Source organism: Aquabacterium soli, from assembly GCF_003933735.1.
Lineage (GTDB): Bacteria > Pseudomonadota > Gammaproteobacteria > Burkholderiales > Burkholderiaceae_C > Aquabacterium > Aquabacterium soli.
In genome coordinates, this window is the sequence record NZ_RSED01000005.1 from 226,413 (window position 1) to 284,083 (window position 57,671).

The following is a 57,671-nucleotide window of genomic DNA, read 5'->3' on the forward strand; positions in this document are numbered from 1 at the left end:
GAGCTGCTGGACGCGTTTGAAAACTTCCAGTACCCCAACGAGATCGGCCCAGGCGTATACGACATCCACTCGCCGAACATCCCGACGCAGGGCCACATCGAACAGCTGATGAAGAAGGCCGCCGAGCGCGTGCCCGCCGAGCGCCTGTGGGTGAACCCCGACTGCGGCCTCAAGACCCGCCAGTGGCCCGAGGTGATCCCGGCCCTGACCAACATGGTCGCCGCCGCGAAGGCCCTGCGCCAGGCCGCTTGAGAGGACGCCCTGGCGCGCGAGCCTGAGCCCAGGCTGATCGCGCGGGCATTTGGGCGATCGCGCCATGCCTCGACTTCGAGGCATGGCCGGCCCCCTCGCTATACTCTGGCGCCATCATGGGCCGACGACTGATCGCCACGCTGGCGAGCCTGATCCTGCTGTGCGCCGCCATTCTCGGGGTGGCATCGGCCCTGCGTGGCCCATGGGTCCAGGCGCCGATGTCGCTGGTGGCCGCGATCGACACCGCGGACGGCGTGTCCCTGGACGAAAGCGTCATGGACGATCTGCGCCCCAGCGCCCTGCAGGACGCACCGTCTTCCGGCGGGCTGATCGACCAGTTGCCGGCCTCGGTTTGGCCTGCCTGGGGCATGGCGAGCCGTGCTGCCGTTTGGGCTCGATCAGGCATGCCGCCATCGCTGCCCTGGCCCTACCTGGGGGCGCCGCTGCGCCCACCCTCGGCTGCTTGAACCTCGCCGTCGCACTGCCACTCGTGGGTGGCGCCGACCTCGTTGTTTTCAAGCCCAATTTTTCATGGACCACCTTTCCCCGCGGCCTGTTGTGCCGCAAGGGCGGCCGGCTGTCCGGCGCGCCGGCCTTGCTTGGCCTTTGATCCTGGCCCTGTGCGCCCTCTCGGCCTGCACGGATGGCTATCCGCCCACGCAGCGCGAACCTGTCGAGCCCCAGTTGATGAACACGCAGCAGTTGATCAATGCGCTCAACACCATGGGTCGGCGGGCGGCCGACGGCAACACGTGGACCTACCGGATGGGCCCGCGCTGTGAACTGCGCGTGAGCTCAGCAGGCCGAGCCGACGCTGTCAACGTCGTCCATCCGCTCAGCCAGGCCCGTTTCGACCTGGGCTACGACAAGTCACTGCCTGCCTTCGAGGTGCGCCTGCAGCGCCAGGACGACCACACACTGGCCTACCCGCCCTTGCTCAAGGCGACGGACTGGGCCGATGCGGTATTCGCGCGCAGCGTGCTCTGGCATCTGCAGCAGGATTGCGCCTGAGGCCCCAGGCCTTGCCCTGACTGGCGCTGGGGACAGAAGGCCATGGGTATAACGGTGGCATGCGCAGCCCATCGCCCGATTCGCCCCACCAGGCCCTGGACCACCAGGCCTCGCAGGTGCGCATCGGCATCTCAGGCTGGCGCTACGAGCCGTGGCGCGGCGTGTTTTACCCGGACGGGCTGCCGCAGCGGCGCGAGCTGCAGTTCGCTTCGCGCGCCTTGCCCAGCATCGAGATCAACGGCACCTTCTACGCGCTGCAGAAGCCACCCAGCTTCGAGGCCTGGTTCCATGACACCCCCGACGATTTCGTGTTCAGTGTGAAGGCCCCCAAGTTCGTCACGCACACCAGGCGCTTGAGGGACGTGGACAAGCCCATCGCCAACTTCCTGGCCTCTGGCCTGCTGCGCCTGCGGCACAAGCTGGGCCCCATCCTGTGGCAGTTCCCACCGAGCTTTCGCTTCGATGCGGCATTGTTCGAGGATTTCCTGGCGCAGCTGCCGCATGACACCGAGGCCGCGCTCAAGGTCGCGCGCGGGCACGATGCCTTCATGGCTGACCGCGTGCACCTGGCCATCGACGCCAGGCGCCCGCTGCGGCATGCCATCGAGATCCGCCACCAGAGTTTCGTGGATGGGGCCTTCATCGACCTGTTGCGCAGGCACCGGGTGGCGCTGGTCGTGGCCGACACGGCGGGCAAGTGGCCTTTGCTGGAAGAGCCCACCTCGGATCTGATGTACCTGCGCCTGCACGGCGACAAGGAGCTCTATGCCAGCGGCTACAGCGAGGCCGCGCTGGACCGTTGGGCCGAGCGCATCCGCGCCTGGCGACGCGGTGGGCAACCCAAGGATGCCCACACGGTGGACGGCGCCCAGGCCAAGGCGGCGCATCCCGGGCACCGCGACATCCATGTCTACTTCGACAACGACATCAAGGTGCGTGCACCCTTCGATGCCGCCCGCCTGATGCACAAGCTGGGGCTGGCCGACACGCTCAACCAGGACGGTCACTTCGAGGTGACGCTGCCCATCGAGCAAAAGGGTGCGGCCGCAGACGGCAAAAAGCCCCGCGCATAGGCGGGGCCCGGGCCGTCTTGCAGAAGACTTACTTGGCGACGGACGTGCCGGCAGCGCTGTGCTGATGGGCGGTCTTGTGGGCGGCCTTGTGCTTCTTGGCAGCGTGCTGCTTGCTCACGTGCTTGGCAACAGGGGCCTTGGTGTCGGCGGGCGTTGGCACGGCGGCGAACGAGGCTGCGGCAAAAGCAGAGAGAGCGGTGGCAGCGAGGATCGACTTGGTAGACATGGCGGTTACCTTGGAGGGTGAGGCCCGTACGCTGGGCCTCTGGAGCCGGCCCGATGTGCCGGGCTTGTGGGTTCAACGGCCCGCCCCGTCGCCGGGTTGACCGTCTTTTTGCAGGCTTTGTCCCCGTTCAGGTCCCGCTTAGAATCAACGGCATGAGCTGGCCCGGCTTCCTGTCACCGCATCGCCTTGCGCGCCACACCCTGGTGGTGGCGTGCCTGGTCATGGTGATGCTGGGCCAGTCGTGGTGGTCCAGCTTCCGGGCCGTGGCCATGGTCACCGGCATCGAAGTCTGCAGCGCCGAAGGCTCACGCCTGGTCGACGAGCAAGGCCGTCCCTTGCCATCACAGATGTCCCACGCGGGCCATGACTGCTGCTCTGGCGGCCCGGTCGATGCCCTCGTGCCCCATGTCCAGCCCCTGCCGGCGATGTCGCAGCGCCACCGCACGCCGGTCGATGCCCACCGCCCGGGCTGGCTCGATGCCGAATGGCATGGCCCGCTGTCACGCGGGCCGCCCCTGATCGCCTGAATCGAGCACACCGGTGGGTCCATGGTTTGCCTGCGCACGCAAGAGCGTGGCGCACGTGCATGGCCCGAGCCTGTCTTCCTTTCCGGAGATCATCTTGATGTCTTCCCCCTCCCGGCCCCAGTGGGCCGTGTGGCCACTGTGCGTGGCCGCTTGTTCCGTGGCGCCCGTGTGGGCGCAATCTGTGGCCACACCCGTTGCGGCAGCCGCCTCGCAGGCCGGCCCCGCCAACGCCTTGCCCACCGTCCGTGTCAGCGCCCATCGTGACCCGGACAAATCCACCCTGACGCAGCCTGACGTGCGCACCGCGCGCGACCGAATCCAGCGCACACCCGGTGGCGCCGCGGTGGTCGATGCCGACGACTACGCCGAAGGGCGCGTGTCCACCTTGAGCGACGCGCTGGGCATGGCCACCGGCGTGTTCGTGCAGCCGCGCTTCGGCGCGGAAGAGTCGCGCATCAGCATCCGCGGTTCCGGCCTGCAGCGCACGGCGCACGGGCGCGGTCTCAAGCTGATGCAGGATGGCGTGCCGCTCAACCTGGCCGATGGCAGCTTCGATTTCCAGGCGGTGGAAGCGCTCACCGCGCGCTATGTCGAGGTCTGGCGCGGCGCCAATGCCCTGCAGTACGGCAGCAGCACCCTGGGCGGGGCCGTGAACTTCGTGTCCCCCAATGGCTACAACGCCGACAAGGCCCGCGTGCGCCTGGAGGGCGGCAGCCACGGCTACGCACGGGCGCTTGTGTCCGCCGGCACCGTGCTGGGCGCGGTCGATCTGTACGTGTCCAGCAGCCTCTTCCAGCAGGATGGCTTTCGCGACCATGCCCGCCAGGACACCCGCCGCAACTTCGCCAACCTGGGCTGGCAATTGGGCGACAAGCTCGAGACGCGCTTCTACCTGGGCTCGGTGAGCAGCGATTCGGAACTGCCGGGCTCGCTCACGAAGGCGCAGATGCGTGCCAACCCACGCCAGGCCAATGCGGCCGCGGTCAGTGGCGACCAGCACCGCGACATCGACTGGACCCGCCTGTCCAACAAGACCGTCTACCGGCCCGATGCGCAGCAGCAGCTGGAGTTCTTCGTCTACGCCTCGGACAAGAAGCTGCACCACCCCATCCCTTTCGTGCTTGATCAGCGCAACCGGGACCAGGGGCTGGAGCTGCGCTATGTCAACGAAGCGCCCCTGTTCGACCATGCCAACCGCTTCGTGGTGGGCCTGAGCGCCAGCCAGGGCCGCACCAGTGAAGACCGCTACGCCAATGTGGGCGGGGCCAGCGGCGCACGCACGGATGCGAGCACGCAGACCTCGCGCAACACCGAGCTCTATGCCGAAAACCAGTGGCGCGTGCTGCCCAGCCTGGGGCTGGTGGCCGGCCTGCAGGCGGTGCAGTCGTCCCGCAAGCTGGTGGACCGCTACGTGCCGGCCGGGCAGGCCAGCAACAGCTTCACGCTCGACTACGACGGCTTCTCGCCCAAACTGGGCGTGCTCTACGACCTGCGCCCCGGCGTGCAGCTGTTCGCCAACCTGTCGCGCGGGTATGAGCCGCCCACCTTCAGCGAGCTGGCCGGCGGCACCTACCCGCTGCCCAACCCGGCGCAGCGCGCCACCACGCTGGAGCTGGGCAGCCGGGGCCGCCTGGGGCCGCAGCTGCAGTGGGATGTGGCGCTGTACGAGGCGCGGCTGGAGAACGAGTTGCTGCAGACCTCGCTCAACGGCGGCGGGGCGGACACCACGGTGGCTGTGCCGCACACCGTGCACCGCGGGCTGGAGCTGGGCCTGGCCGGCCAGGCAGCGCGCGGCGCCATCGGCCAAGTGGAGTGGAAGCTCAATGCCCTGTGGAACGACTTCCGCTTCCGCGACGATCCCACCTATGGCCGGCGCCAGCTGCCCGGCATTCCGTCGGTGTTCGCGCGTGCCCAGCTGGGCTACCGCTTCAACCGTGGGCACACACTGGTCGCGCTCACCGCCGAGCACGCCGGCCGCTATGCCGTGGACTTTGCCGACACCCTGCATGCCGATGCCTACACGGTGTGGGGCCTCAAGGCCAGTGGTGACCTCCGTGAAGGCCTGAGCTGGTTTGTGGAGGGCCGCAACCTGGGCGACAAGACCTATGCGTCCGCCACCGGCGTGGTGCGCGTGGCCACGCCCGCTTCGGCGCAGTTTCTGCCCGGCGACGGGCGCGCCGTCTACGCCGGCCTGGACTGGCGCTTCAACTGACCACCGGAGACCGCGATGACGATCAAGATGATCCGCTCCACCACCCCCCGCGTTGCGTGGTTCGCGCTGCTGGGTTCACTGGCCTGCCTGGGCACGGCCCAGGCCCACATCACGCTCAGCAGCGACACGGCCGCCGCCGGGGCCTATGCCCGTGTGGTGCTGCGCGTGCCGCATGGCTGCGGGGCCAGCCCCACCACGGGCATCACCGTGCAGGTGCCTGCCGGCTACTTGCTGGTGCGTCCGATGCCCAAGCCGGGCTGGACGCTGACCCTGGAGAAAGCCCCGCTCAAGCCGCCGCTGCGCCTGCATGGCCGCGAGATCGGCCAGACCACGGCGCAGGTGCGCTGGCAGGGCGGCCCCCTGCCGGCGGACCAGTTCGACGAGTTCGTGCTGCTGGGCAAGCTCGACGATCAGGCCGCCGGGCCGTTGGCGCTGCGCGTGGTGCAGACCTGCGAGCAGGGCTCGATCGACTGGGCGGGCGGGGCAGATTCCGCCACGCCGGCCCCGGTGCTCGACGTGGTGCCAGCGGTTCCCGCGGCACCGCTCGGCGCGGTCAGCCCCAAGGGGCCGGCCCATACCGGGCACGGGCACCAGCATTGAAGCTGAGGCTCACTGTCCCGCAGCGTGCAGCGCGTTGCCGGCGGCCACCGCGTCGCCGGTGCGCGTGAAGGTGTCCAGCCACGTGCCGTAGCTGGGCATCTCTTCCAGCTTCCAGGGATGGAAGCCCGGCTTGTAATACGCAAAGTAGTAGCCCAGCGTGGGGATGAACAGCCCACCCGGCTTGTAGAACCACCACAGCCCGCGCGCCCACAGGCCCATGCGCTGGCGGAAGCTGAAGCCATCGACCTTGAGCATGTGGTTCAGGATGCCGGCCACCGTCAGCGGAAAGCCGAAGGTCACCGTCAGCATGGGCAGCACACGGCTGAGGTAGCCGGCCTGGGCCACCTTGGTCAGCACATCGTAGGCCACGGCCTTGTGCTCGACCTCTTCGATCGCATGCCAGGCGTACATGGCACGCACGCGCGGGTCGCTGGCATCCAGCAGTTCGCGCCGCTCGAAGAAGCAGGTGCACATCATGGCCGTCAGGTGCTCCAGTGCGGCCGTGATGCCCACGCGCTGGCGCGAGGTGGTCACCTTGGGCGCATCCACAAAGAAGCGCTGCTGCAGCTCGGCCTCGATCGCGTCGATGTCGATGCCCTGCGCCTTGAGCCGGTTGTTGTACTGGCGGTGCACCATGCTGTGCTGCGCTTCCTGCCGCGTGAAGTCCTTGACCTCCTGCAGCAGCTTGGGGTCGGTGATCTGGTCGCGGTATTCGCGCACGCTGGTGATGAAGAACTTCTCGCCCTGCGGGAACAGGGTGGACATGGCGTCGAAGAAGCGGGTCTTGAACGGGTCACCGCCCATCCAGTACTTGGGGATGTCGCCGTCCAGGCCGAAATCCAGGTTCTCGCGCGGCACGATGGCTGCGTGGTGGGCATCGGCCGATGCACCTTGGTCTTGGTCGCCGTGATGATGGGAATGGCTGCTCATGTGGGCTCCTCTTGTGCGTCGCCAGGTGCTCATGTGAGGGCCGGCGGCATGTTGTTCAACATGGGGACACTGTAGGCAAAGGGGCTGCCTGCCGTACAGGCCACCGTGCGACAGACAAGGGACCGTTGCCGACAGGGCCTGGGTCAGCGTGCGGTGCTTCGTTCCCTTTGACGGAATTCGCTGGGCGTGAGCCCTGTCCAGCGCTTGAAGGCGCGCGTGAAGCTGTGCCGGTCGGCAAACCCGAGGCGCTCGCTGAGCGATTCGATGTCGCTGCTGTCGGCCTTCAAGGCGCTCACGGCCAGGTGGAAGCGGCAGCGTGCCTGGATGTCGGCGAAGACCTGGCCTTCATCGCGCAGGCGGCGTTGCAGGGTGCGCGGGTGCAGATTGAAGCGCTCGGCCATGCGCTCGATGCCCTGGCCGAGCAGCGCGGGCGAGGCCATCATGGCGTGCTCGATGGCGCCGACCACGGTGTCGCCCGCGGAGGCCGGCAGTTGCTGGGCGATGGCGCTCTGGGCCTGCTCGTGCAGACCGGGCATGGCACCGGGCAAGGCCATGTCGAGCATGCGGGTGGGAAACACCAGCGCATTGCGCGCCTGCTTGATGAGCACAGGCACCTTGAACTGCCGCTCGCAGGCCGCCAGCGCCGCACCCGGGTCGTGGCGCAGGTAGATGCCTTCGGCCTGGGCCGCGTCGCCCAGGGCCAGCCGTGCGATGCGGTTGATGGTCGCGAACACGCATTCCACGAAGCAGCCCTTGAGGCGCTCGTCCTCGGTGGGCAGCGCCGCCTCGACCACCAGCGCGGCCTGCGCGCCAGACTCTTCGATGCGGATGTGCAGGGTGGGCACCAGCAGGCGCACCCAGTCCAGCGCGGGCAGGGCGTGGCGCAGCGTGGGGCTGGTGGCCACGAAGGTGTCCAGCTCGGGCAGGCGATCGAAGGCGAACAGCTCGCCCACCACCAGCGGGAAGTGCATCGTGGGTGCGGCGGCGGCCACGCAGTCGCGCATCAGGCTCACCAGGGCCTCGGTGCGGATCTGCGGCGCAGGGCCTTGCGTGTCCAGCCCGGCCGCCTTGAACAAGGGCGCGATGTTGAAGCGGCAGTGCATCGCCGCCTTCACCCAGGTGGTGGTGCCGACGAAGGGCATCGTGTCGCCTGCGGGGCGCAGCGCCGCGGGGCCTGGCGTCATCGGGGAGGGGGTGGTCTGCAGCACAGCGCTTGTCAATCCTGAACGGGAACCGGACAACGGTTCAGCCTTGGCCGCCAATCTAGGGGGCCGAAGGCGACTTGAACAGGGCTGTGGATGACAGAAAGGGAACCGACCGCGACAAAAATCGCGCCCAAGCTCAGGACTTGGCGTCTGCCTCGCTCATCAGCTTGCGAGCATGCTCGATCGAGGCCGTGAAGATGGCCATCATGTTGCGCAGCATCTCCTCCAGCGGGGTGGCGCACTTCTCTTCCACCCACATCGTGGCCAGGCGGATGTTGGAGCCCACCAGGCCATTGCTGATCAGGTTGGGGTTCAGCCCGACCTTGTCCAGGTTGGGAAAGAGCATCTCGATGAAGCTGCCGATCAGGTTGGCAAAGTCGCTGTTGGATTCGGCGCTGATGCGCTGGATGCCCGGCCCCACGGTGAAGGCGTCGATCAGCATGACGCGGGCGCGGCGCGGATCCTCGCGAATGAACTCCAGGAAGGTGCGCAGCGCGGCCTCGGCCAGTTGCTCGGGCATCAGGGGGGTGCGCTGCAGCACGCCCATGGTCTTGTCCATCAGCTCGCGGCTGACGCTGAGGTACACAGCCTCGAACAGCGCTTCCATGCCCTCGAAGGATTCATAGAAATAGCGCGAAGTCAGTTCTGCATGCCGGCACACATCGCGCACGGTGGACACGTGGTAGCCCTGCTCTCCGAACACGCCCAGTGCGGCCGCCACGAGGCGCTCGCGCCGCTGACGCTGGCGCTCGTCTTTGTCGACGCCGCCATACCGGCGGCCACCGCCTGCGACCGGAGCCCCTGATTCAGGTGTATTGCTGGGGTTAACCCTGTTTTTGGAAATCTCCATTGTCAAATACAGTTTTGAAACGCGCTGTTGTCACAATGGTGATGTGCAGGCGCTGGGGGTGATTCTGGAGTGGCGAGCATGGGTGAGCGAGCAAGTGTCCTGATCGTAGGCACGGGGTTTTCCGGCCTGGGCATGGGCATTCGTCTGAAACAGTCTGGTGTGGATGATTTTGTCATCCTTGAGCGGGCTGACGACCTGGGAGGCACCTGGCGTGACAACCATTACCCCGGCTGCGCCTGCGATGTGCAGTCGAACCTGTACTCGTTCTCTTTCGCGCCCAACCCCAACTGGTCGCGCCAGTTTGCGCCGCAGCCGGAGATCTGGGCCTACCTGCGCCAGTGCGCCAGCCGTTACAACATCTTGCCCCACATTCGCTACAACGCCAATGTGGTGAATGCCACCTTCGACGAAAGCACCTCTACCTGGGTGGTGCGCACGGCCGACGGCCGCACCTTCAAGGGCCAGACCCTGGTGTGGGGCGGTGGTGCTTTGAGCAATCCCTTCATCCCGCAGACGCCCGGCGCCGACACCTTCCAGGGCGAGATGTTCCACTCGGCCGTGTGGCGCCACGATGTCGATCTGCGCGGCAAGCGCGTGGCCGTGGTGGGCAGCGGCGCCAGCGCCATCCAGTTCCTGCCACGCATCGCGCCCAAGGCCGGGCAGATCGACTACTACCAGCGCACACCGCCCTGGGTGATGCCCAAGCCCGATTTCGTGCGCTCGGCCTTCTCCAAGAAGCTGTTCGGCGCGCTGCCCTTCCTGCAGACCCTGGCGCGCGGCCTGACCTACGTCACGCTGGAGTCGCGCGTGCTGGCCTTCGTGCTGCACCCCAAGGTGCTGACCGTGGTCGAACTGATCGGCAAGCGCCACATCCACAAGCACGTGAAGGACCCGGCCAAGCGCCAGGCCCTCACGCCCAGCTTCCGTGCCGGCTGCAAGCGCGTGCTGATCTCGAACGACTACTACCCGGCGATGGCGCGCGACAACGTGCACATCGTGACGGACGGCATCCGCCAGATCACGGCCACGGGCCTGATCACCCAGGATGGCCGCGAGCGCCAGGCCGACGTCATCATCTGGGGCACGGGCTTTCAGGTGCAGGACATGGTGCCGCGTGGCACCTTCATCGGCGTGGGCGGCCGCGACATCTGCGATGGCTGGCAGGTGCGTGGCGGCCCCGAGGCCTACCTGGGCCTGACGGTGTCGGGCTTTCCCAACCTGTTCTTCATGATGGGCCCCAACACCGGCCTGGGCCACAGTTCGATGGTCTACATGATCGAATCGCAGGTGCAGTATGTGCTCGATGCCATCCTGACGATGCGCGCCCGCGGCCTGGGCCATGTGGATGTGAAGCCCGACCTGCAGCGCCAGTTCGTGGACCAGACGCAGACCAGGCTCAAGGGCACGGTGTGGGCCACCGGTTGCAAGAGCTGGTACATCAACGAGAGCGGCAAGAACACCACGCTGTGGCCCGGTTTCACCTTCGCCTACCGCCGCGCCACCAGCGCGTTCCGGTTGGGGGATTACGCGGTCAAGAGCGGGCGATGAGATCGGCCACACTGGACTGTTCATTTCGGCAAGATTGACGATGAGGATGCGGGTATCGATGCCCGCCGGAGACAAGCATGAAGAACTTCAAGAACAAGGTTGCGGCCATCACCGGCGCCGCATCGGGCATGGGACGTGAACTGGCGGTTGAACTCGCCCAGCGGGGCTGCCACGTGGCCCTGTCCGATGTGAACGAGACCGGCCTGGCGGAAACCGCCGCGCTGGCCCGCAAGCACGGCGTGAAGGTGTCTACCGCGAAGCTGGATGTCTCCAACCGCGAGGCCATGAACGCCTGGGCCGACCAGGTGGCCACCGAGTTCGGTCAGGTCAACCTGATCTTCAACAACGCCGGTGTGGCGCTGGGTGCCACGCTGGACAAGGTCAAGCCCGCCGATTTCGAGTGGATCATGGGCATCAACTTCTGGGGCGTGGTGTGGGGCACGCAGGCCTTCCTGCCGCACCTCAAGAAGTCGGGCGATGGCCACGTGGTCAACATCTCCAGCCTGTTCGGCCTGATGTCGCAGCCCACACAGGGTACCTACAACGCCAGCAAGTTCGCTGTGCGTGGCTTCACCGAATCGCTGCGCCAGGAGCTCGATGTCGAGAACTGCGGCGTGAGCGCCACCTGCGTGCACCCGGGCGGCATCCGCACCAACATCGCCCGTGCGGCCAAGCTGGATCCATCCATGGCCAAGCCTGGCACCGACATCGAGGCCGCCCGCCGCCGCTTCGACAAGCTGCTCAACACCACCACGGCCAACAAGGCCGCGCGCCTGATGATCCGCGCCGTCGAAGGCAACAAGCGCCGCCTGCTGATCGGGCCGGACGCCGTGTTCCTCGACAAGTTCGTGCGCATCGTGGGCTCGTGGTACCAGCCCTTCGTGACCTACTTCTTCAAGAAGATGATGGGCTGATGCCCCTGACCTCTGTTCAAGGAGCCCCGCCCATGTCTGCCGCCCTGCACGCTGTGAAAAACACGCCCGCCCCCGTGACTACCCTGCCCATCATCCGGCAGTACCTGCCCCCCAAGGGCGCCAAGGAAAGCCTGATGGGCGCCTTGCTCCGCGGCGCCTTGATCGTGGGTCTCAAGCCCTTCCTGGGCCCGCCCTGGAACGTCGCCACGCAGCGCGCTGCGCTGCATGTCGGCTCGGTGGTGATGCCGCAGGATGGCCGAGCCCTTGTGGTCAAGGACCGCATTGGAGCGCTGGAGGTCGAGCGCGTCACGGCCAAGGCCGTGCCCCAGCCGCGCCATGCCATCGTGTACATGCACGGTGGCGCCTTCTGCGTGGGCAGCCCGCGCACGCACCGCAGCATCACCACGCGCCTGGCCGCGCTCACCGGCGCGCTGGTGCTGGTGCCGCACTACCGTCGCACGCCCGAGCATCCCTTTCCGGCGCAGATCGAGGATGGCGTGGCCGCCTACAAGCAGCTGCTGGCCGAGGGCTTTGCACCCGAGCGCATCGGCATCGCTGGTGATTCGGCCGGTGGCAACCTGACCTACATGCTGTCGGCTGCGCTGCGCCAGCAGGGGCTGCCACAGCCGGCGGTGCTGGTGATGATGTCGCCGGTGGTGAGCACCGAGTTCGATCCCAACGGCAGCGCCGTCACGCGCGCGCACCGCGATCCGATGATCCGGCCGGCCTGGGCCCATCAGGTGCTGGACTGGTACAACGCGCCGGCCGACCATCCCCTGGGCACGCCCAAGGCCATCGACCTGTCGGAGATGCCGCCATCGCTGATCCAGGTGGGTGAGGACGAGGTGCTGTACGACGATTCGCAATGGATCGTCGAGGCCGCCACGCGCGCCGGCCGTCATGCCGAGCTGGAGATCTACCTCAAGCGCTGGCATGTGTTCCAGTCGCATGCGGGGCTGCTGCCCAGCTCTGACCAGGCCTTGCAGCGGCAGGCCGAGTTCTTCAAGCGCTATTGGGCTGCTTGATGCGGCGCTGAGTTTTCTCACGGCCTCCTTGAAACCGCTTCTGCCTTGTCGGAAGCGGTTTTTCCTTTTTTGGGAAGGATGTGGTGGGTGCCTGGAGCGGGCGCAGGCCATGGCGGGAACGGCTGCCGAGAGGGCGGGCTGGCGGCGGTTCACTGTGGCGGTCGGCCTTGCAGGCCAACTACCCTGTGGTGCTCGGTCGTGGCAGGCGGCTGCGGAACTCGGGCCTTGCAGGCCCTCAGACAGTCCTCGCCGACCCCTGTCCTGCGGCCAGGGGCAACCTGCCCCAACCTGCGCTCCTCGGCGCCCCAGAGGCCCTAGCCAGCCCGCCCTCTCGGCAGCCGTTCTACTCCACCATGGCATGCGCCCTTGGGCGGGATGTGAAGGCGGGGCAAGCCCCGCCTTCACATCCATTCTCCCCAAAGCACCACTCGTGCGGTCGGTGGGGTGTAAGGGCCCCGGGGAGAGGGCCTCTGTGGCGCCGAGGAGCGCAGCGGCGAGGTGGGCATGCGCGCAGCGCATGCTTCGTTCATCTGACTCGCTGCCCTTGTCTGAACGGAGCGCCCATGGGCGCGCAGTGAGTTGGGCAGCGCCACCTCGTCGCGAGCACCGCAGGGTAGTCGGCCCAAAGGGCCGGCCGCCACAGTGAACCGATCCCCGGGGCCCTTACACCCCACCGACAAGCCCGAGCCTGCCCCACCACCAACCAACAACCGGCCCAACGAAAAAGGGCCCCCCGAAGGAAGCCCTTTCAGCAAGCCCAAGCAAGCCGCGAAAAAATCAACCCATCACGAAGTGCTCGTTGTCCATCGCCATCGTCGTGGCGCTGGTCGCCAGCATCCCGGTGCGGTGCCCATCGGCGCGCGGCAGCAGTCGGTCGAAGTAGAACTCCGCCGTCTGGATCTTCGACTTGTAGAACTCCGGCGTCTCCTTGCCGCTCTTGTCGGCCAGCTTCTCCGAGGCCACCACGGCCTGCTGCAGCCAGAAGTAGGCCATCATCACGAAGCCCGAGTACATCAGGAAGTCGTGGCACGAGCTGCTCACCGTGTCGCGGTCCTTCGCGGCGCGCAGCATGATGCGCAGCGTCGCCCACTTCCACTGCAGCGAACGGCGGATCAGCGCACGCGCCATCGCGCCGATCGGGCCGCCGCTGAAGGCGTGGCCCTTGGCGAAGCCGATCATCTCGTTGGTGAACTCCTTGATGCACTTGCCGCGCGTCTGCAGCAGCACCTTGCGGCCCAGCAGGTCCAGCGCCTGGATGCCGGTCGTGCCTTCGTACAACGTCGAGATGCGCGCGTCACGGGCGATCTGCTCCATGCCGTGCTCCTTGATGTAGCCGTGGCCACCGAACACCTGCATGCCGATGTTGGCCGATTCCAGGCCCATCTCGGTCAGGAAGCCCTTGAGAATGGGGGTGTAGAAGCCCAGGCGGTTGTCGTAGTCCTCGTACTTGGCCTGGTTGCCTTCCAGGATGCCGTTGACCATGTTGTCGGCCAGCTTGGCAGCGTGGTAGATCATCGAGCGGCCGCCTTCGGCCACGGCCTTCTGTGTCAGCAGCATGCGGCGCACGTCGGCGTGCCAGATCAGGGCGTCGGCCACCTGGTCCGCATCCTTCTTGCCCGACAGCGCGCGCATTGAACGGCGCTCCTTGGCGTAGGGCAGGGCGCCCTGGTAGGACAGCTCGGCGTGGGCGATGCCCTGCACCGCGGTGCCGATGCGCGCTGTGTTCATGAACGTGAACATGGCTTCCAGGCCCTTGTTGGGCTCGGCGATCATGTAGCCGATGGCTTCGTCGAAGTTCAGCACGGCGGTGGCCGAGGCGCGGATGCCCATCTTGTGCTCGATCGAGCCGCAGACCACTGGGTTGCGCTCACCGACCGAACCATCGGCGTTCACCATGAACTTGGGCACGATGAACAGCGAGATGCCGCGCGTGCCCTTGGGCGCATCGGGCAGGCGGGCCAGCACGATGTGGATGATGTTCTCGGCCAGGTCGTGTTCACCGGCCGAGATGAAGATCTTGGTGCCGCTGATCTTGTAGCTGCCGTCGCCCACGGGCTCGGCCTTGGTCTTGACCTGGCCCAGGTCGGTGCCGCACTGGGGCTCGGTCAGGCACATGGTGCCGGTCCATTCGCCGGAGACCAGCTTGGGCAGGTAGGTGTTCTTCTGGGCCTCGTTGCCGTACTGCATCACGGTGTTCATGCAGCCCAGGCTCAGGCCGGGGTACATGGTGAACGACCAGTTGGCCGTGCCCATCATCTCGGCCTTCATCAGGTTCAGCGACATCGGCAGGCCTTGGCCGCCGTACTCGGTAGGGTGCGACAGGCCTTGCCAGCCGCCGGCCACGTACTCGGCATAGGCTTCCTTGAAGCCCTTGGGCGTGGTCACGTTGCCGTTCTCGAAGTGGCAGCCTTCCAGGTCACCGGAATGGTTGATGGGCGACAGGATCTCTTCGCAGAACGTGGCGCAGCCTTCCAGGATGGCATCGACCATGTCGGGCGTGGCCTCGCCGCCGTTGGACAGCTGGGCGTAGTGGCCGGGGTAGTCGAACACTTCGTTCAACAGGAACTTGACGTCACGCAAAGGGGCCTTGTACTGCGGCATATGTCACCTCGGGTCATCGGGCGGGCCGCCAGGCCGCGCCACCATGTGAAAACGCATCCGGCAGCCCGCCGGCGGGGGTTGGTTGGTTTTCGAACGCTCGTTCTTTTCAAACGGGCGTTCGAATTGGCCGCATTTATACCCCAGCGCGCGGCGTTTGTGGCAGGGATTTCCGCGCGGGTGTGGGGGATTTGGCAGGGAATGGGCGGCCGACCCCATGAGTGGAGGGGCGCCCAGCAGATTTCTCCCGGTGGAGGGCTCTGGTCTTCAGCAGGTCAGTCCGCCGCGCGCGGAAGCCTTGAGCCTCCCCGTGTTTTGGTGTCGGGTATGCACCTGGTTTAACGGGTTCTCACCAATGAAGCGACGCGACAGGCTTCGCGAGAGTGGCGGGAACATCAAAACAACGCACCTCACGCCATGAACACCACCATTTCCCGGCGCCCCGCCCGCTGGCTGGCTGGCGCCCTGCTGGGCCTGTCGCTCACGGGCGCGGCCGTGGCCGAAACCTATTACAAGTGGACGTCGGTCGAGTTGCCGGCCTCCACCGGCGCCTCTTGCGGCAACGGCACGCCCTACCGCTTCTTCATCAACCGCACGCCCTTCACCAGCAAGACCGTGGTGATGTTCGAGGGCGGCGGCGCCTGCTGGGCCAAGGGGGCCTGCCAGGGCGAGGGCGGCCTGCTGGGCGCTTCCAACCCCAATGGCGTGCCGGCCAACTACCTGAGCTCATTGACCATGGCCGCCTACGGCCTGGTCACGCCCTTCACCTCGCGCGTGAACCCGTTCAACAGCATCCAGACGCAATCGTGGAACATCATCTACGTGCCTTACTGCACCGGTGACGTGCACTCGGGCAACAAGATCGCGCTGTACCCGGACAAGGATCCCTCCAAGGCTTCGCTGACCTACTTCCACAAGGGCGCCGTCAACGGCGAGGCCCTGGCCAAGTGGATGGCGGCCAACATGGCCAAGCCCGATCACCTGCTGGTGACGGGTTTCTCGGCCGGCGGCGCGGGCGCCACCAGCAACTACAGCACGCTGCGCGAGATCGTCAAACCCAAGATGCAGACCATGCTGGCCGACTCGGGTCCGCAGATGCAGGCCGACCGCAAGGCCGCTGTGCCGGCTGCCTCGCTCAAGCTGCACGACAAGATCCGTGAGGCCTGGGGCCTGGACGGCCCTGAGGGCCTGGTGACCAAGCTGGTGGCCAAGTTCCCCGGCATTGGCAGCCCCGACAACCTGGGCTCGCTGACCACCGCCTTGGCACAGGTCTACAAGGACGATCGCCTGGGCTTCGCCGTGTTCCAGGCCGACCGCATCTACTCGGCCTTCTCGTACACGGATTTCTACCCCGAGATCGCCAACGCGGCCACCGATGCCGAGAAGGACAAGCTGCTGCTGGCCAAGTGGCAGCCCGAGGTGAAGGCCTGGACAGAGGCCATGAAGCCGTACCCCAACATGGGCTTCTACATCCCCTATGAGCGCAACCTGCTCGATTCGCACTGCCTGACCGTCGTGGGCTTCGGCGGCACCGCCATCAAGGAAGCCAGGCACAAGTCGGTCGAGGTCTTCCTGGACAACCTGCTCAGCCGCAGCGGTACCGTGATCAAGGCCTACGAGACGGCCCCGACCACACAGGCTTCCGGCGGGCTGGGTGCCCTGTGGGATTCGATCGTGAAGGCCCTGGGCGGCTGATCCGCGTCATGCATGCCGCGTTCAGCGCGGCGCGACCTGCCAGTCAGAGCAGAGAGAGGGCCCTTCGGGGCCCTTTTGTTTTTTGGCACGGGCGTTGCTTGTATACCAGTGTGTACATCACTGGTCGCACCCCCCTGGTGCAAGGAGCAAGCATGTCAATGGATCACTGGAATCGTCGGTCGTGGATCAAGAACGTGGGCGCTGCGGGGGCCATGGCCTCCCTGGGCGGCCTGCCGCTGCTGGCCCGGGCGCAGAAGCCGCTCACCATCGGCATGATCTATGTCGGCCCCAAGGACGATTTCGGCTACAACCAGTCGCACTACGAAGCGGCGTCCGAGATCCGCAAGTTGCCCGGCGTCAAGATCGTCTCTGAAGAGAACGTGCCGGAGACCCAGGCCGTGCAGAAGACCATGCAGGGCATGATCTCGCAGGACGGCGCCACCCTGCTGTTCCCCACCTCGTTCGGCTACTTCAACCCGCACATCCTGGATGTGGCCAAGAAGAACGCCGACGTGCGCTTCTCGCACTGCGGCGGCATGTGGGATGCGGCCAAGCACCCCAAGAATGTGGGCAGCTTCTTCGGCTACATCGACGAGTGCCAGTACCTCAACGGCGTGATCGCCGGCCACATGACCAAGTCGAAGAAGATCGGCTTTGTGGCGGCCAAGCCCATCCCGCAGGTGCTGCGCAACATCAATGCCTTCACGCTGGGCGCCAAGTCGGTGCACCCCGAGATCACCTGCTCGGTGATCTTCACCGGTGACTGGTCCATGCCCGTCAAGGAGGCCGAGGCCACCAACAGCCTGGCCGACCAGGGCGTGGACGTGTTCACCATGCACGTCGATGGCCCCAAGGTGGTGGTGGAGACAGCGGCCAAGCGCGGCAAGTTCGTCTGCGGCTACCACGCCAGCCAGGCCAAGCTCGCCCCCAATGCCTACCTCACCGGCGCCGAGTGGAACTGGATCACCCCCTACAAGCAGATCGTCGAGGCCGCGCGCACCGGCAAGCCGCACCCCAACTTCCTGCGTGGCGGCCTCAAGGAAGGCTTCGTGAAGACCTCGGCCTACGGCCCGATGGTGCCCGAAGGCGCGCGCAAGGCCGCCGATGCCATCAAGGCCAAGATGCTCAAGGACGAGTTCGAGATCTTCACCGGTGAGCTCAAGGACAACACCGGCAAGGTGGTGATTCCCAAGGGCACCACCGTCAAGCAGGTCGATCCGGTGCTGGAAGGCATGAACTACCTGGTCGAAGGCGTGATCGGCAAGGTGTGAGCAAGGTCTGATCCTTGCAAGCACCTTCCAGCAGCCTCCCGCAGCCAGATCGAAAGGCCGGACCGCCATGAGCACCGCATCGACCTCTCCGAACGCCGGACCGACGGCCTGGGGCTCTGCCCTGGAGTCCATCGGCCTGCCGCTGCTGGCCCTGGCCGGCGCGGTGCTGCTGTTCGGCTTCTTCGTGTGGCTGGGCGGCACCTCGCCGGTCGAGACCTGGGTGTTGCTGTTCAAAGGCGCGTTCGGCGACGTTTTCTCGTGGCAGAACACCCTGCAGCGCGCCGCACCGCTGATGCTGACAGCGCTGTGCGTGGCCGTGCCGCAGCGCGCGGGGCTGATGGTGATCGGCGGCGAGGGTGCGCTGGTGCTGGGCGGGCTGGGCTGTGCGGCCTTGCCCTACCTGTTCACGCCGCCGGCCGGCCTGGCAGGCACGGTGATGGTGCTGGCCGCAGGCGCGCTGAGCGGCGCGGCCTGGATCGCGCTGGTGGGCGTGCTGCGGCAGTACCGTGGCGTCAACGAGACCATCAGCTCGCTGCTGATGGGCTACCTGGCCATCGGCTTGTTCAAGCATTTCGTGGAAGGGCCCATGCGGGATCCGGCCAGCCTGAACAAGCCCTCAACCCTGCCCCTGCCCGAGAGCAACCTGCTGGGCATGATGCCCGGCTACGAGGTGCACTGGGGCCTGGTGTGGGGTGTGCTGGCCTGCGTGCTGGCGGGCGTGTGGCTGTACGGCACCACGCACGGATTCTCGACCCGCGTGGTGGGCGGCAATGCCCGCGCCGCGCGGCTGGTGGGCCTGCCCGTGCCGGCCCTGGTGATCACGGCCTGCGCCGTGGGCGGCGGCAGCGCGGGCCTGGCCGGCGCCATCGAGGTGGCCGCAGTGCACACCACGGCCAACGCCTCGCTGATGGCGGGCCTGGGCTACACGGGCATCCTGGTGTCCTTCGTGGCGCGGCACAACCCCTTCGCGGTGATCCCGGTGGCGATCCTGTTCGGTGGCTTCGGCGCGGCGGGCAGCCTGTTGCAGCGCCGGCTCGATCTGCCCGATGCCTCGGTGCTGGTGCTGCAGGGCTTTGCCTTCGTGCTGATCCTGGCCAGCGAGGCCCTGCGTGGCCGGCTGGGTGAGTTGTGGCGAGGGCGCTCGGCGCCGGCCCCGAGCCCGCCCCCCGCGGCTTCGCCGGCCTCTCCATCTTCTACTTCCAACAGTCCGGCCGCCACGCCCGTGGTCGCCCAGCAGGAGGCTGCGTGATGAGCGTCGACATGTGGGGTGATGTGACGATAGCCGTGCTGGGCGGTGCGATCCGCGTGGGCACGCCTTTCCTGTTCGTGAGCCTGGGCGAGTGCCTGACCGAAAAGTCCGGGCGCATCAACCTGGGGCTCGAAGGTGTTCTGGTGCTGTCGGCCATGGCCGGTTTCGGCGGCAGCTACCTCACGGGCAATGCGTGGCTGGGCGTGCTGCTGGCGGGCGTCGTCGGCGCCATGCTGGCCATGCTGCACGGGCTGCTGTGCTCGCTGCCGCGCGTGAACGACATCGCCACCGGCATCGCGCTGATGCTGCTGGGCTCGGGCCTGGCCTTCTACCTGGGCAAGCCGCTGATCCAGCCGCAGGCCGCGCAGATCCCGTCGATCGACCTGGGCATGTGGAGCGATTCGCCGCAGGTGCAGGCGGCACTGCGCATCAACGCGCTGTTCCCGATCGGCGTGCTGCTGGCCGTGCTGATGGCCTGGGCCTTCGCCAACACGCGCTGGGGCCTGATCGTGCGCATGGCCGGCGACAGCAGCGATGCGGCGCGGGCCCTGGGCTACTCGGTCAACACGGTGCGGGTGCTGGCCACCACGGTGGGCGGCTTCATTGCCGGCATGGGCGGCGCCTCGCTGTCGCTTTACTACCCGGGCAGTTGGAACGAGGGCCTGTCCAGCGGGCAGGGCCTGATCGCGGTGGCGCTGGTGATCTTCGCCCGGTGGCGGCCGGTGGCCTGCCTGGGCGCGGCGCTGCTGTTCGGCGGTGCTGGTGCGTTGGGCCCGGCCCTGCAGTCGGTTGGCATCAGCGCCGGCTACCACCTCTTCAATGCCATGCCCTATGCCTTGACGCTGTTGATCCTGGTGTGGACATGCAGCCCCAAGCGCTCGCTGCAGGGTGCCCCGATGGAACTGAACGTGTCGCGCTGAGCGGGCTTGCAGCAGCCCCAGCGACATCTGACGAGAAGGAGCACGCCATGAGCGGCTTGAGTGGATTGAACAAGACCCCGAACGGTGTGGTCGTGGGCATGGTGCAGCTGCAACTGCCCGTGGTGGACACGCCAGCCCAGCTGGCCGCGCAGAAGGAACGCATCGTGTCCATGGTGGGCAAGGCCCGCCGCAGCTACCCGGGCATGGACCTGGTGGTGTTTCCCGAGTATTCGCTGCACGGGCTGTCGATGAGCACGGCCGACGAGCTGATGGTGAGCCTGGACGGCCCCGAGGTGGCCGCCTTCCGTGAGGCCTGCATCGAGCACCGCATCTGGGGCTGCTTCTCCATCATGGAGAAGAACCCGCAGGGCAAGCCCTACAACACGGGTCTGGTCATCGACGACCAGGGCGTGATCAAGCTGTACTACCGCAAGTTCCACCCCTGGGTGCCGGTCGAGCCCTGGGAGCCCGGCAACATGGGCATCCCCGTGATCGAAGGCCCGAAGGGCCTCAAGCTCGGCCTGATCATCTGCCACGACGGCATGTTCCCCGAGATGGCGCGCGAGTGCGCCTACAAGGGGGCCGAGCTGATGATCCGCACGGCCGGCTACACCGCGCCCATCCGCCACGCCTGGCAGATCACCAACCAGGCCAACGCTTTCCAGAACCTGATGGCCACGGCCAGCGTGTGCCTGTGCGGCAGCGACGGCACCTTCGATTCGATGGGCGAGGCCATGGTGTGCAGCTTCGACGGCACCGTGGTGGCGCAGGGTGGGGGCCGACCTGACGAGATCGTCTGCGCCGAGATCCGCCCCGACCTGATCCGCGAGGCGCGCGTGCACTGGGGCGTCGAGAACAACATCTACCAGCTCTACCACCGCGGCTACGTGGCCGTGAAGGGCGGTGCGCAGGACTGCCCCTACACCTTCATGCAGGACATGGTCGATGGCAGCTTCGAGCTGCCTTGGGAGGCCCAGGTCGAGCACACCGACGGCCAGTCCTGCGGCTTCGAGGCGCCCACGCGCGCCTACCAGGGCAACGAGACCAACCTGCTCGACACGCCTGCGCAGGCGTCCCTCTTCAATGGCTCCAACGGCATCAAGGAAGCAGCATGAGCACCTTCATCGAATCCCAGCCCTATGCCTGGCCGTACAACGGCGATCTGCAGCCTTCGAACACGGCGCTGATCATCATCGACATGCAGACCGATTTCTGCGGCGTGGGTGGCTATGTCGACAAGATGGGCTATGACCTGTCGCTCACGCGTGCGCCCATCGAGCCGATCAAGGCCTTGCTGGCTGCGGCGCGCAAGGTGGGCATGCTGGTGATCCACACGCGAGAAGGCCACCGCCCCGACCTGAGCGACCTGCCGGCCAACAAGCGCTGGCGCTCGCGCCAGATCGGCACGGATGGCGTGGGCATCGGCGACATGGGCCCGTGTGGCCGCATCCTGGTGCGTGGCGAGCCCGGCTGGGACATCATCCCCGAGCTCTATCCCATCGAGGGCGAACCCATCATCGACAAGCCGGGCAAGGGCTCGTTCTGCGCCACCGACCTGGAGCTGATCCTCAACACCCAGGGCATCCGCAACCTGATCCTCACCGGCATCACCACCGACGTGTGCGTGCACACCACCATGCGCGAGGCCAATGACCGCGGCTTCGAGTGCGTGATGCTGACCGACTGCACCGGCGCCACCGACCCGGCCAACCACGCCCAGGCCTTCTCGATGATCAAGATGCAGGGCGGTGTGTTCGGTGCCGTCTCCGATTCCAGGGCCGTGATCAAGGCGCTCGAAGGCCTCTGATCGCGTCCTCCTTTCCTTCCTTCCTTCCTTCTTCCAGTCAACCAGCGTTCACCACCACCCCATGACCGACTCCAGCAAGACCCGAACAGACCGCCGCCAGTTCCTGCAGGCCAGCGCCGCCGCCATTGCCCTGGGCAGCGGCCTGCCCGCCGCCCACGCCAATGGCGAGAAGATCCTGATCGGCTATTGGCCCATCGCTTCGGGCCTGCCGCTGTACACCGCGCTGGAGCGCGGCTTCTTCAAGGAGGCCGGCCTGAACGTGGAGGGCGTCAAGTTCGCCAGTGCCCAGCAGGTGGCCGAGGCCATGATCGCCGGGCGTGTGCACGGTTCTGCCAACGGCACGGCCTCGGCTGCGCTGGGGCTGGCCGAGATCACCTCGCCGGGCCTGTTCAAGATCATCTGCTCCAACCCCTCGAACCACAAGCTGGTGCTGGACCAGTTCGTCGTGCCCAAGGACAGCCCCATCAAGTCGATCGCCGAGCTCAAGGGCAAGCGCGTGGCCTCGGGCCCCGGCATCCAGAACGTGACGCTGGCCAAGATCATCCTCGAGAAGAACGGCATCACCGACCCCAAGGTGATCGAGCTGCCCATCGGCCAGCATGTGCCCGCGCTGGCGGCCGACCAGCTCGATGCCGTCTACACGCTGGAGCCCACCGGCACGGCCGGGCGCCTCAAGGGCCTGACCCGGGTGCTGGAGAACGGCGTGATCAGCAAGTACGTGCTGGGCGCGGCCGATGCACCCTGGTTCGGCGGCACGGCCAGCGTGACCACCAGCTTCCTGAAAGAGCGCCCGGACGACGCCAAGAAGTACATCGCCGCCTATGCCCGCGCGGTGGATTTCGTGCGCAAGAACCCGGCCGAGGTGCGCAAGCACATCGACGGTTTCACCGCCATCGACGCATCGCTGGTGCAGGAGGTGCCGCTGTCGGGCTTCACGCTGTACAACGAGTTCACCGCCTCGGACATCGGCTACTTCCAGAAGTTCTTCGACGTGTTCACCGAGCGCAAGATCTTCTCGCGCGCGGTGCCGGTCAAGCCGTTGATCTACGTGGCCTGATTTCGGGAGCACACCACCATGTCGCCCTTCAACAGAATCGTGGACCGCATTTTCGATGCGCGCCTGCTGCCGCTGGTCGGGCCGCTGCTGCTGTTCGCCCTGTGGGAGCTGGTGATCGCAGCGCAGTGGATCAAGCCCGTGCTGCTGCCGCCGCCGGGCGAGACCTTGGCCCACCTGTGGGACAGCATCGTGTCGGGCTCGATCAAGGTTGACTTCCTGGCAACGCTCTACCGCACCCTGGTGGCCTTCGGCATTGCCGTGGCCATCGGTGTGCCCCTGGGCGTGATGCTGGGCAGCTCGGTGTCGGCCTACCGCAGTGTCGAGTTCCTGATCGACTTCTTCCGTTCTACGCCCTCATCGGCGCTGATCCCGCTGTTCCTGCTGATCTTCGGCATCACCGATGCCAACAAGATCGCCATCGCGGCGTTTGCCGCGGTGCTGCTGGTGCTGTTCAACAGCGCCTATGGGGTGATGAACGCCAAGAAGACACGTGTGATGGCGGCGCAGATCATGGGTGTGAGCAAGTGGCACGTGTTCAAGGACGTGATGCTGATGGAGAGCCTGGCGCAGACTTTCGTGGGCTTGCGCACGGGGGTGTCGATGTCGCTGGTGATCGTGATCGTGGCCGAGATGTTCATCGGTTCCGAGACGGGGCTGGGACATCGGATCATCGATGCGCAGCAGGTGTTCAACGTGAAGGACATGTACACGTCCATCTTGATCACGGGCGCTCTTGGCTATCTGCTCAACCTGGCTTTCTTGTTGATTGAGCAGAAGGTCGTTCACTGGAGTGGCAAGGCATGAACAGCCTGAGGTTGCCGCCGCTTGAGTGGGACGCTTGGCGTGGGTGGTCGGCTCCGCTCATGTCCCCCGTCCAGGCTTCGCCTGGCCTCCTCCTTTACTTCGCTGCGCCAACCACCCACGCCAAGCGTCTCGCTGGCGCTCTGGCAAAGCCTTCGCTTCGCGAAGGCCAGGAGTTGAGTGGCGGCGTTGGCCGCCACTCAACTCCATTCTCCAGCCGCCGCGGTGAGAGAAGCTGGCAGTGGGGTGCACGGCGGAGCGAAGTAAAGGGGGAGGTCGGGCGCAGCCCGGCCGGAGGACATGAGCGCAGTCGTGTACCCCACTGCCAGCTTCGTCTCCTCCGCAAAGGCCCCCCAAAAACAGCAACCTTCAACCAGCACCATTGCCCCTCAAAGAGGACCACCCCATGAGCGCCGTCGCCCTAGCCATCGAACCCGTGGTGCCTCCTCAACAGGCCACTGCCACCGCACGCCCTCATGTCACGGTGCGGGGCCTGTGCAAATCCTTCGCAGGCAAGCCGCTGTACACCGATTTCAACCTCGACCTGCCACGCAGCAAGATCGTCTCGATCTTCGGCCCCAACGGCTGCGGCAAGTCCACCCTGATGAACATGATCGCGGGCCTGATCCCGCTGGACAAAGGCGAGATCCTCTTCGACGGCAAGACGCTCAAGGAGACCAAGATCGGCTACGTGTTCCAGAACTACCGCGATGCGCTGTTCCCCTGGATCACGGCGCGCGACAACATCGCCTACCCGCTGCGCCGCCAGGGCATGAAAGAGCCCCAGGTGCAGGCCCGTGTGGACGAGCTGATCAAGCTGTTCGAGATCCGTTTCGATCTGGCGCGCTACCCGTATGAACTCTCAGGCGGGCAGATGCAGACCGTCTGCATCATGCGGGCCCTGGCGCCCAGCCCCGAGGTGATGTTCCTGGACGAGCCCTTCTCGGCGCTGGATTTCGAGATGACCCTGTTCATCCGCGAGAAGCTGCAGGAAGCGCATGTGGCCACCGGCGTGACCATGGTCATCGTCTCGCACGATCTGGAAGACGCGGTGTTTCTGGCCGACGAGATCCTGCTGCTCACGCGCCGTCCCACCAGCATCGCCGAGATCGTGCCCTTCACGTTGCCGCGTCCGCGTTTGCCGGAGACCACGGCCGATCCCGAGTTCGTGCGCGTGAAGGCGCACACGCTCGAAGTGTTCCGCCGCGAGATGCAGGCCTGATCACGCCTGAAGAACAGGAGCCCCCATGACGGTCCCACTCGATCCCGTTCCGCCCAAGACAGGCGCCCTGGCCCTGTCCACCTACCAGCTCACCAAGCGCTTCGGCAGCTTCACGGCGCTGGACGCCGTGTCCATCGATGTGCGCCCTGGCACGGTGCACGCGCTGCTGGGCGAGAACGGCGCGGGCAAGAGCACGCTGGTCAAGGCCGTGGTCGGCTACCACCAGGCCGAAGAGGGCGCGGTGATGATCGACGGCCGCGAGCACGCCATCACCTCTCCCGTGGTGGCGCGCAACCTGGGCATCGGCATGGTCTACCAGCACTTCACCGTGGTGCCGGGCATGACGGTGGCCGAGAACCTGCTGCTGGCGCGTGGCACCCTGCCGGCCATCGTGCCCTGGCACCAGGTGCGCGAAGAACTGTCCCGGTTCATGGCGACCACGCCCTTCAAGCTCGACCTGGATGCCCGCCCCATGGACCTGTCGGCTGGCGAGAAGCAGAAGCTGGAGATTCTCAAGCAGCTGTATCTGAAGCCCCGCCTGCTGATCCTGGACGAGCCCACTTCGGTGCTGACCCCGCAGGAGGCCGACGAGGTGCTGGGCCTGCTGCGCGACCGCGCGCACGCCGGTGATGTGTCCATCATCATGATCACGCACAAGTTCCGCGAGGTGATGGACGTGGCCGACGACGTGAGCGTGCTGCGCCGCGGCGCATTGATGACCAGCGTGCGCGTGGCCGATACCAGCCCGGCCCAGCTGGCGGCAGCGATGGTGGGCGAAGCCAGCGCGGCCAAGGCAGGCGCCGTGCCGCAGGCGGAACCGTCCGTGCTGGCCGAGGTGCTGGACGACAGCGGTGCCGCGCAGGCCGATGCCACGCCCGCGCACGAGGCACCCACGGGCCCGGCCGTGCTGCGCGTGAGCAAGCTGTGTGTGGGCGGCGACCGGGGCGAGCGCGCCGTGCACGACCTGAGCCTGGACGTGCACCGCGGCGAGATCCTTGGCATCGCCGGCGTGTCGGGCAATGGCCAGCGTGAGCTGATGGAATCGCTCGTGGGCCAGCGCGAGCGCGAGGCCGGCGAGGTGCACATCGGCAGTGAGCGCTACCTGGCCAAGCGCGCGCAGAACCAGCGCCTGAACGTGCGCAGCCTGCCCGAGGAGCCGCTGCGCAACGCCTGCGTGGGCGAGCTCAGCGTGGCGCTCAACATGGGCCTGCGCCGCTTCGACCAGGCGCCCGTGTCGCGCCTGGGCTGGATGCGCCCGGGCGTGCTGCGCGATCAGGCCCGCCGCCTGATCGCCGAGTACCGCGTCAAGACGCAGGGCGAGAACGCGCCGATCAAATCGCTGTCGGGCGGCAATGTGCAGCGCGCCGTGCTGGCCCGTGAGTTCGAAGGCCAGGTCGATGTGCTGCTGGTATCCAACCCCGTGTTCGGGCTGGATTTCGCCGCCGTGGCCGAGATCCACGCGCGCATCCGCAAGGTGCGCGATGCCGGCGGCGCCGTGCTGCTGGTCAGCGAGGATCTGGACGAGCTGCTCAAGCTGGCCGACCGCATCGTCGTCATGAGCGAGGGCCGCCTGGTGCACGAATGCAAGGCGCAAGGCGCCGACCGCCGCGTGCTGGGCGCCTACATGGCCGGCGGCCACCACCATGATGAAGAGCCCGCCGAAGGCGGCCCACCCGACCACCCGCTGCGCCAGCCCCCGGCCGCCACCACACCGCCCGCCATGCCGGGCAGCGCCAACATCGAGGTAGCCGCATGAACGCCGAACTCGCGGCCACCCAGGCACTGCTCAAGCCGCGCACCGTGGCCGCCCAGCCTTTCGACTACCCCTTCGCCATCGGCAGGACGGCGCTGGTCATCATCGACATGCAACGTGATTTCGTCGAGCCCGGCGGCTTTGGCGAAACGCTGGGCAACGACGTGTCGCTGCTGCAGGCCATCGTGCCCACCGTGCGCCGCGTGCTGGAGGCCTGGCGGGCCGTGGGCGGCTTCGTGGTGCACACGCGCGAATCACACGCACCCGACCTGTCCGATTGCCCGCCATCCAAGCGCCTGCGTGGCGCGCCATCCCTGCGCATCGGCGACGAAGGCCCGATGGGCCGCATCCTGATCGCGGGCGAGCCGGGCAACGCCATCATCGACGAGCTGGCACCCATCGCGGGCGAGCTGGTCATCGACAAGCCCGGCAAGGGCGCCTTCTATGCCACGGGCCTGACAGACGAGCTCACGGCACGCGGCATCACCCACCTGGTTGTGATGGGCGTGACCACCGAGGTATGCGTACAGACCACGATGCGCGAGGCCAATGACCGTGGCTACGACTGCCTGCTGATCGAGGACGGCACCGAGAGCTACTTCCCAGCCTTCAAGGAGGCCACGCTGGCCATGATCCGCGCCCAGGGCGCCATCGTGGGCTGGACGGCGCCGGGCGCCGACCTGATCGCCGCGCTGGCCGATTGAGGCTTCGCTTCAACGCACCACAACATCCACACGCTGATGACGATGACTTCCAAAGCCGACTCCAATTTCACCATCGCCGGATTGCTCGCCGCCTACCGCGAAGGCCGCACCACACCGGCCGAGGTGCTCGCGCCCTTCATCGCTGCGGCCGGCCAGGCCGGGGCCATTGCGCCGGCCGATCCCGTCTTCATCAGCCGCGCGTCCGAAGCGCAACTGCGCGAGCAACTGGCCCGCCTGCAAGGCCAGTCGCCCGACACCCTGCCGCTGTTCGGCATCCCCTTCGCTGTCAAGGACAACATCGACGTGGCCGGCCTGCCGACCACGGCCGCGTGCCCAGCTTTCTCCTTCAACCCCGAGCGCTCGGCCACCGTGGTGCAGCGACTGCTGGATGCCGGCGCCATCGTCGTCGGCAAGACCAACCTGGACCAGTTCGCCACAGGCCTGGTCGGCGCGCGCTCACCCTATGGCGCCCCCTCCAGCGCCTTCAGCGCCGAGCACGTCAGCGGCGGCTCCAGCTCCGGCTCTGCCGTGGCCGTGGCCCGTGGCGAGGTCTGCTTCTCGCTGGGCACCGACACGGCCGGCTCGGGCCGCGTGCCCGCCGGTTTCAACAACCTGGTTGGCCTCAAGCCCACGCCGGGCCTGGCGCCCACCACCGGCGTGCTGCCGGCGTGCCTCACGCTCGATTGCGTCTCCATCTTCGCGCTCACCGCGCCCGATGCGGCCCGCGTGCTGGCGGTGATGGAGGGGGCCGAGGCTGGCACCCCAGTGTTCAATCCCGTGACCCTGCAGCCGCCGCGCTGGCCCAGCCAGAAGGCGCTGCGCGTGGGCGTGCCCACGGCCCCCGAGTTCTTCGGCGACGAGGCCTACGCCTACGCCTTCGAACAGGCCAAGGCCTTGTGGTCCAGCCTGAAGGATGCCGAGGGCCGCCCCTGGCCCGTCGAGTTCGTGCCGGTGGACATGACGCCCTTCCTGGCCATCGCCCGCCTGCTGTACGAGGGCCCCTGGGTGGCCGAGCGCTACGCTGCCATCCGCGGCTTCATCGAAAAGCAGGCCGACGAGATGAACCCCGTCGTGCGCGGCATCGTCGAGCAGGCCCGCCAGCACGATGCGGCCCACGCCTTCGATGCGCTCTACCGCATGAAGACACTGGCCGCGCAGACCGCGCCCGTGTGGCAGGGCATCGACCTGCTGCTGGTGCCCACCGCGCCCACGCACCCCACGCACGCTGCCGTGGCCGCAGACCCGGTGGGACGCAACGCGCAACTGGGCTCCTACACGAACTTCGTCAACCTGCTGGGCCTCGCCGCCCTGGCCTTGCCGGCAGGCCTGCTGCCTTCGGGCATGCCCTTCGGCATCACGCTGATCGCCCCTGGCGGACGCGATGCCGCGCTGGCCGATGTGGGCACGTGCTGGCAGCGCCTGCTGCCTTCGCTGCCCCTGGGCCACCATCTGGCCGCCGCCACCGAGGCCGATCTGGCCTGGCCCGCGAAGGCCACGCCCGCCGCCGAGCCCGAGCTGCTGCTGGCCGTGGTCGGCGCGCACCTGCAGGGCATGCCGCTGCACACGCAGCTCACCGAGCGCCGGGCCCGATTGGTGCAGGCCACCACCACCGCGCCGCACTACACCTTGCATGCATTGCCCGGCACCGTGCCGCCCAAGCCGGGCCTGGCCCGCGTGGCCCCCGATGCCGATCCCGGCCATGCCATCGCGCTCGAGGTCTACGCGCTGCCCATCTCCACCGTGGGCTCCTTCCTGGCGCTGATCCCGCCGCCGCTGGGGCTTGGCTCGGTCGAGCTGGCCGATGGCAGCTGGGTCAAGGGCTTCATCTGCGAGCCCGCCGGCCTGCAGGGTGCCGACGACATCAGCCATTTCGGCGGCTGGCGCGCCTACATGGCCGACCGCCTCAAGAACAGCACCGCGCAGAAGGCCGCCTGACATGGACACGAAGGACATCAACCATTCCGAGGTCGTCACCGAGATCACGGGCATCTTCTTGGACTACGAGTCTGCCCTGATGGCCAACGACGTCGATGCGCTCAACGACTTCTTCTGGGACAGCGCCGCCACCACGCGCTACGGCATCGCCGACAAGCAGTTGGGCCATGCCGCTTTGGTGGCCTACCGCCAGGGCGTGCCCGCCCCCAACTTCACGCGCACGCTGCACGATGTGCGCATCACCGCTTTCGGTGCCGACATGGCGGTGGCCATGTGCGAGTTCACGCGCAGCGACACCAGCCTGCGCGGCTTCCAGACGCAGACCTGGGTGCGTTTTGGCACACAGTGGAAAATCGTCTCCGCCCATGTGAGCATGATCCCCATGCCCTCATGATCCCGCCACGACCGACACCGCACTGATGTCCGCATGAAGATCATCGCTCCCACGGCCCCGTTCTCAGGCCTGTCCTCCGGTGCACCTTCGCTGGCCGATCGCGCCTATGGGCAGATCAAGCAGATGATCTTCGACTTCGTGTTGCTGCCAGGCGACCGCTTCAGCGAGAGCGACCTGGTCGATCGCCTGCAGGTCAGCCGCACGCCTCTGCGCCAGGCCCTGCAGCGCCTGCAGCGCGAGGGCTTCCTGCTGGTGTTCCCCAAGAGCGGCTGGCAGGTCGCGCCGCTCGATTTCGAGGTGTTCGACCAGCTCTACGACCTGCGCGTTCTGCTGGAAACCCACGCCATCGCCAAGTTGTGCGAGGCCGAGGAGCGCCCCGTGCTCAAGGGCCTGGCCGATCTCTGGCTGGTGGCCGAGGCCGAGCGCCACCCGGTGCAGGCCATGGTCGACCGCATGGACGAGGATTTCCACAGCGCCCTGGTGCGCGCCACCGGCAACGAAGAGATGGCCCGGGTGCACGACGACATCACCGAACGCATCCGCATCATCCGCCGGCTGGATTTCACCAAGCCTGCACGCGTGCAGGTGACCTACGACGAGCATGCGCGCATCATCCGCGCCATCAGCCGCCGCCGCACCGACGAAGCCCAGCGCCTGCTGCGGGCCCACATCGAGCAGAGCAAGCTCGAGGTGCGCCACATCACGCTGGACATGCTCTACCGCGCCAGGCGCGAAGCCTGAGGCCGCGCCGTTGCCGGCGCTGAAATCCGGCGCGCATACCACCAGCGCCACACGGCGTGGTCGATGCTCAGCTTGCCCGGCCCGCTCAGCAGCAGCGGCAACAGCATCGCCATGAAGATCAGCGGCAGCTTGAAGTTGCCGTGCCCATCGTCGGTGATGGCATAGCCCTGGCGAAGGTCGGCCAGCGTCTGCCAGTCCATGGGCCAGTGCACCGCAGCGGTGGCCACGACCGTGAGCACCAGCAGCGACAGGGCGAAGAAACGGGTGCCCAGGCCGAGCATCAGCGCCACGCCACCGGCCAGTTCGAAGCCGGTGGCCAGTTGCCAGCTCATCTCGGGCGGGATCAGGTTGAAAGGCAGGGGGAACCGCCCCTGGATCTCGGTGAACCAGTTCTGCCCGTGCAGCTTCTCCAGCCCGGCCTCCAGGAATTCCCAGCCCAGCAGCAGGCGTAGGCCCAGTGGGCCCAGCCATCGGCCGGCCTCGTCCAGGGTGGCCAGCAGGCGCGCCGTCCATCGGTCAAGCCACATGACGGGTCTCCAGCAACACGTCTTGTTGGCGCCAGGCCTGCAGCTGCGCCAAACCCTGGTTGATCAGGGCCTCAACCCCGGTGTGCCCCAGTTCGCTGGCCACGGCTTCGCTGGCCTGCCGGGCGCTCAGACTGCCAGAGCTGGCGTGCTGCAGCAGCCGCGACGACATGGCATTGAGCTGCGCAAAGCACACGGTTTCCGCGCGGTCGCGGTAGACCAGCATGAAGGTGGCTTGCGGCTTGCGGGGCCGGTACGAAGGGCCGATGCGGTGAACAGGCCATTGGTAGTGCAGGTTCATCAGTGCCGGGTTGGGATGGGTCAGCTCGTCATGCCATGAGTGATCGCTCGCGTGGTCGTCAGGCGAGGTCCAGACCAGGCCGTCCTCGAAGGGGGCGGTTTCCACGGCCAGTTCGGCCCACTCATGATGGGCCAGTTCGCGCAGCCACGGCTGCAGCGGCACCTGCGTGGCAGGCGTGGACAGCAGCCACCGCACGAACTCTCCTGGTACTTCACGGAACAACGGTGTTTCGCAGCGCCCTTCCCGGCAGAACTGCTGCACCAGCCGTGTCCAGCGTGCGCCCAACACAGATCGCGTCACCGGAAAACAGGGGCGCAGCAAGCCATCCAGGTTGTTGAACACCAGCTCGCTGTAGATGCCCACGCGCCGTGCCGAAGCACCCGCTGGCCGGGCGGCGCGGTGCGGGTCCCGCACATGCCGGCCCAGGGCCTGCTGGAAGGCCTGCAGCGGCGATGTATGCGGGGTATCGGTCATGCGGCCTTCCGCTGCGCGGTCGGTGCATTCTCAACTTGCTGCTGCAGTTGGCGAATGCGCATCAGCTCGGGCATCAGTTCGGCCAGCGGCGGGATGTGGAAATCGCGCTCCAGGCAGGTGGGTACCGGCCCGCAGCGTTCGTAGGCAGCCTGCAATAAGGACCACACCGGGTCGATCACCTCGGCGCCGTGCGTGTCCACCAGCAGGCCATCGGGCTTCACATGGTGGCCAGCCACATGCATGTAGGCCACGCGGTCCAGCGGCAGCGCGTCCAGGTAGGCCAGAGCATCGAAGCCATGGTTCACGCTGTTGACGTGCACGTTGTTGACATCCAGGTGCAGCAGGCAATCGGCCTCCCGCACCACGGCCGCGACAAAGGCGGCCTCGTCCATCTCGGCGCCGGGCGGCACCAGGTAGGTGGAGGTGTTTTCAATGCCGATGCGCCGGCCCAGCACATCCTGCGCCTGGCGGATGCGCTTGGCCGCATGGTGCACGGCTTCTTCGGTCAGGGGCAGGGGCAGCAGGTCGTACAGGTGCCCGGCCTCGTCACCGCACCACGACAGGTGCTCGGTGTACAGCGCGATGCCATGCGTGTCCATGAACCCGCGGATGTCTTTCAGCAGGCCCACATCCAGCGGACGTGGCCCACCCAGCGAGAGCGACAGGCCGTGGCATGCAAAGGCATGTCGTTCGGTCAGTTGCCGCAGCCGCCGGGCATACAGGCCTCCCAGTCCCATCCAGTTCTCGGGCGCCAGCTCGAAGAAGCCGATGCCCTCGGGCACCTGCGCCTCCAGCGCGGGCAGCAGCTCGCGCCGCAAGCCCAGGCCGGCGCCGTGCAACAAGGATGTGCTCATGGAAGGCCTTTCATCGACGTGATGCGCGAAGGCTCACTTGCTGGCAGCGGGGTCAGGCTTGAGGCCCATCTTGGCCTTGGGTGTGGAGGCCGCGCCGCACTTGCCTTCACCACACTTGCCATCAGCGCGCTTCTTGCCGGCGTGCGGCTTGGAGGCGCCGCAGGAGCCCTCCTTGCCCTTGGCGGCGCCACAGGAGCCGTCCGCCTTCTTGGCCGCACCGCAGGCTCCATCGGCCTTCTTGTCCATGTCGGCGGCGGCCACTTGATAGCCCTTGTCCAGGGTCTGTGCGGAATAGCCCGTCTGCCCGGCCTGTGCCGACAGCGCCAGCGTGGCGGTGGCCAGGAAGGCGGAACCCAGGCTCAGGGAGGTTTTGGTCTTGTTCATGGGGTTTCTCCGATCTCAGTGAATGATATTGAACGGGTTGATGTTGAAGCCGCGAGGCCTCAGAAGGACCATACGCACGCGACTGTCCAATAGACGCACCAATCCCGCATTCATTACAGCCCCCCGTATACTTTTCTGAAACCCCCGCCTGCCCATGCCTCCCAACGCCGCTGCCGCCGATCTGTTCGATGCCGATTACGTGCAGCGCCTGCGCCGCGACATGATGCGCTTTGCCCACCTGCAGCTGCGCGACGAGCACCAGGCCGAAGATGCCGTGCAGGAAGCCCTGGCCGCCGCGCTGGCCGGCTGTGAGCGCTTTGCCTCCAGGGCCTCGCTCAAGACCTGGGTGCTGGGCATCCTCAAGAACAAGATCCTGGACATCTTCCGCCAGCGCGCACGCCGCCGCGAGCAGGGCCTCGACGACGGTGCCGAGGCGAACCAGATCGACATCCAGGGCCATTTCGATGAGACGGGCCACTGGGCCGAAGAAACGCGGCCCGCCGATTGGGGCAGCCCGGAGCAGGCCTTGGCATCCCGGCAGTTCTGGGTGGTGTTCGAGGCCTGCCTCACGCGGCTGCCCGAGGTGCCGGCCCGTGCATTCATGATGCGCGAGCTGATGGGGCTGGAAACGCTGGACGTCTGCCGCGAGCTGGGCATCAACGCCAACCACTGCGGGGTGCTGATGCACCGCGCGCGCCTGGGGCTGCGTGCCTGCCTGGCCGAGCGCTGGTTCAACGGGGAAGGGGCCTCGGCATGAAGTGCATCGACGCCACGCGCCTGGCCTCCGAATCGCAGGACCGCGATCTGAGCCTGCCTGAAAGGGCTTCGCTGCAGATGCACCTGATGATCTGCACCGGCTGCCGCCGCTTCAACGCGCAGCTCGGTGTGCTGCGCCAGGCCTTGCGCCGTGTCGATGCCCTGTCCGATGAAGGGCTGGACACCGAGCGCCCTCCCAGGGATGCTGGCGACGCGCCCTGAGCGCTTCTCAGTGCAAGCGCCGCGTCAGAACCTCGGCAGATCCGCCAAGGCCTGCTCCAGCCCGGCGCCACGCCGCACGCCACGCAACTCGCCGCAGCGCGCCAGCATCGGCACCGCCTTGCCCGGGTTGAGCAGACCCTGCGGATCGAAGGCCGCCTTGAAGGCCAGCATCTGGGCACGCTCGTCGTCGCTGAACTGCATGCACATCGCATCGAGCTTCTCGATGCCCACACCGTGCTCGCCGGTGATGGTGCCGCCCAGGTCTACCGCCGTGCGCAGGATGTCGTTGCCGAAGGCCTCGGCGCGCTGCAGTTGCCCCGCCTGGTTGGCATCGAACAGGATCAGCGGGTGCAGGTTGCCGTCGCCCGCGTGGAACACGTTCACGCAGCGCAGGCCGTGCGAGGCCTGCATCTGCTCGATCGATTCCAGCATCGTGGCCAGCGCCTTGCGCGGGATCGAGGCGTCCATGCACAGGTAGTCGGCGCTGATGCGGCCTGTGGCGGGGAAGGCGTTCTTGCGCCCGCTCCAGAAGCGCAGGCGCTGGGCCTCGTCCTGGCTCAGGTCGCAGCGCGTGGCGCCGGCCTGGATCAGCACCTCGCGCAGTCGCCCGATCTCTTCTTCCACTTCTTCGGGCGTGCCGTCGCTTTCCACCAGCAGGATGGCGGCGGCCTCGAGGTCGTAGCCGGCCTTGACGAAATCCTCCACCGCCAGCGTCATGGGGCGGTCCATCATCTCCAGCCCGGCCGGGATCAGACCCGCGGCGATGATGGCGGCCACCGCATCACCCGCATGGCGCACATCGTTGAAGCTGGCCAGCAGGCAGCGCGCCACCTGGGGCCGCGGCAGCAGCCGCACCGTGACTTCGGTGACCACGCCCAGCAGGCCTTCGCTGCCGATGAAGGCGGCCAGCAGGTCCAGGCCGGGGGTGTCCAGCGCCTCGCTGCCCAGGGCCATGGGCTCGCCCTCGACCGTGAAGCCGCGCACGCGCAGCACGTTGTGCACCGTCAGCCCGTATTTCAGGCAATGCACGCCGCCGGCGTTTTCGGCCACGTTGCCGCCGATGGTGCAGGCGATCTGGCTGCTGGGGTCGGGGGCGTAGTACAGGCCGTGGGGGCTGGCCGCTTCGCTGATGGCCAGGTTGCGCACGCCGCACTGCACGATGGCCGTGCGCGCCAGCGCGTCGATGTGCACGACCTTGTCGAGCCGGGCCAGCGACAGCGTCACGCCATCGGCATGGGGCAGGGCGCCGCCCGACAGCCCCGTGCCCGCACCGCGTGCCACCACAGGCACGCCCAGTGCGTGGCAAGCCTTGAGCACCAGGCCGACCTGTTCATGGGTTTCGGGCAAGGCCACCACCAGGGGGCGCTGCCGGTAGGCGCTCAGGCCATCGCATTCGTAGGGGGTGACGGCCTCGTCGTGCCAGAGCAGGCTGCGCTCGGACAGCACCTGCCGCAGGGCCGCCAGCACGTCCTTTTGCCGTTGAACTCGAACCACGTTGATGTCCATGCCGACACTGTAGCGGCATGGGGATGCCGCCGTGGCGTGCGGGTCACAGCAGCGTGATGTCCTCGATGCGGCGCATCAGGGCGATGTCCGCGGCGTCGATGACCTGGGTGCAGCCCTGCTCGGGAAAGCGGTAGTGGCGGCCAGTGGCCGACGAGCGCACGCTGAGCGAGTGCGGCCCGTCGTAGCGGGCCAGGGCCTGGCGCAGCACCGGTGTGCCGGGCGTGCGCACGGCCGCCAGGCGGACGCCGGTGGGCGATGCCTTGTCAGCCGCGGGGGCCGAGGGCGAACGCGGCGTGGAATCGTTGGCGCTGTGCAGGCCTGCGAGGGGGCGCGACATCCAGCTCGTGGCTGCGGGCCGGGGCGTCACGAGGCCGCTGGGGGGCGGCGGTGGCGACCAGCGCACCGCCCTGGACAGGCCGGGCGGCTCGTGCAGCGGATCCGTGAAGGGGATGGGCCGGCAGCGGGAAGATGAGCGAGTGATCATGGCGCAACCTCGTAGGACAAGCACAACGGTTGCGCAGTGTGGACAACTGCACGGGGTTTGCCCATCCCCTTCGAGGGGGCCCCCAAAAGGGGGTGCCCTTCTTGCGGGATCCGGAATCAGGCCTTGGGCGTTTTGCGCGGCGTGGCTCGGGCGCGGCCCGTGGGGTTGGCGCGGGCGCTGCCCCTGGCCTTGGTGGCCGGCTTGGGGGCGTCGGCGGGCGTGTCGCTGGGCGCGGTCCGCACGGACATCGCGTCCGAGCCCGCCTGCACGGCCTGGGACGCCAGGTTCGAGAACTGTTCCGTCAGGGTGCTCCACCATTGCATCGGATTCACGCCCGGCGGCGGGGTGACAGCCGCCGCGGCCTCGGCCGCGGCGCTGGCCCTGGGGGCGTCCTCGTCATGGGCAGAGGCGGCCGGGGGCGGTGTCGAGGCAGGAGGGGCGGAAGGGACCGGCGGCGTGACCTGCGCCTGCAGCGATTCCCGCAAGGCGTCCAGCGGCACCTTCATGCCCTGCAGGGTCTGCAGGGTCATGCGCTGCACTTCAAGGGTCTGGATGGTCATGCCGATCATGCGGGCGTTCTGCTCCAGCCAGAACTGCACGGTCTTGAGGTCCTGGATGCGCTTGTCCAGTTCTTCAGGGTCCAGCGTCGGCATGCTCCAGGCAGCCCCGGCGCCGGCCGCACTGCCGCCCAGGTTGGGCAGGGCGCTGGAGGCGGCCTTCATCCAGTCCTGGAAAAAGCCCAGGCCGGCGGCGCTCAGGCCGGCAAAGGGGTTGCTGGCATCGGCAGAGCCGGACGGATCGGGGCTGGTGGGTCGCGTGGGCATGCGGGTCTCCTGCGTCGTGCAGACCATTGTGCCGCGAGATGCACCCCATAATCCCGGGCTTCACCTATGCAACGCCGCGACTTCCTCCGACTCACCGGCCCCCTGGCGGCCGCACTGGCCTGGCGCCAGCTCTTTGCCGTGACCACGGCGGCGCAGCCCGTGCTGCAGGGCTGGACCGAATCGGACGAGGTGTTCACCCTGGGCGTGGCCAGCGGCGAGCCCCTGCCCACCAGCGTGGTGATCTGGACCCGCCTGGCGCCCAAACCCTTGCAGCCCGATGGCGGCATGCCTTCCCAGCCCGTGCCCGTGCGTTGGGAAGTGGCCCACGACCCTCGTTTTGCCAGCATCGTGCGGCAGGGCGAGTCCCTGGCCCTGCCTGGGCGCGCGCACAGCGTGCACGTCGAGGTCGATGGGCTGGAGAGCGACCGCACCTACCACTACCGCTTCATCGCTGCGGGCCAGGCCAGCAGTGTGGGGCGCACCCGCACGGCACCTGATCCAGAGGCCCGGGTGCAGCGCCTGCGCCTGGCCTTGGGCTCCTGCCAACACTATGAGCAGGGCTACTTCACGGCCCACCGCGACATCGCGCGCAGCGATGTGGACGCGGTGGTGTTCGTGGGCGATTACATCTACGAAACCGATGCGGTCAACAGCGCCCGCATGCGCCGCCATGTGTCCGGCCTGATGGACGAGCTCAGCCTGGAGCGCTTCCGGGTGCACCACGCCAGCTACAAGCTCGATGCTGACCTGCGCGCCTGCCACGAGGCCCACCCCTGGCTGTTGACCTGGGACGACCACGAAGTCCGCAACGACTACGACGGCGACCACGACAACTTCGGCATGAGCGTCGAAGAGCTGCTGCAGGTGCGCACGCGTGGCTACCAAGCCTATTTCGAACACTTGCCCATCTCACCGCGCCGCGCGCCGGTGGGCGCGAACGCCCAGATGCACACGCGGTACAGCTGGGGCCGGCTGGCCGACATCTGGCTGCTGGACACGCGCCAGTACCGCAGCGAGCAGGCTTGCACCAGCCTGCCCAACTCGTTCTGGCGCGACAAGATGCTGTGGCGCTGCGATGCCACGGGCGCGCCTGAGCGGACGATGCTGGGACAGGGGCAGGAGCACTGGCTTGGCCAGTCGCTGGCCGCCAGTCGCGGAGCCTGGCGGATCATCGCGCAGAGCACGCAGATGTCACCCGGCACCTTCAAGCCGCCGGGCGCCGAAGCCATGCTCTACAGCGATGGCTGGGATGCCTTCCCGGCTGCGCGCGAGCGCCTGATGACCGCCATCGCCCAGCCGCGGGTGCCCGATGTGGTGGTCCTCAGCGGCGACGTGCACCGCCACGTGGCCGCCAATCTGCGCCTGAACCCGCGTGATCCGCAAAGCGCCATCATTGCCAGCGAGTTCGTGGCCTCGTCCATCAGCAGCAAGGGCCTGAGCGAGTTCCTGCATGGCTGGATGAAGGCCAGCAATCCCGACCTGCTGTACCTGCGCGGCGATGAACGCGGCTATGCGCTGATCGACGTCACCCCCGAGCAGATGCGTTGTGATTTCCGCGCCACCGCGCACCCGGTGCGTGCGGATGCGCGCTTTCACACGCAGGCCAGTTATGTGGTCGAGCGGGGCGTGGCGGGGCCAAAGCGGGTCTGAGCACAAAGTAACCAGTGGTAATAATTGCTTTTTGGGCTTGAGTGACCTATTTCACGATGTGTAAACGTATGCCATAGTTTGCGCGTCATTCATGCGTGATTCATCGCATGACGAAGTAGGAAGCAGGGAAATGCAGATACAAGTCGCTCCGAAGAAGGGCGTCGAGGGAGAGGTGCGCGCGCCCGCCGTACAGGTGGATGCTGCCAAATCGCTTGAGACTCTGTGTCTCTTGGCGCGTCTGCACCAGATTGCTGCGGATGCCGCCACGTTGGCGCATCAACTCGCCATCGACCCCCACTCGGCGCTCCAACACGACGACTTGCTTCGTGCCGCAAAGCACCTTGGCTTGAAAGCCAAGCTGGTCAGGACCACACCCGAACGACTCAATCTCGCTGCCCTCCCGGCATTGGCCCGTCTGGTCGATGACGACGGGCAAGAACGCTGGGTCCTGCTGGCCCAATGCGATGGCCAGCGGGTCCTGTTTCAGGATGCCGGGGCTGATGGAGGCGGGCGTCCCACCATCGAGCCATTGGAGGTCTTCGCGCGCCAATGGGCTGGCGGTGGCGGCCAGGGCACACTGCTGTTGGCTACCAGCCGCGCCAGTCTGGTGGGCGAAATGGCCAAGTTCGACTTCAGCTGGTTCATTCCCAGCTTGGTGCGCTACCGCAAGCTGCTGGGCGAAGTGCTGGTCGTTTCACTGTTCCTGCAGATCTTCGCGCTGATCAGCCCCCTCTTCTTCCAGGTCGTGATGGACAAGGTGCTGGTCCACCGGGGCATGACCACGCTGGATGTGCTGGTGATCGGCCTGCTGGTGGTTGTGGTGTTCGAAAGCGTCCTGACAGGGCTGCGCGCCTATGTGTTCAGCCACACCACGAGCCGCATCGATGTCGAATTGGGCGCGCGTCTGTTCCAGCACCTGCTGCGCCTGCCCCTGGCCTATTTCCAGGCACGCCGTGTCGGTGATTCCGTGGCCCGCGTGCGCGAGTTGGAGAACATCCGCAGCTTCCTCACGGGCAACGCCCTCACGCTGGTGCTGGACGTGGTGTTCTCGGTCCTGTTCATCGCCGTGATGTTCTTCTACAGCGTGTCCCTCACGCTGATCGTGCTGACGAGTCTGCCTTTGTACGTCATCCTGAGCCTGCTGGTGGTGCCCGTGCTGCGCAAGCGGTTGGACGAGAAGTTCGCCCGCGGTGCCGAGAACCAGGCGCTGCTGGTGGAGACCATCACAGGCATCCAGACGGTCAAGGCCAACGCGCTGGAGCCCTCCATGGCCCGCCGTTGGGACAATCAGCTGGCTGCCTATGTGTCGGCCAGCTTCAAGACCCAGAATCTGGCCACTTGGGCCAACGAGGGCATCAACCTCATCGGCAAGCTGGTCAACGCGGCCACCTTGTGGTTCGGCGCCAAGCTGGTGATGGACCAGGAGCTCACCGTGGGGCAGTTCGTGGCGTTCAACATGTTTGCCGGGCGTGTGGCCCAGCCCATCATGCGTCTGGCGCAGATGTGGACCGATTTCCAGCAGACGGGCATTTCGATGCAGCGGCTGGGCGACATCCTCAACACCCGTACCGAGGTGCCTCCTGCCAACGCGGCCCAACTTCCTCCTGTCAAGGGCAGGGTCACGCTGGACCAGGTTACCTTCCGCTACCGACCTGAAGCCGCACCCGTGCTGCAAGGCGTGAGTCTGGACATCCTTCCTGGCGAGGTCATCGGCATCGTTGGACGATCGGGCTCGGGCAAGAGCACGTTGACCAAGCTGGTGCAGCGCCTGTACGTGCCTGAACAGGGGCGCTTGCTGGTCGATGGCATCGACATCAGCCTGATCGATGCTGCGCAGCTGCGCCGCCAGGTGGGCGTGGTGCTGCAGGACAACTTCCTGTTCAACCGCAGCGTGCGCGAGAACATCGCCATCGCCGACCCGGCGGCACCGATCGAGGCCATCATGCGGGCGGCTCAGCTGGCAGGTGCCCATGATTTCGTGAGCGAGCTGCCCGAGGGTTACGACACCATAGTGGGCGAACAGGGCGCCAGCCTCAGCGGCGGGCAGCGCCAGCGCATTGCCATCGCGCGGGCCTTGTTCTCCAACCCGCGCATCCTGATTTTCGATGAGGCCACCAGCGCGCTCGACTACGAGAGCGAAGCCATCATCCAGTGCAACATGGCGGCCATCTGCCGGGGGCGCACCGTGCTCATCATTGCGCACAGACTCAGTGCCGTGCGCCATGCCCATCGCATCATCGCCATGGACAAGGGGCGCATTGTCGAGGCGGGTCCGCACGACGAATTGATCAAGCATCCCAAGGGCCTGTATGCCTACCTGTGGCGCATGCAGCAGTCGGGCGGGCAGGAAGCTCCCGGGTCGGAGGTTCAATCGTGAGCGCTGCATCGTCTTCGGAGCAGGTCGTGGCCGCACCGCCTCGGCATCCCTTCCTTGAACTGATGGCTCGATACAGAGCCATCTGGCGGGCGGTCTGGGCGCAACGCCATCAACTGGCCGGTCCCGCAAGGCTGGCCGACGAAGTGGCCTTCCTGCCGGCGGCGCTCAGCCTGCAGGCCACGCCGCCGCATCCGTCTCCGCGGCGGGCCATCTGGGTCATCCTGAGCTTGTTCACCATCGCCTTGCTGTGGGCCTGTTTCGGGCAGGTGGACATCGTCGCGGTGGCTCCGGGGCGCATTGTGGTCAGCGAAGGCACCAAGCTGATCCAGCCCTTGGAAACCAGCGTGGTGCAGGCCATCCATGTGCAGAACGGCGACAAGGTCAGGGCCGGCCAGTTGCTGATCGAGCTGGACCCTACGTCCGCCCGCGCGGACAACAGCCGGGTGGGGCAGGAGCGCACGGCGGCCTTGCTGGAGGCGTGGCGTACCGAGGCCCTGCTTGGATCCCTGGACAGCGGCAAAACGCCGTCCTTGCCGTCAGCAGCGCGCGAGGTCGATGCGGGCTCTCTGACCATGGCGAAGTCGCAGCTCAGCGCCGAATGGCTGAACATCCAGGCCCAGCGCGCCAAGCTCGATTCGGACATCGCGGCCAAGAAGGCCGAGCTGGACACCGTGCGCGAGGAAGTAGCCAAGCTGGAGGCCACCCTGCCCATCGCACGCAAGCGCGAGGTCGACTTCGAGACGCTGTCCAAGCAGGGCTTCGTGAGCCAACACGCGGGGCAGGACCGCACCCAGGTGCGCATCGAGATGGAGCAGGACCTGGCTGCCTACCGTGCTCGCCGCGAAGAGACCAAGGCCGCCATCATCCAGGCCGAGCAGACGCGTCGGGCATGGATGGCCGACACCGTCAGCACGCTCAACGAACGCCATGCCAAGGCCGATCTGCAGCAGCGCCAACTGGTGGCGGAGGGGGCCAAGGCCAGCCAGCGCGAGCGCCTGACAAGTCTGGCGGCCCCGGTGGATGGCACCGTGCAGCAACTGGCCGTTCACACCACGGGCGGCGTGGTCACGCCTGCACAGGTGCTGCTGGTGGTGGTGCCCGATCAGGCCCAGGTCACGGCGGACGTGACGCTCGAAAACAAGGACGTGGGCTTTGTCAGCGAAGGCCAGGAGGCCGAGATCAAGCTGGAGACCTTTCCGTACACGCGCTATGGCACGGTGCCCGCCAAGGTGACGCACATCACGGCCGATGCGGTGATGCAGGACCCGCAGATCAAGCGTGACGAGGACGGTAAGGCCAAGGCGGACAGCCCTGGCGGGGCAGTGTTTCCGGCTTCATTGGCCTTGGCGAGCAATGTGATCGATGTGGATGGCAAACAGATCAGGCTGGCGCCAGGGATGAACCTGACGGCGGAGATCAAGACGGGGAAGAGGCGGGTGATTGACTACTTACTGAGTCCGGTGCAGAAGCATGCGGGGGAAAGTTTGAGGGAGCGCTGAGCGCTCGGATTTTTCGTTCCAAAGGTTTTTATGAGTTCTTCAGGCAAGTCATTTTTTGGGGGCATCGCTGTGGGCGTTTTTTCTGCCTTCATCCTGCGCTATTGGGGGCATGAGCGTGTCGGCCCGTTGTCGGTTGTTGTTCTTATTCCGCTGCTCTTGCTGTCTTGTATTTCATTATTTGTAAGGCAGTTCGTGCCTGGGGCGGTTGATAAATACGGATTGCCTCAAGACGACCTTTCTGGCGAGCAGATTAAAAAAAATCCGAGGCTTGCTACGGTTCTTCAATTGCTGACTTGCCTGGGTTTTTTTCTTTTTGGCTGGTTAATCGTTTTTTGCTTTTTGTTGTTTATTAATAAATAGGGTATTTAAATGGCGAAAACAGTTTCTTCTGCAGGTGAGTTGTCAAATGTCGTTGCAGATATAGTTCAGTTGGCGCAGAAATTTCCGAATGTGGATTGGACGGACGGGGCGACGGTTATTCAGCTTGGCTCGCAGGCTATTAATCTGATCAAACCCAATCACCCATTGCTGGAGCTTTCTTCTGCAATTGCCTCCGTGGCGCCTATTGCCAACGGTATCACGTCCATTTCTCAGGGGTTACAGACAAATGATGCGCGAAAAGTATCCGATGGATTGCTAGATCTGATTTCTGGGATTGGGGGGGTGCTGTCTTCCGGGCTCGTACCACATCCTGGGGCAAAGGCGGCAGGGCTAGCAATTTCTATCATGGCAAATGCCGCCAAAATGAATCGAGATCGAATTTCTGATTTCCTGGATCCGGATAATTTATCTGATTTGTTGGAAGATGTTCGGCGGATGCTTTTCCCGGACTATGCGCTGCAGAAGGATCTTGCTGATGCCATCAGCGGAAAATACCGTGATGCCAAAAATCCACCCCGCCGTGACCCGCTGGCAATCGATTTGGATCGGGATGGCATTGAAACTGTTGGCGTCGGAGCGGGTAACCCCATTTTGTTTGACCATAACGCCGATGGCATCCGAACTGGGACGGGATGGTTGAAAGGGGATGATGCCTGGCTGGTCATGGACCGAAACGGCAATGGCACTATCGATTCCGGTCAAGAGTTGTTTGGCGTAGATACCCAGATCATCGACGCAGCGGGGGTGCAAAGAGCTGCCTTCAGTGGTTTTGAGGCCCTAGGAACCCTCGATGCCAATAATGACAAAGTGTTTGATGCTCAAGATGCAGCCTTCAGTCAGGTAAGGCTTTGGCAGGACATCAATCAAGATGGGATTAGCCAAGCCAACGAACTCAGTACGCTTGTCCAAAAAAACATTACAAGCATTTCTCTGATAAGTACCGCCACGGCTACCAATCTGGGAAATGGCAATGCGGTCACTGCGACGGCATCAGTCGCGTTCGGTAATCAAACTACTACACACATTGACAGCGTGTCCGTCTCAGGCGCAAGCGCCGGTAATCTCGACCTTGCCGACAATCCGTTTTACCGAGAATTTCCCTCTATCCCCTTAACGGAGATTGCTCGTGCTCTGCCAGAGATGGGCGGGAGCGGCTGGGTGCGTGACTTAAGAGAAGCAATGAGCCAGGGTACGGCGACGGCCCAGACATTGGTCAACACGGTGAACGCCTTTGCACAAGCATCTACTCGGGAAGCGCAGCTAAAGCTGATCGATGCGTTGCTATCCGATTGGGCGTCTAGCACTGGCAAGCACGACATTACCCCAAGCCTGATCGAGGGCGTGACGGGAACCTTGATCAACGAGTCGGGTAACACGAAGACTTACAGAATCACTGCAATGGACCCGGAGCAATTGCAGGCGTTGCTGAGCAATAGCCCTTCGGCTGACTATGATGCTGCTCGATTTGTGTTTAACGACGAGAGGTATGCCAAGAAGCCAGGCGCTCACCAATATGAAGGATTGCAGTTGACGGAAGCCGGCGTTGAGGTGATGGCGCGGCTCGCCGTGCTAGAAGTCTTCAATGGTCAGAGATTTATTGACTTCACAACTATTCGCACGACGTCGTCTGGTGGGGGGGCTGGCTCTGCAGGAGGTGGTGGCAGCGGCGGCGGAGTCTATGTGCCTCCTACTGGACCACAGGTGCGGTATGAGATCCAGATCACTACCAATCAAATTGAATCCTTGAACCAAGCTTACGATGCATTGAGGGAGTCGGCCTATGCATCGCTAGTGATGCAGACACGCCTCAGGCCATATCTCGATGCGATCACGTTCACGATCGAGGACAACGAGGTCGAAATCGATACGACCCCTTTCATCACTTTGTTGGCGAGCAACAAATCTGCTAATGCCGCCAACGCCTTGATCGATCTCATCGAACTGAACCGTTACTCTCACGACACGCTGGAAGCTGTTGGCCTGGATGGTATTGCGCTCCTGAGAACCTGGATCTCGGACTTCTCAGCCCAGCCGTGGCTCGCATCCATATTGGCAGATCTGCGCGTCAACCTCGGCACATCGCCAACCCTGTCTTCTAGCGCCGACCTGTACGTGGGTTTGGATGGCCGGGATACAGTGAATGCTGGTGATGGCAATGACCTCATTGATGCGGGTGCGAGCGCCGATTATGTGAACGCTGGCGCTGGTTCGGACACACTGTTGGGAGGTGCAGGCAATGACATCCTCTATGGCGGCAACGGTGCCGACGTTCTTCAAGGGGGCGCCGACAACGACACGCTTTACGGCGAAGCCGGAGCTGACGTGCTGGACGGCGGTACCGGCAATGACTACCTGTCCGGTGGTGATGGCCAGGACACCTACCGATTCGGCCGCGGTTCTGGCCAGGACACCATCTACAACTATGACTCGGACACGCTGGGCACGAGCGCCGATGTGATCCAGTTGGGAGACGGCATCACGCCATCGGACATCGAACTGAGCCGCTCCGGCGACACGCTGGTCATCGCCATCGCCGGGACCAACGACCAGCTGCAGGTCCAGAACTACTTCTCTCAAGATGGGCAGTCCGCGTATGCGGTGGAAACCATTCGTTTTGCAAATGGCACGCAGCTGAGCATCGACCAGGTGAAGGCCTTGCTCCTGACCCCTGGCCAGCAGACAAGTGTGAACCAGACTGGCTATGCCACGGCGGATCTGTTGGTGGGCAGCGCTGGTCGCGACACCCTGGATGGCAAAGGCGGCAACGACACGATCCATGGCGCCGCAGGTTCGGACTACCTTGTCGGGGGAGACGGCCAGGACAAGCTGCAGGGCGGCAGCGACAACGACCTTCTGTACGGCGGTAACGGCAACGACCTGCTGCAAGGCGACAGCCGGCCCGAGAAGGTGGTTATCAGCGCCAAGGCCAGTCTGGCCGGGGGCGTGGGAGCGGAGCTGCAACTGTGGATCAACGGCCAGAAGGTCGGCTCTGCCGAAGTGCGCTCCACCTCCGGATGGGCCGACTACACCTTCGACGTCGATCTGCCACAGGGCCGTGATGTCTCACTGGACGTGGTGTTCGCCAACGATGCGACCGTCAACGGTGAAGACCGCAACCTGTGGATCAACACGGTGCGTGTCGGCAGCCATGTCATGAATCCCACGGACACGGGCGTCAAGGTCGATCGTGGCAATGGCGCTGGCGCCTTCGATGGCCTGGATGTGATCGCGGGCAGCGGTGGCTTGTTCTGGAACGCAGCACTGCGGTTCACGGTGCCTCTGTCCGTCGTGGGCTCGGGCGGCAACGACAGCCTGTATGGCGATGCCGGCAACGACACGCTCGATGGAGGCGCAGGCAACGATTCGCTGTCAGGTGGCGATGGCGCTGATGTCTACCTGTTCAGCCGTGGCGATGGCCAGGACTCGATCAACAACCACGACGCCGATGCCCTGGGTGTCAATGCCGACACGATCCAGCTGGGGGCTGGCATCACCGTGACGGACGTGGTGCTGACGCGCAGCAGCAGTGACTTGATCATCAGCATCAAAGGCACGGATGACCAACTGCGTGTGTCGAGCTATTTCTATCAAGATGCCGCGTCCGCCTATGCGGTCGAGAGCATCAAGTTCGCCGATGGCACAGCCTGGGACATCGCCACGGTCAAGGCCAAGGTGCTGACCAGCACCACAGGCCACGACAACCTGACCGGCTACGCCACGGCAGACAGCCTGTCTGGGGGCGAGGGTCACGATACATTGAACGGCGAAGCCGGCAACGACACGCTGGATGGCGGCGTTGGGCAAGACAGCCTGAACGGCGGCAATGGCGCCGATGTGCTCAGGGGGGGGCTGGGCCGTGACACGCTGTACGGCGGCAATGACGCCGACAGTCTGCAGGGCAACGAGCACAACGACTACCTCTACGGCGATGCCGGCAATGACACCCTGGACGGCGGCACAGGCAACGACAACCTCCAAGGTGGCAATGGCGCCGATGTCTACCGCTTCGGCCGGGGCAGTGGCCAGGACACCATTTTCAATTACGACGCTGACACCCTGGGCACGAATGCCGATGTCATCGAACTGGGGGCCGGCGTCCTTACCACGGACGTGGTGCTGACGCGCAGCAGCGATGACCTGGTGATCCGGATCAATGGCACGACCGACCAGTTGGTGGTGCAGAGCTATTTCTCTCAGGACGGCACCGCCCCCTACGCGCTCGAGACCCTCAAGTTCGCCGACGGCACGATCTGGGACATTGCCGCGGTCAAGGGCAAGGTGCTGGTCAGCACCACGGGCAATGACGGCTTGGGCGGCTACGCCACGGCGGACAGCCTGTCCGGCGGCGATGGCAGCGACACCGTGAACGGCCTGGCTGGCAACGACACGCTGGACGGTGGTGCCGGCCAGGACAGCCTGAGTGGCGGTGACGGTGCCGATGTGCTCAAGGGGGGGCTGGGCAACGACACGCTGTACGGTGGCAACGACGCCGACAGCCTGCAGGGCAACGAGCACAATGACTACCTCTACGGTGACGCGGGCAACGATACGCTGGATGGCGGTGCCGGCACGGATTACCTCAGTGGTGGCAATGGCGCCGACGTCTATCGATTCGGCCGGGGCAGTGGTCAGGACACCCTCTACAACCACGATTCGGACGCGCTGGGCACGAACGCCGATGTCATCGAGCTAGGGGTTGGCGTGCTCACCACGGACCTGGTGCTCACGCGCAACAGCGATGACCTGGTGATCCGGATCAACGGCACGACCGACCAAGTGGTGGTGCGGAGCTATTTCTACCTGGATGGTGCCTCCAGCTATGCGCTCGAAACCCTCAAGTTTGCCGATGGCACGACCTGGGACATCGCCGCGGTCAAGACCAAGGTGCTGGCCAATACCACCGGCAATGACAGCCTGACCGGCTATGTCACGGCGGACAGCCTGTCTGGCGGCGATGGCAATGATGTGTTGAGCGGCCTGACCGGTAACGACACGCTGGATGGTGGCGTCGGGCATGACAACCTGAGTGGCGGCGATGGTGCGGACGTGCTCAAGGGGGGGCTGGGCCGCGATACGCTGTACGGTGGCAACGACGCCGACAGCCTGCAGGGCAACGAGCACAATGACTACCTCTACGGCGATGCCGGCAACGATACGCTGGACGGTGGTTCGGGCAACGACAACCTCCAGGGCGGCAACGGCGCCGATGTCTACCGCTTTGGCCGCGGTGGCGGCCAGGACACGATCTACAACCACGACGTCGATGCGCTGGGCACGAACGCCGATGTCATCGAACTGGGTGCGGGCGTGCTCGCCACCGATGTCGTGCTGACGCGCAGCAGCGATGACCTGGTCATCAGCATTTCTGGCACCGATGACAAGCTGGTTGTGCAGAGCTACTTCTACCTGGATGGCACGGCTGCCTACACGGTGGAGAACCTCAAGTTCGCCGACGGAACCACCTGGAACTATGCGGCGGTCAAGTCCCGTCTGTCGACCGCCACGACACCCGCAGGGGTGGCCCAGTACGGCACAGGCGTCGCGGAGGCCTTGACCGGGGGCGCCGGCCCTGACACCTTGTCGGGTGGTGCAGGCAACGACACCCTCAACGGCGGTGCCGGCAATGACAACCTGCAAGGCGATGGCGGCAACGACACCTACCTCTTTGGCAAGGGCTCCGGCAAGGACTCGATCTACAACTACGACACCACGGCTGGCAAGCTGGATGTGGTGCAGCTTGGTACGGGCGTCACCACTGCAGACGTGGTGCTGACGCGATCCAGTGACGACCTGCTGCTGAGCATCAAGGGCACATCCGACAGCCTGCGCATCAACAGCTACTTCTACAGCGATGCCACCTATGGCTACCAGGTCGAGCAGATCAAGTTCGCCGATGGCACCATCTGGGACGTGGCTGCGGTCAAATCCAAGCTGGTCATCGCCACGGCAGACAATGATGTCCTGACTGGCTACGCGACGGCCGACTCGCTCACTGGCTTGGCCGGTGACGATGCGCTGTACAGCCGTGCTGGCAACGACACGCTCGATGGTGGTGCTGGCGAGGACAGCCTGTCGGGCGAAGACGGGGATGACCTGCTCCGTGGCGGCACCGAGAACGACATTCTGTCCGGTGATGCGGGCAAAGACAGCCTGCTGGGCCAGGACGGTGATGACAATCTGGCCGGTGGATCGGGCCATGACACCCTCGACGGTGGAGCAGGCAACGATTACCTCAGCGGTGATGCCGGCAACGACGTCTTCATCTTCGGCAGGGGCTATGGCCGCGATACCGTCTCCAGCTACGACAGCACGGCCGGCAAGACGGACGTGGTGCAACTAGGCACCGGCATCGCCGTGGCCGACGTGGTGCTCACCCGCTCCCGCGACGACCTGCTGCTGAGCATCAGGGGGACATCCGACAGCCTGCGCAGCAGCAGCTACGTCTACAGCGACGCGGCCTCCGGCTACCCGGTCGAGCAGCTCAAGTTCGTCGATGGCACCATCTGGACCGTGGCCACGGTCAAGTCCAAGGTGATTGTCGCCACGGAGGATCACGATGCCCTGCCCGGCTATGCCTCGGCCGATTCGCTCACGGGCCTGGCCGGTAACGACACACTGTACGGCCGTGCCGGCAACGACACGCNCTTCTACAGCGACGCGGCCTCCGGCTACCCGGTCGAGCAGATCAAGTTCGTCGATGGCACCATCTGGAACGTGGCCACGGTCAAGTCCAAGGTGATTGTCGCCACGGAGGATCACGATGCCCTGACCGGCTATGCCTCGGCCGATTCGCTCACGGGCCTGGCCGGTAACGACACACTGTACGGCCGTGCCGGCAACGACACGCTCGATGGTGGCGCGGGCGACGACGGACTGTCGGGTGAAGACGGCGATGACGTGCTCCGAGGCGGAACCCAGAACGACACCTTGTATGGCGATGCAGGCAACGACAGCCTGCTGGGCCAGGAGGGTGACGACTACGTGATCGGGGGGGCGGGCAACGACACCCTCGACGGTGGCGTCGGCAACGACTTCCTCAGCGGCGAGGCTGGCAACGACATCTTCGTGTTCGGCAAGGGCTATGGTCGTGACACGATCTCCAGCTATGACAGCGCGGCCGGCAAGACGGATGTGGTGCAGTTGGGCGCGGGCATCACCGCGGCCGATGTGGTGCTCACCCGTTCTGGTGATGCCCTGGTGCTTTTGCTCAAGGGCAGCGCTGACAGCCTGCGCATCGACAGTTACTTCTACAACGATGCCACTTATGGCTACCAGGTCGAGCAGATCAAGTTCGCCGACGGCACCACCTGGGACGTGGCCGCAGTCAAGGCCAAGGCGATCGTCGCGACAGACGACCACGATGTCCTGACAGGCTATGCCACGGCCGATTCGCTCACAGGCCTGGGCGGTGACGACACCCTGTATGGCCGTGCCGGCAACGATACGCTCGATGGCGGAGCAGGCGAGGACCGACTGTATGGAGAGGAGGGCGATGACGTGCTCCGCGGCGGCACCCAGAACGACACGCTCTTCGGCGATGCAGGCAATGACAGCCTGCTGGGCCAGGACGGTGATGACGTGCTGTACGGTGGTGCAGGCAACGACACCCTGGATGGCGGCGCGGGCAATGACCAACTGCAGGGCGAGGCCGGCAACGACACCTACCTCTTCGGCAAGGGCTCGGGCAAGGACACCATCTACAACTACGACACCACGGCGGGCAAGCAGGACGTGGTGCAACTGGGCGCAGGCATCACGGCTGCCGACGTGGTGCTCACCCGTTCCAGCGACGATCTGCTGCTGAGCATCAAGGGCACCTCCGACAGCCTGCGCATCAGCAATTACTTCTACAACGATGCCACGTACGGCTACCAGGTCGAGCAGATCAAGTTCGCCGATGGCACCACCTGGGACGTGGCCGCGGTCAAGTCTCAGGTCGCGCTGAACACCGTTGGCAACGATGCCCTGATCGGGCTGGCCACGGCCGATTCGCTCACGGGCCAGGCCGGTGACGACGTGCTGTATGGCCGTGCCGGCAACGACACGCTTGATGGCGGTTCTGGCGAGGACCGCCTCTATGGGGAGGACGGCGATGATCTGCTCCGAGGTGGCACGCAGAACGANGGTCAAGTCTCAGGTCGCGCTGAACACCGTTGGCAACGATGCCCTGATCGGGCTGGCCACGGCCGATTCGCTCACGGGCCTGGCCGGTAACGACACACTGTACGGCCGTGCCGGCAACGACACGCTTGATGGCGGTTCTGGCGAGGACCGCCTCTATGGGGAGGACGGCGATGATCTGCTCCGAGGTGGCACGCAGAACGACAAGCTGTACGGTGATGCCGGCAACGATAGCCTGCTGGGGCAGGACGGGGACGACCATCTCTCGGGCGGCTCGGGTAACGATACGCTCGATGGCGGCGCCGGCAACGACACCTTGCAGGCCGATGCTGGCAACGACACCTACGTCTTTGGCAAAGGCTCGGGCAAGGACACCATCAACAACTACGATGGTACGGCCGGCAAACAGGACGTGGTGCAACTGGGCGCGGGCATCACGGTGGCCGACGTGGTGCTCACCCGCTCCAGCGATGATCTGTTGCTGAGTATCAAGGGCTCGTCCGACAGCCTGCGCATCAGCAGCTATTTCTACAGCGACGCCACTTACGGCTATCAGGTCGAGCAGATCAAGTTCGCCGATGGCACCACCTGGGACATTGCCGCTGTCAAGTCCATAGTCACTGCCGGCACGACGGAGAACGATGTTCTGACAGGCTATGCCATGCCCGATTCGCTCACGGGCCTGGCCGGTGACGACGCCCTGTATGGCCGTGCCGGCAACGACACCCTCGATGGAGGAGCCGGTGAGGACAGCCTCTCTGGCGAGGATGGCGATGACCTGCTCCGCGGAGGCGCCCAGAACGACACGCTGTACGGTGATGCAGGCAATGACAGCCTGCTGGGTCAGGAGGGAGATGACAACCTTTCGGGGGGGGCAGGCAACGACACCCTTGATGGCGGTGCCGGCAACGATTCCCTGCAGGGCGGCGTGGGCAATGACACCTACCTCTTCGGCAAGGGCCATGGGCGCGACACGATCTCCAGCTACGACGGCACGGTCGGCAAGCTCGATGCGATCCGCCTGGGCAGCAATGTTGCTGTGTCCGATGTGATCCTGAACCGTGACGGCGACAGCCTGGTCATTGGCTTCACCGACGCCACCGATACATTGCGCGTGGACAGCTTCTTCTACAACAACGCTGCGGGCGGCTACCAGATCGAGCAGATCGTGTTCAGCAACGGCACCGTGTGGGATCTGGCGACCATCAAGTCCAAGGTCTCGGGGGCCACCTCCGGTGATGACATCATCGTCTTGCCGGCAGGCGACGACGCCATCAATGGCCTGGCCGGCCATGACAGCATCAGCGGGGGCGCAGGCAACGACACCGTCAATGGCGGCGAAGGCAACGACACCCTGGTCGGTGGCACAGGCAACGACGCACTCATCGGTGGCACGGGCAACGACACCTTCGTGTTCGCCAAGGGCGCGGGGGTTGACCGCATCAACGAAGGCGACAGCACGGCTGCCAATATCGACACCGTGTCCTTCACCGATGTCAAGTCGACAGAGCTGACATCGATCGAGCGCCTGGGCGATAACTTGGTCATCAAGTACGGCACGGATGATCAGGTGACGATACAGAGTCAGTTCAGCAGCGACATGTACGAGGTCGAGCAGATCAAGTTCAGTGACGGTATTACCTGGAACGAAGCAACCATCAAGTCCCGAGTCATCACCAATGGTGATGCCAGCAACAACATCATCAGCGGCTATGCTGACGGCGGCAATCGCATCTATGGATTTGATGGTCACGATTCCCTGTATGGAGCGGGGCAGGCAGACACCCTGGATGGCGGTGCAGGCGACGACTACGTGAGCGGCGATGTCGGCAACGACAGTGTGTTGGGTGGAGCGGGCAATGACACGCTGTATGGCGGCCAGGGCCTGGACACGCTGGTGGGCGGTACAGGCAACGATTCCATGCGTGGGCATGAGGCCAACGACACCTATGTGCTGGCCAAGGGTGCGGGCACCGACCGCATCTACGACTACGACACTGGGGCGGGCAACATCGACGTGGTGTCCTTCACCGACGTCAAGTCCACCGAAGTGACGGCGGTCGAGCGCCTGGGTGACACCCTGGTGATCAAGTACGGCACGTCTGACCAGGTGACCATCGAGAACCAGTTCTCTGGCGATGCCTACGAGATCGAGCAGATCAAGTTCAGCGATGGCATCACCTGGAACGAGGCGGCGATCAAGTCTCGCGTCATCACCAACGGCGATGCCGGCGCGAATACCATTAACGGCTACACCGATGGTGGCAACCGCATCTACGGATTGGATGGCAATGATTCCCTGTATGGAGCCGGGCAGGCAGACACCCTGGATGGCGGTGCGGGTGACGACTATGTGAGCGGCGATGTCGGCAACGACAGCGTGTTGGGTGGAGCTGGCAATGACACGCTGTATGGCGGCCAGGGCCTGGACACGCTGGTGGGTGGCCTCGGCAACGACTCCATGCGTGGCCACGAAGCCAACGACACCTACGTGCTGGCCAAGGGGGCGGGCATTGACCGCATCTACGACTACGACACCGGCACTGGCAACATCGACGTGGTGTCGTTCACGGATGTCAAGTCCACCGAAGTGACTTCAATCGAGCGCCTGGGCGACAATTTGGTGATCAGGTACGGTACGTCCGACCAGGCGACGATCGAGAACCAGTTCTCTGGCGATGCCTACGAGATCGAGCAGATCAAGTTCAGCGATGGCATCACCTGGAACGAGGCGGCGATCAAGTCTCGCGTCATCACCAACGGCGATGCCGGCGCGAATACCATTAACGGCTACACCGATGGCGGTAACCGCATCCACGGGCTGGACGGTAATGACTACCTGTATGGAGCGGGCTTCAGCGATACGCTCGAAGGTGGCGCAGGCAATGATTTGCTGTCAGGTGCAGCCGGTGTGGACTATCTGCGCGGTGGTGATGGCAACGATACGCTCAGCGGAGGTGATGACACCGACTTCCTCTATGGATTGAACAACGACGACTCCATCATCGGCGGAGCAGGCTATGACGCCATCTGGGGGGGGAAGGGCAGCGATACCCTGGCAGGTGGCGCCGACGGGGATGTCTACTTCTTCAGTCCTGGAGATGGTTCGGACCAGATCAGCGACTACGACACCATCGCTGGCAACAGCGATGCGATCGTGTTCTCGGGGACGATCAACGCGGACCAGCTGTGGTTCCGAAAATCCGGCACGAGCCTGACGGACCTGGAGGTCAGCGTGATCGGCACCGCTGACAAGGTCGTGGTCAAGGACTGGTTCAGTGGTGCGGCCTACCAGATCGAGGAGATGCAAGCGGGCGATGGCAAGTTCCTGAGCAATGCCAATGTGCTCAATCTGGTCAACGCGATGGCACAGTTCACACCGCCGGCTGCTGGGCAGACCACCCTGCCCGCGAACTACCAGGCGTCCCTGACGCCAGTGATCGCGGCCAACTGGGTCGCCACCTGATCTGACTCGACCTGATCAGGCAGGCTCCGTGCTGGTTAGCTGGCACGGGGCCTGCTGTCATGCAGCCAAGCACATGAACATTCTTCTGATCCACCAGAATTTCCCAGGCCAGTTCCGCCAGATCGCCCAGGCTTGGGCCAGCAGTCCCGGCTGGAACGTGCTGGGCATCGGGCGTGACACGGCGCCGGGCCTGCCGGGCGTGAAATGGCTCAGGTACAAGCCCCACCGCGAGCCAGGCAAGGAGCAGCATCACTACCTGCGGCAGATGGAGTCCGCCGTGCTGCACGGCCAGGCCGTGGCCCGGGTGCTCCAGAAGCTCAAGGCCCAGGGCTATGTGCCAGATGTGATCCTGGCGCATCCGGGCTGGGGCGAGACCCTGTATGTCCGTGATGTTTACCCAGGCACGAAGCTCATTCACTTCTGTGAATGGTTCTACGGCACGGCAGGCAGCGATGTCGGCTTCGATCCTGAATTCCCGTCGAGCTTCGATGCCCAGGCGCGGCTGCGCACCTGGAATGCCCTGCACGCGCTTAACCTGGAGCACTGCGACGTGGGCATCAGCCCGACGCAATGGCAGCGCAGCCGGCATCCGGCCATTTTCCAGCCCAAGATCCAGCTGGCCCACGAAGGCATCGACACCGACCTGCTCCAACCGGACGACGGGGCGAGTCTGGCCGTGCCGGGCGGCACTGTGCTCAAGGCGGGCGATCCGGTGATCACCTACGTGGCCCGCAACCTCGAGCCATACCGCGGATTCCACAGTTTCATGCGGGCACTGGAGAAGATCCAGAAGGCCCACCCGCGTTGCCACGCCGTCGTCGTCGGCGGCGATGGCATCAGCTATGGTCAGCGCCCTGCGGATGCGCCCTGCTGGCGTGAAAGGATGCTGCGCGAAGTGACGCTGGACCTGCAAAGGGTCCATTTCCTGGGCAAGGTGCCTTACCACACCTTCCGCAAGGTGCTGCATGTCTCCGCAGCCCACGTGTATCTCACCTACCCATTCGTTCTCTCGTGGTCCATGCTGGAGGCCATGGCGAGCGGGTGCCTGGTGGTGGGCTCGCGCACGGCACCGGTCGAAGAAGTGCTTCAGCACGGTGTGAACGGCCTGCTGGTCGACTTCTTCGACGCAGGGGCCATGGCCGACCATGTGGTCGAGGCCCTGGAGGGCGGCTCCTTCATCAAGGCGCTCCGCGCCCAGGCTCGCGCCGATGCGAAGGAGCGCTACGACTTCGCCCAGGGCGAGCGGGCCTACCGCGCCTTGCTGGCGGGGTGAGAGGCTTAGATCCAGTTCTGCGGCAGCAGCCTGGACGTCTTGGGCAACTGCGAAGCCAGAAATTCCATCTGGTCGGCCAGGATGCGCCGCCCGCGCAGGATCATGTCCTCGTGCAGGCTGGGCGTGTAGGGCAGGTAGTGCAAAGACCAGCCCAGCTCCTGCGGCGTGCGGTTGCCCTTGCGGCTGTTGCAGGCCCGGCAGGCCGTGATGCAGTTCTTCCAGGTGTCTTCGCCGCCGCGCGAGGTGGGCACCATGTGCTCACGCGTGAGGTCGTCGAAGTGAAAGCGGTCACCGCAGTAGGCGCAGATGCAGCGATCACGCGCGAACAGCTTGGGGTTGGACAGCGCCGGGGTCTGGCGCCAAGCCCGGCTGGGGATGCTGCCGCGCGCCGCGATGATGGGATGCAGCTCCAGCCGCGACTGCAGGCCGGTCAGCCGCTGGATGCCGCCACGCAGCACGATGAAGGGCTCGCCCATGGTCCAGGCCACCCCCTCATTGGCATAAAGCACCGCCGCTTCCTTGGCCGACAGCCAAGCCTGCGGGCGGCCCGACACGTCAAGTTGCAGCACGTCCATCCAGCCCTCCAGACACGAGAGAACACCGAAACGTGGCGCCTTCACAGGCTCACCTGCACACAAGATAGCCCTCCCACGTGATTTTCTCAACCGTGCACACCCATGGGCCGCCTATTCCCGGTGTCTTGGCACAACACATGGCGGTGGATGAGGTCTGCCCGGTCCTTGGTCTGTGCTGCTGTGCAGCAAAGGGTTAACCCGCAATCTGCACAACTGTGCAGATTTTGTGCAGGCCCTTCGGTGGGCAAAACAGAGCGCGTTCACGTAAAAAAAACTTGCGGCAGGCATGCACACCGGTCACACTTTCTGCAAAATAGCACGACCGTTCGTTTTATTTGGCAGCCGTTCTGCAAGGATCCCCATCCCGTGACCAGCCCCGTGCCCCATGACGCCAAGCCCGCCGCCGAGGTGGTGCGCGAGCGTGGGCGCGCCGGTGCCGCGCACAAGGGCCAGCAGACCCGGGCCACCATCCTGGACGCGGCGCTGAGCCTGGCGTCCCAGATGGGCATCGAGGGGTTGTCGCTGGGGGCCCTGGCCGAGGTCACCGGCATGAGCAAGTCGGGCGTGTTCGCCCACTTCGGCTCGCGTGAAGAGTTGCAGATCTCCGTGATCCGCGAGTACCACGAGCGTTTCGAGGAAGAAGTCTTCCGTCCCGCCATCCGCGAGGCCCGTGGCATGCCGCGCCTGCGTGCCCTGTTCGACCGCTGGGTGGACAAGGTCGCCACCGAAATCGATTCCGGTTGCATCTACATCAGCGGTGCGGTTGAATTCGACGACCGGCCTGGCCCCGTGCGCGATGCGCTGGCCGGCATGGTGCTGATGTGGCACGGCGCCCTGGGGCGCGCCATCCAGCAGGCGATGGAGCTGCGCCAGCTGCGCCCCGACACCGATGCCATGCAGATGCTGTTTGAAATCCATGGGCTGATCCTGTCCCTGCACCACGATGCGCGCTTCCTGCGCACGCCGGGGTCGATGGACAGGGCCCGCACAGGGTTCGAGCGCGTGATCCAGTACTACACACTGGGCAGCGCGAGGCCCTCGCCTGGAGAGGTGGCGCCCAACGCCGCCGCGTCAGGGGTCTTGCAAACCTCTTGAGCTGTTCCCTTCCCCCCCTTTTCACCGACCCCTGATCTTTGCCCGCGAGCCACCAAGGCGGCATCGCGGATTTTTCACCGAGGAGCCTCAGAATGCCTTCCTACACCCCCCCTCTGCGCGACATGCAATTCGTGATCCACGAGCTGCTGGGCGCCGTTGACGAACTCAAGACGATCCCCGCCTACGCGGACCTGGATGCCGACACCGTCAACGCGGTGCTGGAAGAAGGTGGCAAGTTCGCCTCCAAGGTGCTGGCCCCCCTGAACCTGGTGGGCGACGCCGAAGGCTGCGTGCTGGACAAGACCACGCACGAGGTCAAGACCCCGACCGGTTTCAAGGACGCCTACAAGCAGTACGTCGAAAACGGCTGGTCCGCACTGTCGGC

The 57,671-nt window shown here is 65.5% G+C and carries 49 protein-coding genes (2 of these 49 cut by a window edge); 35 read left to right on the forward strand and 14 right to left on the reverse strand.

Annotated elements, in window-relative coordinates; genetic code table 11:
- From metE to EIP75_RS08180, 4 genes are all read left to right on the forward strand, one after another.
- On the forward strand, positions 1-252 hold the final stretch of the coding sequence (gene metE / locus EIP75_RS08165; protein ID WP_125242753.1) for a 5-methyltetrahydropteroyltriglutamate--homocysteine S-methyltransferase. Its footprint begins 2,055 nt before the window's first position; the window shows 252 of its 2,307 coding nt (coding positions 2,056-2,307); its start codon lies beyond the left edge, outside the window; its stop codon occupies positions 250-252.
- Between the two features lie 116 nt (positions 253-368).
- A complete protein-coding gene (locus EIP75_RS08170) occupies positions 369-719 on the forward strand; it encodes a hypothetical protein (RefSeq protein ID WP_125242754.1) in 351 nt (116 codons plus the stop codon).
- Positions 720-783: 64 nt separating this feature from the next.
- Positions 784-1,263 carry a hypothetical protein gene (locus tag EIP75_RS08175; RefSeq protein WP_125242755.1) on the forward strand — a complete coding sequence of 160 codons (480 nt, stop codon included), beginning with the start codon at positions 784-786 and terminating at the stop codon, positions 1,261-1,263.
- 59 nt (positions 1,264-1,322) lie between these two features.
- Complete coding sequence (locus EIP75_RS08180; RefSeq protein WP_125242756.1) at positions 1,323-2,336, forward strand: DUF72 domain-containing protein; 1,014 nt, start codon at positions 1,323-1,325, stop codon at positions 2,334-2,336.
- A 28-nt stretch (positions 2,337-2,364) separates the two neighbouring features.
- Here EIP75_RS08180 and EIP75_RS08185 read toward each other — a convergent pair whose 3' ends face one another.
- The gene (locus tag EIP75_RS08185) at positions 2,365-2,562 is read right to left on the reverse strand and encodes a hypothetical protein (protein ID WP_125242757.1); all 198 of its coding nucleotides are present in this window, start codon (positions 2,560-2,562) and stop codon (positions 2,365-2,367) included.
- A gap of 152 nt (positions 2,563-2,714) precedes the next feature.
- Here EIP75_RS08185 and EIP75_RS08195 point away from each other — a divergent pair, with 152 nt between their 5' ends.
- From EIP75_RS08195 to EIP75_RS08205, 3 genes are all read left to right on the forward strand, one after another.
- A complete protein-coding gene (locus EIP75_RS08195) occupies positions 2,715-3,089 on the forward strand; it encodes a hypothetical protein (protein WP_125242758.1) in 375 nt (124 codons plus the stop codon).
- A gap of 97 nt (positions 3,090-3,186) precedes the next feature.
- A complete protein-coding gene (locus tag EIP75_RS08200) occupies positions 3,187-5,301 on the forward strand; it encodes a TonB-dependent receptor family protein (protein WP_125242759.1) in 2,115 nt (704 codons plus the stop codon).
- Between the two features lie 15 nt (positions 5,302-5,316).
- Positions 5,317-5,901, forward strand: a complete 585-nt coding sequence (locus EIP75_RS08205; RefSeq protein ID WP_125242760.1) for a YcnI family copper-binding membrane protein — start codon at positions 5,317-5,319, stop codon at positions 5,899-5,901.
- Between the two features lie 9 nt (positions 5,902-5,910).
- Here the strand turns inward: EIP75_RS08205 and EIP75_RS08210 are convergent, their stop codons facing one another.
- From EIP75_RS08210 to EIP75_RS08220, 3 genes are all read right to left on the reverse strand, one after another.
- On the reverse strand, positions 5,911-6,831 hold the full coding sequence (locus EIP75_RS08210) for a metal-dependent hydrolase (RefSeq protein ID WP_158622777.1): 921 nt from the start codon (positions 6,829-6,831) through the stop codon (positions 5,911-5,913).
- 143 nt (positions 6,832-6,974) lie between these two features.
- Entirely contained in the window at positions 6,975-8,039 is a 1,065-nt protein-coding gene (locus EIP75_RS08215; protein ID WP_125242762.1) for a helix-turn-helix domain-containing protein, read from the reverse strand.
- A gap of 133 nt (positions 8,040-8,172) precedes the next feature.
- Positions 8,173-8,886: a TetR/AcrR family transcriptional regulator gene (locus EIP75_RS08220; protein WP_125242763.1), complete on the reverse strand. Its 714-nt coding sequence runs from the start codon at positions 8,884-8,886 to the stop codon at positions 8,173-8,175.
- Between the two features lie 78 nt (positions 8,887-8,964).
- Here EIP75_RS08220 and EIP75_RS08225 point away from each other — a divergent pair, with 78 nt between their 5' ends.
- From EIP75_RS08225 to EIP75_RS08235, 3 genes are all read left to right on the forward strand, one after another.
- The gene (locus EIP75_RS08225; protein ID WP_125242764.1) at positions 8,965-10,434 is read left to right on the forward strand and encodes a flavin-containing monooxygenase; all 1,470 of its coding nucleotides are present in this window, start codon (positions 8,965-8,967) and stop codon (positions 10,432-10,434) included.
- A gap of 77 nt (positions 10,435-10,511) precedes the next feature.
- A complete protein-coding gene (locus EIP75_RS08230) occupies positions 10,512-11,348 on the forward strand; it encodes an SDR family NAD(P)-dependent oxidoreductase (protein WP_125242765.1) in 837 nt (278 codons plus the stop codon).
- A 32-nt stretch (positions 11,349-11,380) separates the two neighbouring features.
- Positions 11,381-12,373, forward strand: coding sequence for an alpha/beta hydrolase (locus EIP75_RS08235; RefSeq protein ID WP_158622778.1), 993 nt, complete (start codon positions 11,381-11,383; stop codon positions 12,371-12,373).
- Between the two features lie 777 nt (positions 12,374-13,150).
- Here EIP75_RS08235 and EIP75_RS08240 read toward each other — a convergent pair.
- Positions 13,151-14,974: an acyl-CoA dehydrogenase C-terminal domain-containing protein gene (locus EIP75_RS08240; protein WP_125242767.1), complete on the reverse strand. Its 1,824-nt coding sequence runs from the start codon at positions 14,972-14,974 to the stop codon at positions 13,151-13,153.
- A gap of 414 nt (positions 14,975-15,388) precedes the next feature.
- Between EIP75_RS08240 and EIP75_RS08245 the strand changes: the two genes are divergently transcribed.
- The 14 genes from EIP75_RS08245 to EIP75_RS08310 all read left to right on the forward strand — a co-directional run bounded on the left by EIP75_RS08245 (position 15,389) and on the right by EIP75_RS08310 (position 30,520).
- Positions 15,389-16,666: a pectin acetylesterase-family hydrolase gene (locus EIP75_RS08245; protein WP_125242768.1), complete on the forward strand. Its 1,278-nt coding sequence runs from the start codon at positions 15,389-15,391 to the stop codon at positions 16,664-16,666.
- 152 nt (positions 16,667-16,818) lie between these two features.
- Positions 16,819-17,937, forward strand: a complete 1,119-nt coding sequence (locus EIP75_RS08250; RefSeq protein ID WP_199758531.1) for a BMP family ABC transporter substrate-binding protein — start codon at positions 16,819-16,821, stop codon at positions 17,935-17,937.
- A 67-nt stretch (positions 17,938-18,004) separates the two neighbouring features.
- A complete protein-coding gene (locus tag EIP75_RS08255) occupies positions 18,005-19,186 on the forward strand; it encodes an ABC transporter permease (RefSeq protein WP_125242769.1) in 1,182 nt (393 codons plus the stop codon).
- Positions 19,186-20,106 (forward strand): ABC transporter permease, encoded by a 921-nt coding sequence (locus tag EIP75_RS08260; protein WP_125242770.1) that lies wholly within the window; start codon positions 19,186-19,188, stop codon positions 20,104-20,106. Before EIP75_RS08255 ends, EIP75_RS08260 begins: the two co-directional genes overlap by 1 nt.
- 47 nt (positions 20,107-20,153) lie before the next feature.
- The gene (locus EIP75_RS08265) at positions 20,154-21,221 is read left to right on the forward strand and encodes a formamidase (RefSeq protein ID WP_125242771.1); all 1,068 of its coding nucleotides are present in this window, start codon (positions 20,154-20,156) and stop codon (positions 21,219-21,221) included.
- Positions 21,218-21,913: a biuret amidohydrolase gene (gene biuH / locus EIP75_RS08270; RefSeq protein WP_125242772.1), complete on the forward strand. Its 696-nt coding sequence runs from the start codon at positions 21,218-21,220 to the stop codon at positions 21,911-21,913. The genes EIP75_RS08265 and biuH overlap by 4 nt, the downstream gene beginning before the upstream one ends.
- 61 nt (positions 21,914-21,974) lie before the next feature.
- Positions 21,975-22,970, forward strand: a complete 996-nt coding sequence (locus tag EIP75_RS08275; protein ID WP_125242773.1) for an ABC transporter substrate-binding protein — start codon at positions 21,975-21,977, stop codon at positions 22,968-22,970.
- Between the two features lie 18 nt (positions 22,971-22,988).
- Positions 22,989-23,774: an ABC transporter permease gene (locus tag EIP75_RS08280; RefSeq protein WP_199758532.1), complete on the forward strand. Its 786-nt coding sequence runs from the start codon at positions 22,989-22,991 to the stop codon at positions 23,772-23,774.
- Positions 23,775-24,177: 403 nt separating this feature from the next.
- Positions 24,178-24,993, forward strand: a complete 816-nt coding sequence (locus tag EIP75_RS08285) for an ABC transporter ATP-binding protein (protein WP_125242774.1) — start codon at positions 24,178-24,180, stop codon at positions 24,991-24,993.
- A 25-nt stretch (positions 24,994-25,018) separates the two neighbouring features.
- Entirely contained in the window at positions 25,019-26,749 is a 1,731-nt protein-coding gene (locus EIP75_RS08290) for an ABC transporter ATP-binding protein (protein WP_125242775.1), read from the forward strand.
- Positions 26,746-27,450 (forward strand): cysteine hydrolase family protein, encoded by a 705-nt coding sequence (locus tag EIP75_RS08295; protein ID WP_125242776.1) that lies wholly within the window; start codon positions 26,746-26,748, stop codon positions 27,448-27,450. The genes EIP75_RS08290 and EIP75_RS08295 overlap by 4 nt, the downstream gene beginning before the upstream one ends.
- Before the next feature lie 42 nt (positions 27,451-27,492).
- Positions 27,493-29,385 carry an allophanate hydrolase gene (gene atzF, locus EIP75_RS08300; RefSeq protein WP_233584748.1) on the forward strand — a complete coding sequence of 631 codons (1,893 nt, stop codon included), beginning with the start codon at positions 27,493-27,495 and terminating at the stop codon, positions 29,383-29,385.
- 1 nt (position 29,386) lies between these two features.
- A complete protein-coding gene (locus EIP75_RS08305) occupies positions 29,387-29,779 on the forward strand; it encodes an AtzH-like domain-containing protein (RefSeq protein ID WP_158622779.1) in 393 nt (130 codons plus the stop codon).
- 33 nt (positions 29,780-29,812) lie between these two features.
- Entirely contained in the window at positions 29,813-30,520 is a 708-nt protein-coding gene (locus EIP75_RS08310; RefSeq protein ID WP_125242779.1) for a GntR family transcriptional regulator, read from the forward strand.
- On the opposite strand, the gene EIP75_RS08315 is transcribed toward EIP75_RS08310, so the two are convergent.
- Genes EIP75_RS08315 through EIP75_RS08330 form a run of 4 tightly spaced genes read right to left on the reverse strand, consistent with a single transcriptional unit; the run spans position 30,496 to position 33,057 of the window.
- Complete coding sequence (locus tag EIP75_RS08315; protein ID WP_125242780.1) at positions 30,496-31,047, reverse strand: HvfX family Cu-binding RiPP maturation protein; 552 nt, start codon at positions 31,045-31,047, stop codon at positions 30,496-30,498. The genes EIP75_RS08310 and EIP75_RS08315 overlap by 25 nt on opposite strands.
- On the reverse strand, positions 31,037-31,819 hold the full coding sequence (locus tag EIP75_RS08320; protein WP_125242781.1) for an HvfC family RiPP maturation protein: 783 nt from the start codon (positions 31,817-31,819) through the stop codon (positions 31,037-31,039). The genes EIP75_RS08315 and EIP75_RS08320 overlap by 11 nt, the downstream gene beginning before the upstream one ends.
- The gene (locus EIP75_RS08325; RefSeq protein ID WP_125242782.1) at positions 31,816-32,673 is read right to left on the reverse strand and encodes an HvfB family MNIO-type RiPP peptide maturase; all 858 of its coding nucleotides are present in this window, start codon (positions 32,671-32,673) and stop codon (positions 31,816-31,818) included. Before EIP75_RS08325 ends, EIP75_RS08320 begins: the two co-directional genes overlap by 4 nt.
- A gap of 33 nt (positions 32,674-32,706) precedes the next feature.
- The gene (locus EIP75_RS08330; protein WP_199758533.1) at positions 32,707-33,057 is read right to left on the reverse strand and encodes an HvfA family oxazolone/thioamide-modified RiPP metallophore; all 351 of its coding nucleotides are present in this window, start codon (positions 33,055-33,057) and stop codon (positions 32,707-32,709) included.
- A gap of 154 nt (positions 33,058-33,211) precedes the next feature.
- Here EIP75_RS08330 and EIP75_RS08335 point away from each other — a divergent pair, with 154 nt between their 5' ends.
- Together EIP75_RS08335 and EIP75_RS08340 are read left to right on the forward strand one after the other, a co-directional pair.
- Positions 33,212-33,814: a sigma-70 family RNA polymerase sigma factor gene (locus EIP75_RS08335; protein ID WP_125242783.1), complete on the forward strand. Its 603-nt coding sequence runs from the start codon at positions 33,212-33,214 to the stop codon at positions 33,812-33,814.
- Positions 33,811-34,035: a zf-HC2 domain-containing protein gene (locus EIP75_RS08340; RefSeq protein WP_125242784.1), complete on the forward strand. Its 225-nt coding sequence runs from the start codon at positions 33,811-33,813 to the stop codon at positions 34,033-34,035. Before EIP75_RS08335 ends, EIP75_RS08340 begins: the two co-directional genes overlap by 4 nt.
- A gap of 24 nt (positions 34,036-34,059) precedes the next feature.
- Here the strand turns inward: EIP75_RS08340 and EIP75_RS08345 are convergent, their stop codons facing one another.
- From EIP75_RS08345 to EIP75_RS08355, 3 genes are all read right to left on the reverse strand, one after another.
- Positions 34,060-35,541, reverse strand: coding sequence for an FAD-linked oxidase C-terminal domain-containing protein (locus tag EIP75_RS08345; RefSeq protein WP_125242785.1), 1,482 nt, complete (start codon positions 35,539-35,541; stop codon positions 34,060-34,062).
- 43 nt (positions 35,542-35,584) lie between these two features.
- Positions 35,585-36,025, reverse strand: a complete 441-nt coding sequence (locus EIP75_RS08350; protein WP_125242786.1) for a hypothetical protein — start codon at positions 36,023-36,025, stop codon at positions 35,585-35,587.
- A gap of 116 nt (positions 36,026-36,141) precedes the next feature.
- Positions 36,142-36,849, reverse strand: coding sequence for a PhaM family polyhydroxyalkanoate granule multifunctional regulatory protein (locus EIP75_RS08355; protein ID WP_125242787.1), 708 nt, complete (start codon positions 36,847-36,849; stop codon positions 36,142-36,144).
- 66 nt (positions 36,850-36,915) lie between these two features.
- Between EIP75_RS08355 and EIP75_RS08360 the strand changes: the two genes are divergently transcribed.
- From EIP75_RS08360 to EIP75_RS08375, 4 genes are all read left to right on the forward strand, one after another.
- A complete protein-coding gene (locus tag EIP75_RS08360; RefSeq protein ID WP_125242788.1) occupies positions 36,916-38,499 on the forward strand; it encodes an alkaline phosphatase D family protein in 1,584 nt (527 codons plus the stop codon).
- Between the two features lie 130 nt (positions 38,500-38,629).
- Positions 38,630-40,876 carry a type I secretion system permease/ATPase gene (locus tag EIP75_RS08365; RefSeq protein ID WP_125242789.1) on the forward strand — a complete coding sequence of 749 codons (2,247 nt, stop codon included), beginning with the start codon at positions 38,630-38,632 and terminating at the stop codon, positions 40,874-40,876.
- Complete coding sequence (locus tag EIP75_RS08370; RefSeq protein WP_233584749.1) at positions 40,873-42,375, forward strand: HlyD family type I secretion periplasmic adaptor subunit; 1,503 nt, start codon at positions 40,873-40,875, stop codon at positions 42,373-42,375. The genes EIP75_RS08365 and EIP75_RS08370 overlap by 4 nt, the downstream gene beginning before the upstream one ends.
- A 30-nt stretch (positions 42,376-42,405) precedes the next feature.
- Positions 42,406-42,735 (forward strand): hypothetical protein, encoded by a 330-nt coding sequence (locus EIP75_RS08375; protein ID WP_125242790.1) that lies wholly within the window; start codon positions 42,406-42,408, stop codon positions 42,733-42,735.
- A gap of 426 nt (positions 42,736-43,161) precedes the next feature.
- Here EIP75_RS08375 and EIP75_RS24050 read toward each other — a convergent pair whose 3' ends face one another.
- Positions 43,162-43,458 (reverse strand): hypothetical protein, encoded by a 297-nt coding sequence (locus EIP75_RS24050; protein WP_233584750.1) that lies wholly within the window; start codon positions 43,456-43,458, stop codon positions 43,162-43,164.
- Here EIP75_RS24050 and EIP75_RS24485 point away from each other — a divergent pair.
- The 3 genes from EIP75_RS24485 (at position 43,345) to EIP75_RS08390 (ending at position 55,616) form a co-directional block, all read left to right on the forward strand.
- The gene (locus tag EIP75_RS24485) at positions 43,345-50,970 is read left to right on the forward strand and encodes a calcium-binding protein (protein ID WP_508608328.1); all 7,626 of its coding nucleotides are present in this window, start codon (positions 43,345-43,347) and stop codon (positions 50,968-50,970) included. The genes EIP75_RS24050 and EIP75_RS24485 overlap by 114 nt on opposite strands.
- Positions 50,864-54,343 carry a calcium-binding protein gene (locus EIP75_RS24850; RefSeq protein WP_158622781.1) on the forward strand — a complete coding sequence of 1,160 codons (3,480 nt, stop codon included), beginning with the start codon at positions 50,864-50,866 and terminating at the stop codon, positions 54,341-54,343. Before EIP75_RS24485 ends, EIP75_RS24850 begins: the two co-directional genes overlap by 107 nt.
- A 73-nt stretch (positions 54,344-54,416) precedes the next feature.
- A complete protein-coding gene (locus EIP75_RS08390) occupies positions 54,417-55,616 on the forward strand; it encodes a glycosyltransferase family 4 protein (protein ID WP_125242793.1) in 1,200 nt (399 codons plus the stop codon).
- A gap of 5 nt (positions 55,617-55,621) precedes the next feature.
- Here the strand turns inward: EIP75_RS08390 and EIP75_RS08395 are convergent, their stop codons facing one another.
- A complete protein-coding gene (locus EIP75_RS08395) occupies positions 55,622-56,191 on the reverse strand; it encodes an HNH endonuclease (protein ID WP_125242794.1) in 570 nt (189 codons plus the stop codon).
- A gap of 408 nt (positions 56,192-56,599) precedes the next feature.
- Here EIP75_RS08395 and EIP75_RS08400 point away from each other — a divergent pair, with 408 nt between their 5' ends.
- On the forward strand, positions 56,600-57,286 hold the full coding sequence (locus EIP75_RS08400) for a TetR/AcrR family transcriptional regulator (RefSeq protein WP_233584760.1): 687 nt from the start codon (positions 56,600-56,602) through the stop codon (positions 57,284-57,286).
- A gap of 92 nt (positions 57,287-57,378) precedes the next feature.
- Positions 57,379-57,671 carry the 5' end (the start) of an acyl-CoA dehydrogenase C-terminal domain-containing protein gene (locus EIP75_RS08405; RefSeq protein ID WP_125242796.1) on the forward strand. The gene runs 1,498 nt beyond the window's last position, so the window shows 293 of its 1,791 coding nt (coding positions 1-293); the start codon lies at positions 57,379-57,381; its stop codon lies beyond the right edge, outside the window.

Coding starts and splice junctions, on each gene's coding strand:
- EIP75_RS08350 (WP_125242786.1), bottom strand. CDS start 36,025: ATGATCACTCGCTCATCTTCCCGCTGCCGGCCCATCCCCTTCACGGAT.
- EIP75_RS08210 (WP_158622777.1), bottom strand. CDS start 6,831: ATGAGCAGCCATTCCCATCATCACGGCGACCAAGACCAAGGTGCATCG.
- EIP75_RS08225 (WP_125242764.1), top strand. CDS start 8,965: ATGGGTGAGCGAGCAAGTGTCCTGATCGTAGGCACGGGGTTTTCCGGC.
- EIP75_RS08330 (WP_199758533.1), bottom strand. CDS start 33,057: ATGAACAAGACCAAAACCTCCCTGAGCCTGGGTTCCGCCTTCCTGGCC.
- EIP75_RS08230 (WP_125242765.1), top strand. CDS start 10,512: ATGAAGAACTTCAAGAACAAGGTTGCGGCCATCACCGGCGCCGCATCG.
- EIP75_RS08375 (WP_125242790.1), top strand. CDS start 42,406: ATGAGTTCTTCAGGCAAGTCATTTTTTGGGGGCATCGCTGTGGGCGTT.
- EIP75_RS08315 (WP_125242780.1), bottom strand. CDS start 31,047: ATGTGGCTTGACCGATGGACGGCGCGCCTGCTGGCCACCCTGGACGAG.
- EIP75_RS08305 (WP_158622779.1), top strand. CDS start 29,387: ATGGACACGAAGGACATCAACCATTCCGAGGTCGTCACCGAGATCACG.
- EIP75_RS08340 (WP_125242784.1), top strand. CDS start 33,811: ATGAAGTGCATCGACGCCACGCGCCTGGCCTCCGAATCGCAGGACCGC.
- EIP75_RS08240 (WP_125242767.1), bottom strand. CDS start 14,974: ATGCCGCAGTACAAGGCCCCTTTGCGTGACGTCAAGTTCCTGTTGAAC.
- EIP75_RS08285 (WP_125242774.1), top strand. CDS start 24,178: ATGAGCGCCGTCGCCCTAGCCATCGAACCCGTGGTGCCTCCTCAACAG.
- EIP75_RS08220 (WP_125242763.1), bottom strand. CDS start 8,886: ATGGAGATTTCCAAAAACAGGGTTAACCCCAGCAATACACCTGAATCA.
- EIP75_RS08265 (WP_125242771.1), top strand. CDS start 20,154: ATGAGCGGCTTGAGTGGATTGAACAAGACCCCGAACGGTGTGGTCGTG.
- atzF (WP_233584748.1), top strand. CDS start 27,493: ATGACTTCCAAAGCCGACTCCAATTTCACCATCGCCGGATTGCTCGCC.
- EIP75_RS08195 (WP_125242758.1), top strand. CDS start 2,715: ATGAGCTGGCCCGGCTTCCTGTCACCGCATCGCCTTGCGCGCCACACC.
- EIP75_RS08185 (WP_125242757.1), bottom strand. CDS start 2,562: ATGTCTACCAAGTCGATCCTCGCTGCCACCGCTCTCTCTGCTTTTGCC.
- EIP75_RS08260 (WP_125242770.1), top strand. CDS start 19,186: ATGAGCGTCGACATGTGGGGTGATGTGACGATAGCCGTGCTGGGCGGT.
- EIP75_RS08250 (WP_199758531.1), top strand. CDS start 16,819: ATGTCAATGGATCACTGGAATCGTCGGTCGTGGATCAAGAACGTGGGC.
- EIP75_RS08335 (WP_125242783.1), top strand. CDS start 33,212: ATGCCTCCCAACGCCGCTGCCGCCGATCTGTTCGATGCCGATTACGTG.
- EIP75_RS08325 (WP_125242782.1), bottom strand. CDS start 32,673: ATGAGCACATCCTTGTTGCACGGCGCCGGCCTGGGCTTGCGGCGCGAG.
- EIP75_RS08280 (WP_199758532.1), top strand. CDS start 22,989: ATGTCGCCCTTCAACAGAATCGTGGACCGCATTTTCGATGCGCGCCTG.
- EIP75_RS08290 (WP_125242775.1), top strand. CDS start 25,019: ATGACGGTCCCACTCGATCCCGTTCCGCCCAAGACAGGCGCCCTGGCC.
- EIP75_RS08205 (WP_125242760.1), top strand. CDS start 5,317: ATGACGATCAAGATGATCCGCTCCACCACCCCCCGCGTTGCGTGGTTC.
- EIP75_RS08365 (WP_125242789.1), top strand. CDS start 38,630: ATGCAGATACAAGTCGCTCCGAAGAAGGGCGTCGAGGGAGAGGTGCGC.
- EIP75_RS08180 (WP_125242756.1), top strand. CDS start 1,323: ATGCGCAGCCCATCGCCCGATTCGCCCCACCAGGCCCTGGACCACCAG.
- EIP75_RS08200 (WP_125242759.1), top strand. CDS start 3,187: ATGTCTTCCCCCTCCCGGCCCCAGTGGGCCGTGTGGCCACTGTGCGTG.
- EIP75_RS08320 (WP_125242781.1), bottom strand. CDS start 31,819: ATGACCGATACCCCGCATACATCGCCGCTGCAGGCCTTCCAGCAGGCC.
- EIP75_RS08175 (WP_125242755.1), top strand. CDS start 784: ATGGACCACCTTTCCCCGCGGCCTGTTGTGCCGCAAGGGCGGCCGGCT.
- EIP75_RS08395 (WP_125242794.1), bottom strand. CDS start 56,191: ATGGACGTGCTGCAACTTGACGTGTCGGGCCGCCCGCAGGCTTGGCTG.
- EIP75_RS08170 (WP_125242754.1), top strand. CDS start 369: ATGGGCCGACGACTGATCGCCACGCTGGCGAGCCTGATCCTGCTGTGC.
- EIP75_RS08255 (WP_125242769.1), top strand. CDS start 18,005: ATGAGCACCGCATCGACCTCTCCGAACGCCGGACCGACGGCCTGGGGC.
- EIP75_RS08355 (WP_125242787.1), bottom strand. CDS start 36,849: ATGCCCACGCGACCCACCAGCCCCGATCCGTCCGGCTCTGCCGATGCC.
- EIP75_RS08235 (WP_158622778.1), top strand. CDS start 11,381: ATGTCTGCCGCCCTGCACGCTGTGAAAAACACGCCCGCCCCCGTGACT.
- EIP75_RS08360 (WP_125242788.1), top strand. CDS start 36,916: ATGCAACGCCGCGACTTCCTCCGACTCACCGGCCCCCTGGCGGCCGCA.
- EIP75_RS08275 (WP_125242773.1), top strand. CDS start 21,975: ATGACCGACTCCAGCAAGACCCGAACAGACCGCCGCCAGTTCCTGCAG.
- EIP75_RS08390 (WP_125242793.1), top strand. CDS start 54,417: ATGAACATTCTTCTGATCCACCAGAATTTCCCAGGCCAGTTCCGCCAG.
- EIP75_RS08245 (WP_125242768.1), top strand. CDS start 15,389: ATGAACACCACCATTTCCCGGCGCCCCGCCCGCTGGCTGGCTGGCGCC.
- EIP75_RS08345 (WP_125242785.1), bottom strand. CDS start 35,541: ATGGACATCAACGTGGTTCGAGTTCAACGGCAAAAGGACGTGCTGGCG.
- EIP75_RS08310 (WP_125242779.1), top strand. CDS start 29,813: ATGAAGATCATCGCTCCCACGGCCCCGTTCTCAGGCCTGTCCTCCGGT.
- EIP75_RS08295 (WP_125242776.1), top strand. CDS start 26,746: ATGAACGCCGAACTCGCGGCCACCCAGGCACTGCTCAAGCCGCGCACC.
- biuH (WP_125242772.1), top strand. CDS start 21,218: ATGAGCACCTTCATCGAATCCCAGCCCTATGCCTGGCCGTACAACGGC.